We start from the raw sequence: 45,365 nt of genomic DNA, 5'->3' as shown, positions 1-45,365 counted from the left end.
GTCGGAGGCCCCGGGTCGGAGGCCCCGGGTCGGAGGCCCCGGGTCGGAGGCCCCGGGCCGGGCGTTCAGACCCGGCCGGCCACCTTGGCCGCCGGTTCGGCGAAGCAGCGCCGGTAGGCCAGCGGCGTGGTGCCCAGCCGGCGGCCGAAGTGGTGCCGCAGGGTCGCCGCGCTGCCGAAGCCGCAGCGGGCGGCGATGGCGTCCACCGGCTCGGCGGTCGACTCCAGCAGCCGCTGGGCGAGCAGCAGCCGCTGCCCGATCAGCCAGCGGTGCGGGGTGGTGCCGGTCTCCTGGTGGAAGCGCCGGGCGAAGGTGCGCGGCGACATGTGCACCCGGGCGGCCAACTGCTCGACGGTCGACTCCTCGTCCAGGTGGTGGCGCATCCAGTCGAGCAGCGGGGCCAGCGAGTCCCCGTCGTGCTCCGGCAGCGGCCGGTACACGAACTGGGCCTGCCCGCCCTCCCGGTGCGGTGCCACCACCATCCGGCGGGCGATGCCCCGGGCCACCTCGGCGCCCTGCAGCTTGCGGACCAGGTGCAGGCAGGCGTCGATGCCGGCCGCCGTACCGGCCGAGGTGATCACCGGGTCCTCGTCCACGTACAGGACGTCCGGCTCGACCGTGGTCAGCGGGTAGCGGGCGGCCAGTTCCGCGCTGTAGCGCCAGTGCGTGGTGGAGCGGCGGCCGTCCAGCAGGCCGGCGGCGCCGAGCACGAAGGCGCCGCTGCAGATGGACAGCACCCGGGCGCCGCGCTCGTACACGGCGCGCAGACTCTCCATCAGCGGCTCCGGGTACTGCCGGCTGACGGTGGTCGCGGTGACCACCACCAGGTCGGCGGTGGCGAGCCGTTCGGGGCCGTGCGGGACGTCGATGGTGAAGCCGGCGTGCGTGCGGTGCGGCCCGGGGCGCGGGCCGGCGATCGCGAAGTCGTAGGTGGGCAGCCCGTCGTCGGACCGGTCCAGGCCGAACACCTCGCAGGCCACCCCGAGTTCGAAGGGGTGGATCTCCTCCATGACGACCGCGACCACGTTCTTGAGCATGCCGACAGGGTAGCCCGAGCGGTGGCAGTTTTTCGATGCATTCGGGCATTCCTGCCACTCGTCCCCGGCCGTGGCCGCCGGGAGAGTGGACCCATGGATTCCGACACACTCGCCAGCGCGCTCGCCCTGCTCGGAACGGTCGGCGGGTTCGGCCTGCTCGGCGCCCTGGTCGGACGCGAGGTGGCGGCGCAGCAGGCCACCGGTCGCGACAACTGGCACCGTCCGGGCGGCTACCCCGTCGACCCCGCCCTGCCGGACCGGCTGCACGGCACCCTGCCCGCCGCCTCGCTCCGCCCGTCCGCCGATCCCGCCACCGCCACCGCCACCGCTCCCACCAGCACTCCTGCCGACGGCGCCCGCACCCCGCTCACCGTCCTCCCCGGGGATTCCGGCACACTGGCCGGATGGACATCGTCATCCGCCCGGCCCGTCCCGAGGAGTACGAGGAAGCCGGCCGCATAACCGTCGAGGCCTTCGTCGGCGACGGCTACACCGCCTCCGACAGCGACTACGTCCACCGGCTGCGCGACGCGGCCCGCCGGGCCGCCGAGGCCGAACTCCTGGTCGCGGTCGACTCGGCCGCCGGCGCCGTCCTCGGCTGCGTGACCTTCGCGGTCGGCGGCACCACCTGGGCGGACATCGCCACCCCCGAGGAGGGCGAGATCCGGATGCTCGCCACCGCCGCGGCGGCCCGCGGGCGCGGCGTCGGCGAGGCCCTGGTCCGCGCCGCGCTCGCCCGCAGCCGCGAACTCGGGCTGGCCGGCATGGCGTTCTCCACCCAGCAGGAGATGCGGGCCGCCCACCGGATCTACGAGCGGGTCGGCTTCGAGCGCGCCCCGGAGCGGGACTGGTCGCCCGTCCCGGGCATCGATCTGATGGTCTACCGCATGGCGTTCTGAGCGGCTCTCCGGCCTGCACGGAGAAGGGCTCCGGCCCCAAGGCGACGATCCGGCATCGGATATGACGATCGCATTTAGCCTGCTGCTAGGATCCGCCGCATGACGACGGGGAACACGCCGGCTGGCTGGTACGACGACCCTTCCGGCCAGCCCAATACGGAGCGTTGGTGGGACGGCTCCACCTGGAGCGGCCGCACCCGGCCGAAGTCCGCGGCCGACGGCGCGACGGTGACATCCGGGACGAGCGGGGCGGTCCCGGGCCAGGGCGCGCCCGGCGCCTTCGGCCCCGCCCCCTCGGTCGCCGCGACGCCGACGGTGATCGCGCCCGCCGCGACCGCCGCCCCGGCAGCCCCGGCCGCGCCGAAGCCGTTCACGCCGACCTCGGTCGTCTTCGAGACCGTCGAGCCCAACACCACCCGCCGCAAGGTCCTGCTCGGCGTCGGCGCGGTCGTCCTCTCCGTGGTCATGGCCGGCGCCGGCTACGTCGTCGGCCACCGCACCGCCGACAAGACCACCACCCCGAAGGCGGGCGGCAGCACCGCCCCGGCGGCCACCGCCGACCCGAAGAGCCCCAACGGCTTCATGGGCACCGCCCTGACCGGCGGCCAGCAGTACCCCGGCGGGAAGCCGGTGACCGGCCAGGACTCGAAGATGAACTTCCTGCTGCCGGCCGACTGGCAGGTCCAGAGCGACGCCAAGAACCCGACCGACGTGCGCTACGCGGTCTCCCCGTACGCCTGCGTCGGCCACGGCAGCGGCGCCTGCACCCGCGGTCTGGTGGTCCAGAACCTCCGGGTCCTCAACGGCGGCTGGGCCGACCCGAAGTCCATGGTCCTCGGCATGGGCCAGCTGCTGTACAACACCCGCTTCGGCTCCGACGCGCCCACGCCGCCCGAGCCGATGAAGCAGTCCGCCGTCAAGATCCAGGGCCTGGACGGCTACCTGGCGCTCTGGCACGTGCCGATGTCCAGCGGCTCCTCGACCCCCGACGCCTACTGCGGCGTCCTAGAGGTGACCCCGGCGGCCGGCGCCACCACCGTGCCCGTGCTGCAGATCTGCCTGGACCAGGCCACCGAGGCCCCGCCGCTGGCCCTGATGGACCAGATCGCCAACTCGGTCAAGATCACTCCCTGATCCGGAGACATCCGGAGACGTCCGGACCAACCGGGTCCGGACGTTGCCCCCGCCCCCCGGTGACCCCTCACCGGGGGGTGCCCTTATGCTCACTAGCGGCCACCGCGCCCGCCGCACCTGGCGGGACGCCGGAGATCAGGGCCACAACGAGGACGACAACAGCCGGACCGGGAACGACGGGACGGCGCACAACGGGGGATTGGCCTGGTGGACGCCACCGACGAACGGACGACGCACACCGGCGGCCGGCGCGGACGAGGACGCCACAGCCGTCTCCTCCCCGAGGCCCCGCACGAGCGGCGCCTCACCCGCGCCCAGTCCCGCAACGCCTCGGCCCGGCGCAACTACCTGGCCTGCGCCGAGACCTCCGGCCCGCTGCAGGACGGCGAGGGCGTCGACACGGTGCGCTTCCGCACCGTCTCCTCCCCCGGCGTCAAGTTCGTGCTGACCCTGCTGGTCGCCCTCAACGCGGTGGCCGGCCTGGTGTTCGTCGGCTGGCTGATGCTGCCCTCGCACATACCCGGGCCGGGCGTCGGCTGGTCCGCCGACTGGCGGGTCAACGTCGCCCGGGTCTGCTTCTGCGCCGTGGTGACCGTCGAGGTGGTGCGGCTCGTCCAGAACCTCGCGGTCTGGGTGTTCGCGTTCCGCGCCAAGGACCCGATACCGGTCACCGCGCAGCCCGGCCTCAAGATCGCGGTGCTCACCACGATCGTCCCGGCCAAGGAGCCGCTCGACATCGTCGAGCAGACCCTCTCGGCCATGCTGGAGATCGAGTACGACGGCGAGGTCGACGTCTGGATCCTCGACGAGGGCGACGACGACCGGGTCAAGGCGATGGCCGCCCGCCTCGGGGTGCACCACTTCAGCCGCAAGGGCCGCCCCGAGTACAACCAGGCCGAGGGCGAGTTCCGGGCGAAGACGAAGTCCGGCAACCACAACTCCTGGCGGGCCGAGCACGAGCACAAGTACGACGTGGTGGCCCAGATGGACCCGGACCACGTCCCCCTGGCGTGCTTCCTGGAGCGCACCCTCGGCTACTTCCGCGACCCCGACACCGCCTTCGTCGTCGCCCCCCAGGTGTACGGCAACATGTACGAGAACTGGGTCGCGCACGGCGCCTCCGTGCAGCAGTACCTCTTCTCCGGCCTGGTCGAGCGCGGTGGCAACGGCATGGACGCCCCGCTGCTGATCGGCACCAACCACCTGTACCGGCCCGCCGCCTGGCAGCAGATCGGCGGCTACCAGGACTCGATCATCGAGGACCACCTCACCAGCATGCGGGTGCAGGCCACCGAGAACCCGGCCACCGGCCGCCGCTGGAAGGGCGTCTACACCCCCGACGTGCTTGCCGTCGGCGAGGGCCCGACCTCCTGGACCGACTACTTCAACCAGCAGAAGCGCTGGGCGTTCGGCATCTGGGAGATCCTGCTCAAGACCCGGCTGCGCAAGGGCATCCAGCTGCGGCTGCGCCAGCGGGTGCTGTACGGGCTGGTCCAGTTCTACTACCCGAGCGTGGCCGCGACCACCGTGCTGGGCAGCCTCGCCACCGCCGTCTACCTGGCCTGCGGGATCACCTCGATCCAGCTCGACACCGTGCTCTGGACCTCGCTGTGGGGCGCCAGCATGGGCAGCTGGTTCCTGCTCTGGCTCTGGCTGCGGCGCTTCAACCTGGCCGCCCACGAGCGGCGCGAGATCGGCATGGCCGGCATGGGCCTCGCCCTGTTCGCCGGGCCGGTGTACGTCGCCGCCGCGATCGCCGCGATCCTGCGCCGCCCGCTGGCCTACGCGGTGACCGCCAAGGGCGACCTGCGCAGCGCCGAGCGGCTCTCGACCTTCCGGCTGCACCTGCTCTGGGCCGCCGTCGCGGCCGGGCTGCTGGCCGCGAGCTTCACCCTGCACCACGGCATCTGGCTGCTCCGGTTCTGGGCCGGCGTCAGCATGTTCACCGGCATCGCGCCGCCGGTCATCTCCTTCGTCAGCGCGCGCCGGATCGCCCGGGCCGAACGGCGGGCCGCCGCCGAGCTGCCCGCCCAGCGCCACGCGGAGGCGGAGGACGCGGGCGAGGCGTACGAGGCGTACGAGGCCGAGGCGTACCGGACGGACGAGGCGTACGAGACGGACGGCACCCGGCCGGACGGAACAGCCGCGAGGGGTGCCAGGAAGGCCCCCGAGCGGGAACTGGCGGAGCTGCTGGAGCCGGCCCCCGCCGGCGGCAGCCGGAAGGGCGGCCGCTGATGCTGCGGATCACCGTGCCCCGGATCATCGGCCTGCTGGCGCTCGCGCTGCTGGCCAGCTACGCCTTCGTGCTGGCGCCGAAGTACAACGCCCGCCACGCGCCCGCCCCGTACGCCTTCGCCGGCTCCGCGCCGACCGCGATGCCGGACTGGCTGGTCGCCGCGCTGGCCTCACCGGCCCCGGCCACGTCCGCCGCCCCCGGCACGCCGTCGGGTACGCCCGCCACCACCCCGGCGAACGCCGAGGCTCCCGCGCCCCCCGCCGAGCCGGCCCCGGCGCCGTTCCCGGCACCCGGCGGCGCGTTCATGGGCGTCATGACCAAGGCCGGCCCCTACGACCTCGACCCGGTCGACGAGTTCGCCACCGCCGTGAAGCACCAGCCGAGCGTGCTGGAGTTCTCCGTCGGCTGGTGGGACAAGCGCTTCGACCGCCGGGTCTTCGACACCGTGGCCGAACGCGGCATCATGCCGATGGTCGCCTGGGAGCCCTGGGACTTCCGCAAGGAGTCCAAGGTCGACAAGCTCCGCGGCGAGCAGCCCGAGTACGCGCTGAGCCGCATCATCGGCGGCGATTTCGACGGCTACATCAAGCAGTGGGCGGAGGGCGTCAAGAGCCTCGGCTACCCGATCGCCCTGCGCTTCGCCCACGAGATGAACGGCTACTGGTACCCGTGGGCCGAGCAGGCCAACGGCAACCGCCGCGGCCAGTACGTCCAGGCCTGGAAGCACGTCCACGACCTCTTCCGGCAGGCCGGCGCCGACAAGGTGGTCTGGGTGTGGAGCCCGAACGTCGACTACGAGAACGCCACCCCGCTGGACTCGCTCTACCCCGGTGACGACTACGTCGACTGGATCGGCCTGTCCGGCTACTACGGCACCGTCGGCCTGGAGAAGTACCTCTCGTTCGACCAGATCTTCGACCCGACGCTGAAGAAGCTGCGGGGCTTCAGCCAGAAGCCCGTGGTCATCACCGAGACGGCCGCCACCGACAGCTCGGGCCAGAAGGCCCGCTGGATCAGCGAGATGTTCACCCAGCTCCCCCAGCACCCCGACATCATCGGCCTGATCTGGTACGAGGCGGTCAAGGAGGTCGACTGGCGGGTCAGTTCCTCCGGGCCGGCCAGTGCGGCGTACGCCGCCGGTGTCGCCGCGCCCCGGTACTCCGGGCAGTGGACCGTCCGCTCGCAGCCGCTCCGGACGGCGCCGCCGCCCGCGCCGCCCGCCCAGCCGTCCGCCGGGCCCTCGCCGTCGGCCTCGCCCTCGCCGAACGCGAAGCCGTCCGGCTCCACCGGCGCCAAGCCGTCCGGCTCGGCCGCCACGGCGAAGAAGCCGACCGCCACCAAGCCCAGGAGCACTCCGCCGCCGGCCGACGGATAGCCTCGACCGACCGCGGGCCACGCGCCCGCGGGAGGCCGCCGGGAGCACCGGCCGCCCCGCACACCGAACACCAGTACCCCCCGTTGGGAGGCGAAGACCATGGTCCGCCCGTTCCTGCCCGGAGCCGGGCGCCCCCGGCCGCGCGCCTGGTGGTGGATCGCCCCCACCGCCCTCCTGGTGCTCTGCCTGTGCGCCGTGCTGATCCCGCGCGAGAGCGCCCCCTCGACCGCCGCGGTCGCCCCGCCGCCCCCGCCGCCCCTGACCACGGCCGAACCCGGCGAGCTGTGCTCCACCGCACAGAACCGCTACCCCTCGCAGCCGGTGGACTCCGGGCGCTACATCATCAACCCCAACGAGTGGAACGCCACCGGCGGCCTGTGCATCCGCGGCGGCGCCGACAGCGCCTCCTTCGCGGTCACCCGCAGCGCCGTCGCCCGCGGCAACATCGCCGACCCGGTCCGCGGCCCCGGCGCGTACCCGCACATCAGCACCCCGGTCGGCGGCGACGGCGTCAGCCCGCTGCCCATCGCCGTCGACAACCTGCGGTACGCCACCAGCACCTGGCGCACCACCCAGGTCGACGGCGGCGTCTGGAACGCCTCCTACGACCTCTGGTACAGCACCACCCGGGGCAGCTGCTCCTTCACCGAGAGCGCCGAGGTGATGATCTGGCTGCGCGGCAACGGCACCTCGCCGTTCGGCAAGCAGGCCGGGGAACTGCGCAGCGGCGGCCAGGCCTACCGGGTGTACGAGGCGCCGAAGAAGAGCAGCCACACCCTGCTCACCTACGAGGCGGCCTCCGCCACCAACGTCGTCACCGGGCTCGACCTGCGGGCCTTCACCCGCGACGCGGTCCAGCGCGGCTACGTCCCGGCCGGCTCGTTCCTGTGCGCCGTCCAGGCCGGCTTCGAGATCTGGGAGGGCGGCGCGGGCCTCACCACCGACGCGTTCTCCTTCGAGGTCGCCGCGGGCCGCCCCAGCGGCGCGATCACCTCCGCGGTGCCCGGCTACTGCCTGGACAGCCGGGTGGCCGGCGACCCGGCCGCAGTCGGCGCCGCCACCTGCGACGGCTCCCCGGCGCAGACCTGGACGATGGGCGAGGACGGCTCCGTCGGCCAGGGCGGACGCTGTCTGGAGGACCCGGACATCGGCTTCCCGGTGCTGACCGGCTGCACCCGCCGACCCGACCAGCGCTGGCGCGCCACCGACGCGGGGCAGCTGCTCAACGAGGACAGCGGGAAGTGCGTGGAGAACCCGGCGACCGGCCCCACGGGCACCGGTACGGGCTCCCAGGTGCGGATGCGGCTGTGCGCCGCCAAGCCCGCGCAGGAGTGGCACGCACCGGTCTGACGGGCTCCGAAAGCCCCCGCAGCTTATCGCACCCGACCCGCGACACGCAGCCTCGCGACACTACATGTGGGGCTTCGTCGGACGAGCGCCACTAGATGTATGCTCACTCCTGCTGTCGAAGCAGGGGAACCCGGTGCGATTCCGGGACTGCCCCGCAGCGGTGTGCGGCGCCTCCCCCCGGGAGTCCGCGAGTCCGATGACCTGCTGACGGCGTGCCGGCTCCTCCCCGCAGAGGCCATGCGCACCAGCACCACCTTCCGGGCCTCGCGGGCGGGCCGGGGACGACACGCGCGCGACACCCACGGGCCCGCGCGGCGTACTCCCCTGCCCAATCGGCCCGGCCCCCGTTCCACCGCCGATCGCCGCCAGGAGAGAGCGCCTTGACCACCGCTGCCTCAGTCGCCCTGCCCGCCCAGGGTTCCAGCTCCGCCCCCGCCGACCCGACGGTCTCCGACCCCGGCGGCGCGCTCCTGCGCCTTCTCACCGATCGCAGCGCCGACCTCCCCCAGGTGGACCCCGGCCACGTCGCCGCCGCCGCGCTCCGCGGCCGGCACGCCGGCTCGGACTTCGCCGAGCTGCGCGGGCTGGCCGTCGACGCCGCCGCGTCGATGATCGCCGAGGACCCGCAGTACTCGAAGCTCGCGGCCCGGCTGCTCGCGCTGGAGATCGTCGACGAGGCGTCGAGCCAGGGCGCGGTCTCGTTCTCCACCTCGATCGCGGTCGGCCACGCCGAGGGCCTCATCGGCGACACCACCGCCGCCTTCGTCGCCAAGCACACCGCCGCCCTGGACGCGCTGGTCGACGCGAACGGCGACGACCGCTTCGAGTACTTCGGCCTGCGCACCGTCCAGAGCCGCTACCTGCTGCGCCACCCGATCACCCGCAAGGTCGTCGAGACCCCGCAGCACTTCCTGCTCCGCGTCGCCTGTGGCCTGGCGGTCGGCGACACCGAGCAGTCGGTCACCGAGGTCGCCGAGCTGTACCGCCTGATGAGCCGGCTGGAGTACCTGACCTCCTCGCCGACCCTCTTCAACTCCGGTACCCGGCACCCGCAGATGTCCAGCTGCTACCTGCTGGACTCCCCGCTGGACAACCTGGACTCGATCTACTCCCGCTACGCGCAGATCGCCCGGCTGTCCAAGCACGCCGGCGGCATCGGCCTGTCCTACTCCCGGATCCGCTCCCGCGGCTCGCTGATCCGCGGCACCAACGGCAAGTCCAACGGCATCGTGCCGTTCCTGCGCACCCTCGACTCCTCGGTCGCCGCCGTCAACCAGGGCGGCCGGCGCAAGGGCGCGGCCTGCGTCTACCTGGAGACCTGGCACGCGGACATCGAGGAGTTCCTGGAGCTGCGCGACAACACCGGTGAGGAGGCGCGCCGGACGCACAACCTCAACCTGGCGCACTGGATCCCGGACGAGTTCATGCGCCGGGTCAACGCCAACGCGGACTGGTCGCTGTTCTCCCCCGCCGACGTCCCCGAGCTGGTCGACCTCTGGGGCGCCGAGTTCGACGAGGCCTACCTGAAGGCCGAGCTGGCCGGCAAGGCCGTCCGCACCATCCCCGCGCAGACCCTCTACGCCCGGATGATGCGCACCCTCGCGCAGACCGGCAACGGCTGGATGACCTTCAAGGACGCCTCCAACCGCGCCGCCAACCAGACCGCGCTGCCGGGCCGCACGGTGCACAGCTCCAACCTCTGCACCGAGATCCTGGAGGTCACCGACGACTCGGAGACCGCCGTCTGCAACCTCGGCTCGGTCAACCTCGGCGCCCACGTCGCCGCCGGTGCCACCGCCGCCGACCTGCTGAACGCGATGGACTGGGAGCGCCTGGACGCCACCGTCCGCACCGCCGTCACCTTCCTCGACCGCGTGGTGGACATCAACTTCTACCCGACCCCCGAGGCCGGCGCCTCCAACTCCCGCTGGCGCCCCGTCGGCCTCGGCGTGATGGGCCTGCAGGACGTCTTCTTCCAGCTGCGGATCGACTTCGACTCCGCCGAGGCCAAGACCCTCTCCACGCTCATCTCCGAGCGCATCATGCTCACCGCCTACGAGCGCTCCGCCGACCTCGCCGAGCAGCTCGGCCGCCACGAGGCGTACGACGAGACCCGCGCCGCCCGCGGCGAGCTGCACATCGATCATTTCTTGGAAGGCAAGCACGGCCCGACCGCCGCGCCCGAGTGGGCCGACCGCTGGGAGGCGCTGCGCGCCCGCGTCGCCACCACCGGCCTGCGCAACTCGCTGCTGCTCGCGATCGCCCCGACCGCGACCATCGCCTCGATCGCCGGCGTCTACGAGTGCATCGAGCCGCAGGTCTCCAACCTGTTCAAGCGCGAGACCCTCTCCGGCGAGTTCCTCCAGGTCAACCCCTACCTGGTGCGCGAGCTCAAGGAGCTCGGCGTCTGGGACCAGCAGACCCGCGACGCGCTGCGCGACGCCAACGGCTCCGTCCAGGAGCTCGGCTGGCTGCCCGCCGAGGTCCGCTCGCTGTACCGCACCGCCTGGGAGCTGCCGCAGCGCGCGCTGATCGACCTGGCCGCCGCCCGCATGCCCTACATCGACCAGAGCCAGTCGCTGAACCTCTTCATGGCCGCGCCGACCATCGGCAAGCTCAGCTCGATGTACGCCTACGCCTGGAAGGTCGGTCTGAAGACCACCTACTACCTGCGTTCGCGCCCGGCCACCCGGATCGCCCAGGCCGCCTCCGGCACCGCCCGCGCCGCCGCGCCCGTGCCCGTGGCGTCCCCGACCCTCACCCCGGAGGAGGAGGCCGCGCTGGCCTGCTCCCTGGAGAACCCCGAGTCCTGCGAGGCCTGCCAGTAATGAGCACCGACGACCGCAAGATGCTGCTCGACCCCGGCTTCGAGCTGACGCTGCGCCCGATGCGCTACCCGTCGTTCTACGACCGGTACCGCGACGCCATCAAGAACACCTGGACGGTGGAGGAGGTGGACCTGCACTCGGACGTCGCCGACCTGGCGAAGCTGAGTGAGGGCGAGCGGCACATGATCGGCCGGCTGGTCGCGTTCTTCGCGACCGGTGACTCGATCGTCTCCAACAACGTGGTGCTGAGCCTCTACAAGCACATCAACTCCCCGGAGGCGCGGCTCTACCTGAGCCGTCAGCTGTTCGAGGAGGCCGTGCACGTCCAGTTCTACCTGACGCTGCTCGACACCTACCTTCCGGACCCGGAGGACCGCGCGGCGGCCTTCGACGCGGTGGAGAACATCCCCTCCATCGCCCAGAAGGCGAAGTTCTGCTTCAAGTACATGAACGCGGTCGACCACCTCGACTCGCTGCAGACCAAGGATGACCGGCGGGCGTTCCTGCTGAACCTGATCTGCTTCGCGGCGTGCGTCGAGGGGCTGTTCTTCTACGGCGCGTTCGCCTACGTGTACTGGTTCCGGAGCCGGGGTCTGCTGCACGGCCTGGCGACGGGGACGAACTGGGTGTTCCGCGACGAGTCCATGCACATGGACTTCGCGATGTCGGTGGTCGACACCGTGCGCGAGGAGGAGCCCGACCTCTTCGACGACAAGATGGCCCAGCAGGTGACGGAGATGCTGGAGGAGGCCGTCGAGGCCGAGCTCCAGTTCGCCCAGGACCTCTGCGGTGAGGGCCTGCCCGGCATGAACACCGCCTCGATGCGCGAGTACCTGGAGGCCGTGGCCGACCAGCGGCTCGCTCGCCTCGGCATGCCGATCCGGTACGGCTCGACCAACCCGTTCGGCTTCATGGAGCTCCAGAACGTCCAGGAGCTGACCAACTTCTTCGAGCGCCGTGTGTCGGCGTACCAGGTCGCGGTCGAGGGCTCGGTCGCCTTCGACGACGACTTCTAGTCCAAGTAGAAGAAGAACGACAGAGGTGCCCCGCACGGCCACAGCCCGTGCGGGGCACCTCTGTCGTGTCAGCCGGTCGGAAACTCCCCGCCCTTGATCCCGGAGACGAAGGACGACCACGCCTCGGCCGGGAAGACCAGGGCCGGCCCGTCGGGGTCCTTGGAGTCCCGGACCGGTACGGCGCCCGGCAAACCGACAGCCACTTCGACGCACTCGCTCTGCGCTCCCGAGAACGAAGACTTGCACCACTCAAGTCCCGTGACACCTTCTGGCAAGAACTCGCTCACGATCTAGACCTTCTCACTCGCGATGCGCTCGATGAGCGCGATCGATTCGTTGCGGGGCAGCGACTCCGCCAGGGCGCGACGGAACAGGTTCGCGTACTTGAAGACCTCGTCCGGCTCCTCGATGTACAGAGTGCTGAGGAGGCTGTCGACGTACACCACGTCCGTCTCGGCCACCTCCGGAAAGCTGAGAATGGTGACCGGCCCGAAGAGTGCGGCGTGGATCTCCGATGCCTCCGGCAGAATCTGAACGTTGATGTTCGGGCTCTCGGCGGAACTCGCGAGCGATCGAAGCTGTTCGCGCATCACCGACGAGCCACCGACCTGATGCCTGAGCGCGGACTCCGAGAGCACGGCCCAGACCCGCATCGGCACATCCCTTGCCAGGACGGAGCGACGCTCCTGACGCACCTTCGTCAGAGTATCGATCTGGTCCGGCGTCGCATCCTCTATCTGCGCCCGCACGACAGCCCTGGTGTACTCCTCGGTCTGCAAGATCCCAGGCACCAGAAGCGTTTGGATGCTGTACATGTCCGATGCGTCGGACTCCAGAGCGATGTAGTCGGCATACAGCGGCGACAAGGTCTCCGAGTAGCGATCCCACCATCCGCGCAGGCGACCTTCACGCGACAGAATCTCCAGCCGGTCCCTTGCCTCCGGGTCTGGCACTCCGTACAGGTCGAGCAGCAGCCGCAGATCCACCAGTCGAATACCCGACTGTGCGGCCTCGATCCGACTGATCTTGCTCTCGGCGCAAGCAAGATGCCTGGCCGAGTGGGCGATCGTCAGATTCGCTTTCACCCTCAGCTCCTTGAGCGTTCGGGCCAGTCGTCGCTGTCGAACTGTCGGATTCCGGTTCACGGGCACCGTCGCGACCTCCTCACTTCTGTGATCTGCCAGTCTGCCCCTCGCCATCAGCCGACAACAATCTTTGATCACTTCCAAAGTGGGGACTTGCACCGTAGAAGCCATCAGGAGCATGCTACTCAACGTAGTTCGCCATGCGACACAAAGTGATCATGGCTCCGCTACTCCGGGCATTCCCATGCCTTCTTCAGTCGTCTTCACCCCACGCCCCTCGGAGGTGGCCCCGCCATGTCTGAATCCGTCTCCGCCACTCCCCCCTCCCCCGCCGAACACACCTGCTGGCTCCCCCGGCACCGGAAGTCCCCCGGCGCGGCCCGCCGGGAGCTGCGCCGCTTCCTCGCCGACCACCCCCGCAGCGAAAACCTGCTCCCCACCGGCGAGTTGCTGCTCTCCGAGCTGGTCACCAACTCCGTCCAGCACGCCCGTACGGCCCGGGGGCGTCTGATCCAGATCCGCTTCGGGATCGCCGACAGCCTCCTCCGCATCGAGGTCCACGACGCCGACAGCGAGAAGCCCACCCTTCGCGGCACCTCGGGCTCCGAGGAGGCCGGCCGAGGACTGCTCCTCGTCCACGAACTCGCCTCCCAGTGGGGCTGCTGCCCCCGCGTCGGCGGCATCGGCAAGTTCGTCTGGTGCCACGTCTCCCCCGACGCGGCCGCCGCCTGAACCACCCACCACCAGCCCCCCCTGAACTCCCTCGTCCCGCCCGGCGCGCGCCGGGCGGGACGAGGAGGGGACACCCCGGCTCGACGGGCGGTCACTCAAAGCGACCCCAGCCGCGAAAGTGCCGTGAAGTGTACAGTTCTGCCATGAATGAGACTCTGCCCATCACCGAGGCGCGAGCGAGATTCGGCACTCTGGTACGCCGCGCCTCGCACAGTCGCGAACGCATCACCATCACCGACCACGGCCAGCCGGCGGCCGTACTCATCAATCCACAGGAACTCGCCGACCTTGAGGACGAGCTCGCCGTCGCCCGCTACCGCGCCCGCCAGGCCGCCGGCACCGCCGTGACAGTGCCGCACAAGGACGTCCGGTCCATCCTCGGCCTGGAGCGTGAGTGACCCACCAGATCGTTTGGGACGAGTCGGCGATCAACGCGGCCGCCCGATTCCTCAAGGACGACGCCGACGGCCTTCGCCAGGTCATGGACGCGGTCGACCTGTTGGCCGACGACCCCCGGCCCACCGGCTCGACCCCCTACGGCTCACCGGACCTCCGCCGCATCCACATCGGCCGTTACCGCGTCCTGTACGAGATCACCGAGCAGACGGTGACCATCGTGGTCATCCACCTCGGCCGCATCCTCTGAGGGCGGGGGCGGGGGCGGCCGGGCCCCGCGCCGCCCGTCCGGATGAACTCCCGGGCCACACCGTCGACATGCGTCCGCATACGATCCGTCCCCGACTACGGTCCGGCCACGACCGACCGTACGAAAAGGGGCCGCACCGTGACAGACGTTCTGGACTACACGAGCGACGCGATCGTCCAGCTCATGAACATGGCCGAGGAGGAGTGGACGGAGCAGGAGCTCAAGGACGCGCTCCAGCGCGCCATCATGCTGGAGCTCTCCACCATCCCGCCCTACGCCACCGCGCTGTGGTCGATCACCGACCCGGACAACAGCAAGCCGGTCCGGCACACCATCCGCGAGATCGTCTTCGACGAGATGTCGCACTTCGGCCTGGTCTGCAACATGCTCACCAGCATCGGCGGCACCGTCGTCCTCACCGACCCGCTCACCGTCCCGAAGTTCCCCGGCGAGCTGCCCGGCGGCGTCAACCCCGGTCTTGAGGTGTTCCTCAGCGGGCTGACCCGGGACTCCGCCGCGCTGTTCGCCGCCATCGAGAAGCCGGAGCACCCGCTCGGCTTCGCGGTCGACGGCAACACCATCGGCGCCTTCTACCAGCGGATCGCCGACGTCTTCCCCAAGTTCGCCCACCTGCTCACCGGTCAGCGGCAGGTGACCTTCCCGCTCGGGTCGGGGCACGGCGCCGGCAACGACATCGTCGCGATGAACACCATCGACGACGTGCTGAAGGCCATCCACGTCATCCAGGCCCAGGGCGAGGGCACCACCGCCTCCCCGGAGAACCCCTTCCCCGGCGCCCCGGGCGAACTCGCCCACTACTACGCCTTCAAGGAGATCGCCGTCGGCAAGAAGTTCGTCCTCGACGAGCAGACCGGGAAGTTCGACTTCATCGGCCCCGACGTGCCGCTGCCGGACACCTCCCCGGTCGGCCGGGTCCCCCTGGGCGGCTGGGCCAACTCCCCCGGCAACGAACCCGACGCCACCACCGCGGACCTCCTGCGCACCTTCAACCAGCAGTACAGCGAGATGCTGCTCGCCCTGGAGGACGCTTGGAGCCCCAGCGCGGCGGACATCTTCCCCGCCATCGGCCTGATGGGTGATCTGCGCCGCACCGCCCAGAAGATCAACGCCGTCAAGCTCCCCGCCAACCCCCACTTCACCTACGGCCCGGAGTGGCTGTTCGTCCAGCCGTAGCCCGTGACCGGCGCGAAGGCCGGTGCGGGCGCCCTGCCCGTACCGGCCTTCGCCAACGTCCGCTCCGCCGTTACTCGTTCGGGACGGTCGCGTAGCGGGCCGTGCCCTCGGCCATCTGCCGCAGCGCGTCCTTGCGGTCCCGCTTCGACAGCTTGTCGATGTAGAGGAAGCCGTACAGGTGGTCGGTCTCGTGCTGCAGGCAGCGGGCGAAGAAGCCGGTGCCCTCGACCCGGATCGGCTTGCCGTCCTTGTCCTGGCCGGTGACCGCGGCGTAGTCCGGGCGCGGCAGCTCGGCGTAGGCGGTCGGCACCGACAGGCAGCCCTCGTTGCCGTCGTCCAGGACCCGCCGGCGGTCCTTCGGGAACTCCTCCAGCACCGGGTTGACCACGTGCCCGATGTGCCGCACGCCCTCGTCGTCCGGGCAGTCGTAGACGAAGACCTTCAGGTCGACGCCGATCTGGTTGGCCGCCAGGCCCACGCCCTCCGCCGCGTACATGGACTGGAACATGTCGTCGATCAGCGCGGACAGCTCGCCGTCGAACGCGGTCACGTCCTTCACCTCGCGGTGCAGCACGGGGTTGCCGAAGACGGTGATCGGACGCGCGGTGCCCTTCGCCAGGTCCGGCTCCGCTCCGACCACCTTCACGGGCGCCTCGGGCGCCGCCCCCTCCACGTCGTGCTCGTGCTCGTGGTCGTGCTGCTCGGCCATGTCTTCCGCTTCCATAGGTCTACGCGTACCTCACCAGGGTACTCAGCGGCCTCAGCAGACCTCTTCGAGATCCCGGAACGCCCGGGTCCCCGGCGAGGCCGACGCCCAGCGGTCCAGCAGGGTCCGGACCAGGTGCGCGGGCGCGGCGATCCCGCACTCGCGCTCGGCCAGCCAGGACATCCCGCCCATGCCCGGGCTGAGGTGGCTCAGGTGGCCCGGGTGCGCGGCGTCCCCGTCGTCGTGCGGGTCGTGGTGCGCGGTGTGGCCGTCGTCCGAGGCCATCCGGCTCTCCGAACAGGCCCGGCAGAGCAGCCGCACCGAGGACGTCCAGTCCTCCGCCGCGTAGCCCGCGTCCGCGACCAGCCGCTCCAGCGCGTCCCGGTCCGCCTCGGTCGCCGCTTGGAGCAGCACCACGTAGGTCGGCACCGGCGACGGCGCCCACAGCTCGATCTCGTCGAACACCGGGTAGGCCACCCCGTCGGTGACCCGCTCGCCGTGCGGGGCGCCGTCGTGCAGCACCACCTCGCCCCAGCGCCTGCCGGAGGACGGCAGCGGGATCGACAGCACCTCGATCCGGGCCGGGTCCAGCCGGCGGCCCCACACCACCTCGGACTCGCCGTCCGGGGAGAGCCGCACCGGGGTCGTCCCCAGGTCCAGGCTGACCGGTCCGTCCCCCTGGGTGCCCTGGCCGCCGGGCAGCCGCAGCCCGTACGCCTGCCAGGCCCGGCGGGCCAGCGGCCAGTCCTGCAGAGCGGTCGCGGTGATGCCGAGGTTCCACCAGTCCGGCGCGCCCTGCTCGCGGTCCAGCAGCGCCACCGCGCGCAGGCCGGCCGCCCGGGCCTGCTCCCAGTCGCGGCGGAACTTGTGGAGCAGCGCCAGGTTGAACCACGAGTCCGACAGCCACGGTTCCAGGTCCGCCGCCATCACCAGCAGCGCGCCGGCGTCCTCGTAGCGGCCGTCGCCGATCAGCGTGAAGGCCCGGTCGGTCGTCTGCCGCCAGGTGGCGGACGGCCGGTGCCGTGCCCGGTGGAAGATCCTCACGTTCGTCCCTGCCGTCGTCGTCCGCTCAAGTCCGGTGTCCGCTCCCGCGTCGCGGGCCGGTGCCCCGGGTCGGTGTTCCACGCTACGACCGCATCCAACCACGACGGCCGCCGCCCGCGCTCCCCACCGCCGAGGTTGCCCGCAACCGGCCCCTACCCCAGCCTGCCCGCCCCACCCCGCCGTCTCAACCCCGGACGGCTCCGGGCCGGCCCCGGCTCACGCCCGGCCGCGCCCGCACCCCACCCGCCCCACGCCCCCCGCGCCCCTCCTGCGCCCGCCGCGCGCCCGCCCCACGCCCGTCTGCGGCAGCCACTCGCCCGCCGGACCGCTCAGCCGCGCACCCGGACCAGCGCGTCCACCACCCGGGCGTCGTACACCCGCCCGCGCCCCAGCCGCAGCGCCTCCAGCACCTCCAGCCGGCCCACCGCCTCCCCCAGCCCCCGCCCCCGGGCGGCCGTCAGCAGGTCGTCGTGCGCGTTCGCCACCCGGATGATCCGCGCCGCCAGCGGCACCGCCCGCCCGCCGCCGTCCGGACCGGGGTGCGGATCGGCCAGCCGGGCGACCTGCTCGGCCACCTGCCGGGGCACCCCGGTGCGCCGGATCACCTCACTGCCCAGCCGGGCGATCCGCTGCTGCTCCTCGTCCGGCAGCAGCGCCGTCGCCCCGCCCGGCACCGGCTCCACCAGCGACAGCTGCCCGACGTCGTGCATCAGCGCCGCGTACTCCAGCAGGGCCAGCTCCCGGGTGCCGAGACCCAGCTCCCGGCCGACCGCGCAAGCCGTGTCGGCCACCCGGCGGGCGTGCCCGGGCGGCGTGTAGCCGGCCACCTCGGTGGCCTTGGCCAGGCTGGCGATGGTCTGCCCGGTGGTGGCCCGCACGGCCGCCGCCCGCCGGAACGACACCTGCGCCAGCAGCAGCGGCGCGCAGAACAGCGGCAGCGCCCACAGCCCCACCTCCCCGGCGGCCAGGCTGACCAGCATGCCGGTGGCCGCGATCGCCGAGCCGATCCCGAACAGCGAGCGCAGCTCGTCCTCCAGCGCCGCCGGGAACCGCAGCCCGCTGCGGGCCCGCCGCAGCACCGCCGCCAGCACCGCGTCGCACAGCGCGGCCAGCGCGGCCACCGCGGTCAGGAAGGCCCCGTACGCCGGGCCGTCGGCGGAGAAACGGTCCACCAGCCCGCTGTTGTAGAGCGGCTGGAAGACGGCGGCCGCGAACGCCGCGCCCAGCAGCCGCCGCGCCGCGCCGTCCCGGCGGGCCCGCTCGTGCCAGGGCGCCCGGCCGCGCCACCGGACCCCGCGCCGCGGCCGGGCCGCCGACCGCAGCACCCCGAGCAGCACCCCGGGCAGCAGCGCCAGCAGCAGGCCCGCGCCGGTCACCGCCACCACCTGGAGCACGCCGTGCGCGGTCGGCAGCCCGCGCAGCGGCCCGAGCAGCGCGTACGCCAGCGCCCCCGCCGCCCCGATCGGCGCCTGCTCGCGATCGCCCGGAAGGGTGATCCGGACGCACTCGCCGAGCGCGATCAGCGCGGTGAAGGCCAGCGCCACCCCGGCCTCGGACAGCCCGCGCACCGCGATCGCCCCGAAGGACGCGGCCAGCAGCGCGAGCGCCGCGCCGTGCACCGCGCACACCACCCCGGCGCACCCCTCGGGCGCCCCACCGCGCCCGGCGCGAGCCGTCCGCCGTCCGCCCCGGCCCGCACCCCGTCCCACGCCCCGGCGCGCGCTCACGACGGCCCGGCCGTCGGCACACCGCCGCCGCCCTGCGCGGGCACCCCGCGCGGGGCCGCCCGGACCGGTTCGGGGACGCCGAGCGGGATGTCCGGCACCGCCAGGATGCAGTCGGGGGACGGCGGCAGCACCGGCTGCCAGTCGTGCACAGCCAGCGCGTCGACCAGGGCCCGCACCATCGCCGGGTCGAACTGGCTGCCCGAGCAGCGCTCCAGCTCGGCGACCGCCTCGGTGACCGGCCGGCCGCGCCGGTAGGAGCGGGTGGAGGTCATCGAGTCGAAGGCGTCCGCGACCGAGATGATCCGGGCGAACTCCGGGATCTGCTCGCCGGCCAGCCCGCTCGGGTAGCCTCGGCCGTCCATCCGCTCGTGGTGGTGCAGGATCCCCGAGTGCGCCTCGCCGAGGAAGGCGATCCCGCGCACCAGCTCGTAGCCGTGCACCGGGTGCACCTCGACGGCCCGCCGCTCGGCCTCGGTAAGGGGACCGTTTCTGCGCAGCAATTCGGTGGCCACGCCGAGCTTGCCGACGTCGTGCAGGATGCCCGCGTACCGCAGGGTGCGCAGCCGCTCGGCCTCCATGCCGAGCTGGCCGGCGATCAGCACCGCGGCCCGGCCGACCCGTTCGCTGTGGCCCCGGGTGTAGGCGTCCTTGATCTCCACCGCCTGGACCAGCGCCCGGACGGTCGCCCGGTGGGCGTCGCGCTCCCGGTGCCCCTGGGCGAAGACCCACGCCGAGATGGACAGCGGCAGCAGGGCCAGCAGCGCCGCGAACGCGCCGTACGGCCCCTGCCACAGCACGGCGACCATCAGCCCGCCGGTCGCGTGCACCAGCACCGGCAGACCGGGGGCGGCGGCCACCCCGCGGTGCCCGGCGGAGCGGTGCCCGGCCGTGCGGTGCGCGCCGGTGCGGTGTCCGCCGGTGCGGTGCGCGGCGGTACGCCGCGGGCCCTCCGCGAGCACCCGCATGGCGCTCACCAGGACGCCGTTGACCAGGCAGAACGCGCCGAGCGCGGCACAGGCGGGCAGCAGCGCGGCGGGGAAGCGGGAGCCGAGCAGCAGCTGCGGACCGGCCAGCAGGTGGAACACCACCGAGGCCGCGAAGGCCGACAGCGCGAGCTGCGAGCCGTTCCACACCTGCCGGCGCCGGCAGCTCGGATCGGCGGCGCCGACCAGCGCGGCCGGGACGGCGACCAGCGCGGCGGCGGCCGGCGGCAGCATCAGCACCCCGGCGAACAGCACCGGGAAGAAGGCGTTGACGTCCGGCCGGGCCGGCGCCCCGTCCGGCGGCGGCGGGCGGCGCAGCAGCCGCCGGACCAGTCGCAGACAGGGGGTGGGCAGGCCCTGGGCGAGCGACTCCCAGCAGCCGTGCAGGAAGGCCAGCAGCCCGACCTTCGGCCAGTCCACCGGGGCGCCCAGCCAGTGCGGCCCGGTCGCCGGGGCCGGGTCCGCCAGCAGGGGCAGCAGTGGCAGGAGCGGCAGCAGACAGCAGAGCGCCGCCACCGGGACGGCCACCAGGTAGCCCACGGCGCCCCGCGGCAGGTCCGTGTCTTCGCCGTCGGTAGCGATCTCGACCTCCCCGCGTCCTGGCCCGCGCCGTCCTGGCCCGCCGGCCGGTCGCACGCCGAAGGGGCGGCGGACGGGCGGCGGTGAGCGTCCGTCAGGAGGATAGGGCGCCGTTCCGGCGCGGGGACGCATGATGGCGCAATGCCGCTGCTGGCACACCGTCAACTCACTCGAACGAGTGATGGCGCATCCGGGTGGAAGGGGCGCGGACAACGGAGCGGCCCCGGGAGCGTGTGCTCCCGGGGCCGCTCGGCGTACGCCGTCCGGTGCGCGGGCGCGCGCCGGCGCCGCCCGCTAAGCCCTGGCGTCAGGTACTGGCCGGTGCCTCCGCGGCGCGGCCCGGATCGGCGGCCGGCTCGCCGTGCACCTCAAGCGTCGTCTCGACCGCGACCACCACCGGCTCGCCCGACCGCTGCCCGGCCCGGATCGAGTCGATCCTGGCCAACACCTTGCCGCGCAGGTCGGCCGGGGTGTCGTCGCAGCCGCAGGAACGCTTGATCAGCGCCTTGATCGCCTGCTCCAGCCCGTACTGCTTCAGGCAGGGCGAGCACTCCTCGAAGTGCACGCGCAGCTTGGCGCAGTCGCCCTCGGCCATCTCGTTGTCGAGGAATTCGTAGAGGTGGTCGAGGACCTCGCCACACTCGGTGTCGTGCGGATCGCCGCAGCTCATGAGCCCGAGCCCTTCGCTTCCTGCCCTGCCCCGCTGCCGGCCGGGACCAGCCCGCGCTCACGGGCGTAGTCCTCCAGCATGCCGCGCAACTGACGGCGGCCGCGGTGCAGTCGGGACATCACCGTACCGATGGGAGTACCCATGATGTCCGCGATCTCCTTGTACGCAAAGCCCTCGACGTCCGCGAGATAGACGGCGATGCGGAACTCCTCCGGAATGGCCTGGAGGGCGTCCTTCACATCGCTGTCCGGCAGGTGGTCCAGGGCCTGGGTCTCCGCCGAGCGCAGACCGGTCGACATGTGCGACTCGGCCCGGGCCAGCTGCCAGTCCTCGATCTCCTCGGCGGCGGTGCGCTGGGGCTCCCGCTGCTTCTTGCGGTACGAGTTGATGAACGTGTTGGTGAGGATGCGGTACAGCCAGGCCTTGAGGTTGGTGCCCTCACGGAACTGGTGGAAGGACGCGTACGCCTTCGCGAACGCCTCCTGGAGGAGGTCCTCCGCATCGGCCGGGTTGCGGGTCATCCGCAGCGCCGCCGAGTACATCGGATCCAGGTAGCCCAGGGCGTCGCGCTCGAAGCGCTCCCGCCGGGCCTCCTCGGTCTCCTCCACCGACACCCGGTAGGTGTCCTCACCGATCGCCTCGGCCAGCTCCTCACCGGTGAGCGCCTCGCCCGTGGGCAGGCCCTCCTCCGGGCCCCGGCCCGGCTCGGCCTCGTGCTCGGTCCCGACGACCGGACCCACCTCCTCGGCATGACGGACACGGCCCACGGCGGGCCGTCCCGAAAGCGAGGATATCGGGCCGACGGGCTTCTCGCCCGCGACAAGCCAGTCCGACCATGAGGGGGCGAACGCCGACGCGGCCTCGCGCTCCTCGGGCCGCTCGGGGCACGCGATCGAACCCATCTGCCCTGCCTTCCACCGGGATTCCTGCTGACGAGGATTCCAACCACGGCGGCCCCGCCCGCATTCCCGGTTCCCACAACGAATCCGCGCCATCCGGTGAGCGAGCGGTCACTCGCCGCAAGCCCCGCGGCCCCGCCTCACAGCAGCCGCAGCACCCAGTCCCCGACCGCCGAAACGATCAGCTCCAGCAGCTCCTCCGGCCCCACCGGCGCCCGCTTCGGCACCTCGAAGCCGTGGTTCCCGTACTCCAGCGCCACCAGCTCGTGCGAGGCCGGCAGCTCCGGGAACTCCGCCGGACGCCCGAACGGGTCCGTCGCCCCCTGCACCACCAGCGTCGGCAGCCCCGACCCCAGCAGCTCCGATGCCCGGCTGCGCTCCGGCTTCCCCGGCGGGTGCAGCGGGAACGCCAGCGCCACCACCCCCACCGCCCCGGTCGCCGCCCCCGTCCGGCAGGCCACCCGCGCGCCCGCGCTGCGCCCGCCCACCACCAGCGGCAGGCCCGGCGCCGCCAGCCGCTCGGCCACCGGCGTCCACCCGGTGTCCAGGGTCCGCGGCGCGGGCGCCACCTTCCGCCCCGCCACCCGCCACGGCTGCTCCACCAGCGCCACCGACACCCCGCGGGCCGGCAGCCCGGCGGCCAGCGCCGCCAGGTCCCGCGCCTCGATCCCGCCCCCGGCGCCGTGCCCCAGCGCCAGCACCGCCCGCGGCGCGGCCGCCGGGTGCAGGGTGATCCGGGCGTCCCCGGCGGGCGTGGGCACCAGGTCCCGGGTCACGGGCGCGGTCTTCGCGGTCACGGCGGCTGCGGTCCTCTCACAGGGGCGACGAAGCGGAACGGGGTGGTTCAGAACAGCGTGGTCTCGACCTCGACCTCGACGTACGGCTCGGTCAGCCCGGCGTGGTTGTTGCGGATGCTGCCCACCTCCGGCGACACCGGCGTGGCCCGCAGCACCCCCGGCGGCGGCGGTATCAGCAGCCGCCGCAGCTCCTCCGGCTCGGAGGACCCCGGATCCAGCCAGTCGTCGAACGACCCCGGGTCCAGGAACAGCGGCATCCGCTCGTGGATCGGCGCCAGCAGCTCCTCCGCCTCCGTCGTCACCACGGTGAACGTCACCAGCCAGCCCTCCGGGTGCTCCGAGGGCACCGCCCGGTTGCGCCAGAACTCGTACAGCCCCGCCAGCGCCAGCGGCAGGCCGTCCGCCCGGGAGACGAAGAACGGCTTCTTGCGCGGCCGGCCCCGCTCCGCCGGGACCGTCTGCCACTCGTAGTAGCCGTCCACCGGCAGGATGCACCGGCGCGACGCGAACGCCTGCCGGTACGCCGGCTTCTCGTGCACCGTGTCCGACCGCGCGTTGATCATCTTCACCGCCGTCTCCGGCGACCGCGCCCACTGCGGCACCAGCCCCCAGCGCAGCACCCGCAGCTGCCGCACCGGCTCCGCCGCGCCCTTCGGCACCCGGTCCAGCACCACGAAGGCCCGCTCCGTGGGCGCGACGTTCCAGCTCGGGGCGAGCGTCTCGGCCGGATCCCACTGCTCGACGCCGAACAGCTCGACGATGTCCTCGGGACGGCTACTCGCGGCGAAGCGACCACACATACCGTCAGCTTGCCACGGCCCCGCCCGCCCCCGGGCCCCCGGCCGCCGCCCCCGCCCCGGCCGCACCGCCCGTCGCAGCGTCCGCCGCATCGATGGAGAACCACCCGGCTCCGCGCCGCCGTCCCACCCCATGGCAGGCTGCCACCCCTGGAGAGCGGCCGAACCGAGGCGGAGGAGACCCATGGACGCCAGGACCCTCGACGAGCTGTGGACCGCCGTCACCGGCACCCAACCCGACCCGCCCGGCTGGCTCGTCCTCGCCACCGGCGCCGCCGCCCTGCTCACCGTCCTCGCCCGCCCGCTCTGACGGATCGCCCGCAACGCGGTCACCATCGCCCACGAGGGCGGCCACGGCCTCGCCGCCATCGCCACCAACCGCAGACTCACCGGCATCCGGCTGCACTCCGACACCTCCGGCCTCACCCTCTCCTGGGGCCGCCCCACCGGCCCCGGCATGATCCTCACCCTGGCCGCCGGCTACACCACCCCCGCCCTGCTCGGCCTCGGCTGCGCCGCCCTGCTCGCCGCCGACCGGATCACCCTGCTGCTCTGGCTCGCCATCGCGCTGCTGCTCGCCCTGCTGGTCCGGATCCGCAACGCCTTCGGCTTCCTCAGCGTGCTGCTCACCGGCGGCGCCTTCTTCCTGGTCAGCTGGTTCGGCTCCGCGCAGGTCCAGGCCGGCTTCGCCTACCTCGGCGCCTGGTTCCTGCTCTTCGGCGCCGTCCGCCCGGTCCTGGAACTCCAGCGGCAGCGCCGGGCCGGCCAGGGCCACGACTCCGACGCCGACCAGCTCGCCCGGATCACCGGCGTCCCCGGCCTCGCCTGGATCGCGCTCTTCCTCGTCACCGCCCTCGCCGCCCTCGCCCTCGGCGCCACCTGGCTGCTGCGCCCCCTCTGAAGCCCCGCCGAGCGCCGGGTCCCGGCCCCCCACATCGAAGGCGAACAGGCGGCCTCCACCCCGGCCCCTAGACTTGGCGCCATGACCGAGACCCTGTGGCCCGCCCCCGTCGCGACCACCCCCGTGGACGCCACCGTCACCATCCCCGGCTCCAAGTCGGTCACCAACCGGGCCCTGGTGCTGGCGGCACTCGCCGACGGACCCGGCTGGGTGCGCCGCCCGCTGCGCAGCCGCGACTCCCAGCTGATGGCCGACGGCCTGCGCGCGCTCGGCGTCACCATCGAGGAACAGGTCAACAACGACACCGGCGGCACCGGCGGCGGCGAGGCCTGGCGGGTCATCCCCGCCCCCGTGCTGCGCGGCCCCGCCTCGGTCGACGTCGGCAACGCCGGCACCGTCATGCGCTTCCTGCCCCCGCTCGCCGTCCTCGCCGACGGCCCGGTCCACTTCGACGGCGACCCGCGCAGCCACGAGCGCCCCCAGCACGGCGTGATCGACGCCCTGCGCGCGCTCGGCGCCCGGATCGAGGACGGCGGCCGCGGCACCTTCCCGCTCACCGTGCACGGCGCCGGCGCCCTCGACGGCGGCACCGTCCAGCTGGACGCCTCCGCCTCCTCCCAGTTCGTCTCCGCCCTGCTGCTCTCCGGCGCCCGCTACAACAACGGCGTCGAGGTCCGGCACGTCGGCGGCCCCGTCCCCTCGCTGCCGCACATCCGGATGACCGTCGACATGCTGCGCCTCGCCGGCGTCCAGGTCGACGCCCCCGAGGACGGCGGCGAGAAGGACGTCTGGCGGGTCACCCCCGGCGCCCTGCTCGGCCGCGACCTGGTCGTCGAGCCCGACCTCTCCAACGCCGCGCCGTTCTTCGCCGCCGCCCTGGCCACCGGCGGCCGGGTCACCGTCCGTGACTGGCCCCGGCACACCACCCAGCCCGGCGACCAGCTGCGCGAGCTCTACACCCGGATGGGCGGCAGCTGCGAGTTCACCGACGAGGGCCTGCGCTTCACCGGCGGCGACCGGATCCACGGCATCGAGGCCGACCTGCACGACGTCGGCGAGCTCACCCCGGTGATCGCCGCCGTCGCCGCCCTCGCCGACTCCGAGTCCCACCTCTACGGCATCGCCCACCTGCGGCTGCACGAGACCGACCGGCTCGCCGCGCTCGCCAAGGAGATCAACGGCCTCGGCGGCGACGTCAGCGAGACCGAGGACGGCCTGCGGATCCGCCCGCGCAAGCTCACCGGCGGCGTCTTCCACACCTACGAGGACCACCGGCTGGCCACCGCCGCCGCGGTGATCGGCCTCGCCGTGCCCGGCGTCCAGGTGGAGAACGTGGCCACCACCGCCAAGACCCTGCCGGACTTCCCCGCCATGTGGGACGAGCTGCTCACCGGACCGGTGGCGGGCGGCTGAGCGGGAGACTGGGGACATGCGCCGCTACGGCAAGGACGCCGACGAGGACGACATCCGCAACCGCCCCGCACGCCGGGGCTCCCGGCCGCGGACCCGGATCCGGCCCAAGCACGAGGACGCCGCCGAGGCGATGGTGCTCACCGTCGACCGCGGCCGGCTGACCTGCCTGGTCGACCCGGGGACCAAACAGGAACGCCAGGTCCTCGCCATGAAGGCCCGCGAGCTGGGCCGCAAGGGCGTCGTCGTCGGCGACACCGTCTCGCTGGTCGGCGACCTCTCCGGGGACGCCGACACCCTCGCCCGGATCGTCCGGGTGGAGGAGCGCACCTCGGTGCTGCGGCGCACCGCGGACGACGACGACCCGTACGAGCGGATCGTGGTCGCCAACGCCGAGCAGCTCGCCATCGTCACCGCGCTGGCCGACCCGGAGCCCCGGCCCCGGCTGATCGACCGCTGCCTGGTCGCCGCCTACGATGCGGGCATGGTGCCGCTGCTCGTGCTCACCAAGGCCGACCTGGCCCCGGCCGAGCCGCTGCTGGAGTCCTACGCGCCGCTCGGCATCGACTACGTGGTCACCCGCCGCGACGAGCTGGGGACGGCCGGCGCGGAGGCCGTCCGGGAGCACCTGCGCGGGCTGCGCACGGTGTTCATCGGCCACTCCGGCGTCGGCAAGACCACCCTGGTCAACGCCCTCGTTCCGGAGCGGCAGCGGATCACCGGCCACGTCAACGCGGTCACCGGCCGCGGCCGGCACACCACGGTGTCGGCGCTCGCGCTGCGGCTGCCGCCGCCGCCCGGGGCCAAGCCCGGCTCGAAGAAGGCGCTGGACACCGGCTGGGTGATCGACACCCCCGGGTTCCGGTCCTTCGGCCTCTCGCACATCGACCCGTCCCGGGTCATCCTCGCCTTCCCCGACCTGGAGCCCGGCACCGCCGAGTGCCCGCGCGCGTGCAGCCACGACGAGCCGGAGTGCGCGCTGGACGCCTGGGTCGCCGACGGCCACGCCGACCAGGCCCGGCTCTACTCGCTGCGCCGGCTGCTCGCCAGCAAGGAGGCCCGGGAGGGCGACTGACGGCCGGCGCCGGGCCCGGTTTTCGTGTTCGAGGTGTCGGAGCGCCCGCGCGTGGTGATCATAGGAAGGTCGGGCCGGACCACGGTCCGGCCCGCCGACCGGTCCCGCCGACCGACAGGGAGAGCACGCGATGGCATGGGCCCTGGTGATCCTGGCCGGACTGCTGGAGACCGGCTTCGCGATCAACCTGAAGCTCAGCGAGGGCTTCACCAAGCTCTGGCCCACCATCAGCTTCTGCGTCTTCGCCCTCGGCAGCTTCGGCCTGCTGACCATCTCCCTGAAGACCCTCCCGGTCGGCCCCGCCTACGCGGTGTGGACGGGCATCGGCGCCGCCGGCACCGCGATCTACGGGATGCTCTTCCTCGACGAGACCTCGTCGGTGCTCAAACTGGTCTCGATCTCCCTGGTCATCGCCGGTGTGATCGGCCTCCAGCTCAGCGGTTCCGCCCACTAGGCTCTGCCGGGGCCGTCCAAATCGTGGGGCTCGGGGCGGGGCCGCGCTAGGGTTTCGGGCATGGCCGACTACCACGACGACCTCCGACTCGCCCACGTCCTCGCCGACTCGGCCGACTCGGTCACCCTGGAGCGTTTCCGCGCGCTCGACCTGCGGGTCGAGACCAAGCCCGACCTGACGCCGGTCAGCGACGCCGACAAGGCCGCCGAGGAGCTGGTGCGCAGCGTCCTGCAGCGGGCCCGCCCGCGCGACGCGGTGCTCGGCGAGGAGTTCGGCCTCCAGGGCACGGGCCCGCGCCGGTGGGTGATCGACCCGATCGACGGCACCAAGAACTACATCCGCGGCGTCCCGGTCTGGGCCACCCTGATCGCGCTGCTGGAGGACGGCCCGGACGGCGTCGAGCGCCCCGTCGTCGGGATCGTCTCCGCCCCCGCGCTGAACCGCCGCTGGTGGGCCGCCAAGGACCTCGGCGCGTTCGCCGGCCGCAGCCTGGCCAAGGCCTCCCGGATCCAGGTCTCCGGCGTCTCCCGGATCGAGGACGCCTCGTTCTCCTACTCCTCGCTCTCCGGCTGGGAGGAGCGCGGCCGGCTGGACCCGTTCCTCGACCTCACCCGGGCCTGCTGGCGCACCCGCGCCTACGGCGACTTCTGGTCCTACATGATGGTCGCCGAGGGCGCGGTGGACATCGCCGCCGAGCCCGAGCTGTCGCTCTGGGACATGGCGGCGAACTGCGTCATCGTCGAGGAGGCCGGCGGCCGCTTCACCGGGCTGGACGGCATCCCGGGCCCGGGCGGCGCCGACGCGGTCGCCTCCAACGGCCTGCTCCACCAGGAGGCCCTGGACCGCCTGAGCGTCTGAGCCCCGCCCCGGAGGCCGAGCGGGCAATTCCCGCCCCGAGCCGAAGGGGCGCGCCGGTGCCGAAAGGGAGAAGCGAGGACGACGCGACGAAGGAGCGGCGTTGGAGCGCCGACCGTCGGCACCGGACAAAAGCGCCCCGGAGGCGAGCGGGCGAATACCAGCGGGCCCCGAGTGCCGGTTCTCCGGCGGCACTCGGGGCCCGCTGCTGGTCGGGGCCCCTCACCGGGCCCCGCACCGAGGTGCGTCAGCTCTGCTTGCGCAGCTCCCGCACCTCCGCCTCAAGACGCCGGCCGTAGTCGGCGTCGGCCTTGCGGAAGTTCTCGATCGCCCGCTCGACGATGTCGTCGCGGTCGGCCGAGACCTTGGCGATGAAGCCGCCCAGGTTGGCGATCAGCCGCTGCTTCTCGTCCTCGGAGAACAGCCGGTAGAGGTTGCCCGCCTGGACGAAGTCGTTGTCCTCGGCGTGCACGGGCGCCTCGTGGGTGCCGGTGGCGCCGGCGACCGGGATCGCGGCCCACAGCGGGCGGCCGGTCTGCACCGGGCCGCCGAAGGTGTTCGGCTCGTAGTTCTTGCGGCGGCCGTGGCGGCCGTCGTAGAGGTGGCCGTCCCGGTGGTTGTTGAGCGCCTCGGTGGCGTGCGGGCGGTTGACCGGCAGGTGGTCGGCGTTGATGCCGACGCGGTAGCGGTGGGCGTCCGCGTAGGCGAACAGGCGGCCCTGCAGCATCTTGTCCGGGGACGGGCCGATGCCCGGCACGAAGTGGCCCGGGGAGAAGATCGACTGCTCGACCTCGGCGAAGACGTTGTCGGGGTTGCGGTTCAGCTCCAGCTTGCCGATCTCGATCGGCGGGTAGTCCGCGTGCGGCCAGACCTTGGTCAGGTCGAAGGGGTTGAAGCGGTAGTTCGCGGCGTCCTCGGCCGGCATGATCTGGACCTGCACCGTCCAGGTCGGGAACTCGCCGCGCTCGATGGACTCGCGCAGGTCGCGCTGGTGGCTGTCCGGGTCCTCGCCGGCCAGCTTGTTGGCCTCGTCCTGGGTGAGGTTCTTGATCCCCTGGTCGGTCTTGAAGTGGTACTTCACCCAGAAGTACTCGCCGGCCTCGTTCTGCCACTGGTAGGTGTGCGAGCCGTAGCCGTTGAGGTGCCGGTAGGTCGCCGGGATGCCGCGGTCGCCGAACAGCCAGGTCACCTGGTGGGTGGACTCGGGCGACAGGCCCCAGAAGTCCCAGACGTTGTCCGCCTCCTGCGAGCCGGTGTACGGGTCCCGCTTCTGGGTGTGGATGAAGTCCGGGAACTTGGTGGCGTCCTTGATGAAGAACACCGGGGTGTTGTTGCCGACGAGGTCGTAGTTGCCCTCCTCGGTGTAGAACTTCAGCGCGAAGCCGCGCGGGTCGCGCACCGCGTCCGCCGAGCCGAGGTTGCCCGCCACGGTGGAGAACCGCAGGAAGGTCTCGGTCTGCTTGCCGACCTCGGAGAGGAATCCGGCCCTGGTCCAGCGGGTGACGTCGGCCGTCACCGTGAAGGTGCCGTAGGCGGCGGCGCCGCGGGCGTGCACCACGCGCTCCGGGATGCGCTCGCGGTTGAAGTGCGCGAGCTTCTCGAACAGCTGCTGGTCCTGGATCAGCGCCGGACCGCCGACACCGGCGGTCTCGGTGTTCTGGTTGTCGGCGACGGGGGCACCCGCCTCCGTGGTGAGGGTGGGGCGCAGCTCGTCCTGGGTAGTCATGTGAGGGGCCTCCGCGTGATCCGGTCGTGACGAACCGATCCTAACTTGGACTTTGTCTAAGTCAACACTGGAACCAAACTCGGAGTGTGATTTACCCTGAGTTCATGAGTGACCTGCTGGAACGGCTTCGCGGACGTGGATGGCGGCTGACCTCGCAGCGCCGGGTCGTGGCCGAGGTCCTCGACGGCGAGCACGTGCACCTGACCGCCGACGAGGTGCATGCCCGCGCGGTGGACCGCCTGCCCGAGATCAGCCGCGCCACCGTCTACAACACGCTCGGCGAACTCGTCGGCCTCGGCGAGGTGCTGGAGGTCGCCACCGACGGCCGCGCCAAGCGGTACGACCCCAACGCCCACCACGCCCACCAGCACCTGATCTGCTCCGGCTGCGGCGCCATCCGCGACGTCCACCCGCAGGGCGACCCGCTCGCCGCGCTGCCCGAGGCCGAACGGTTCGGCTTCGCCGTCTCCGGCGCCGAGATCACCTACCGCGGCCTCTGTCCGGAGTGCGTGAACCGACCCTGAGCGGCACCACCGAGACCGCTGGGCTCCGAACCGCTAGGCGCTGAGCTCCGCGTGCAGCGCGCCCAGCAGCCGCCCCGCCCGCTCGGCGACCTCCGCCGGACCGCAGTCCGCGGCCCGCCGGCACCAGCCCTCCGCCTGCACCGGCTCCCCCCGGCGCAGCGCCAGCAGCGCCAGCCGCAGCGCCGCCCGCCCGTGCCCGGCGTCCGCCGCCCGGGTGTACCAGAGCACCGCCTCGGCCTCGACGTCCTGCCGGGCCAGCAGCAGCCCCAGGTTGAACGCCGCGCTGCGGCTGCCCGCCTCCGCCGCCCGCCGGTACCAGCTCTCCGCGATCTCCAGCGCCCCCCGCTCGGCCGCCCGCACCCCCATCCGGACCTGCGCCCGCCGGTGCCCCGCGTCCGCCGCCACCGCGTACCAGTGCTCGGCCTCCGCGTCCGCGTCCCCGCGCCGGTCCAGCACCGACGCCAGCCGGAACGCGCCCTCCGCCGAACCGCCCGCCGCCGCCTGCCGGTAGCGCTCCAGCGCGCCCGCCGCGTTGCCCCGCTGCTCCTGCACCACGGCCAGCTGCAGCGCCGCCTCGCCGTGCCCCTCCGCGGCGGCGCGCGCGTACCACTCCTGCGCCTGCCGCTGCTCGCCGCGCCCGGCGTGCAGCACGCCCAGGTTGAACGCGCCGTCCACGCTGCCCGCCTCGGCCGCCTTGGAGAACCACGGCTCGGCGCCCGACTCGTCACCGCGCTGCAGCAGCACCACGGCCAGCGCGTTGCACGCCTCCCGGTGCCCGGCGTACGCGGCCCGCCGGTACCACTGCTCGGCCTGCTGGTCGCGGCCCGCCCCGGCGCAGAGCAGCCCCAGGTTGAACGCGCCGTTCTGGTCGCCGGCCTCCAGCGCGCTGCGGTACCAGCGCTCCGCCTCGGCGGCCTCGCCGCGCGAGGCGTGCAGCGCGCCCAGCGCGTTGGCGGCGTTGCCGTCGCCCGCCCCGGCGGCCTCCTGCCACCACTCGGCGGCGGCGGCGAGGTCCCCGGAGTCGCGCAGCAGGTAGCCCAGCGCGCAGGCGGCCCGCGGCTCGCCGTTCTGCGCCGACTGCCGGTACCAGCGGGCGGCCTCGTCCAGCAGCGGCGGCTCGCCTCCGGAGCGGTCCTCCAGCAGCACGCCCAGGCGCAGCGCGGCGCGGGCGTGGCTGCGGGCGGCCGCGATCCGGTACCAGGCCTCGGCGGTCTCCTTGTCCCCCGCGGCCTCGCGCATCCGGGCCAGCCGGTAGGCGGCCTCCCGGTGCCCGGCGTCCGCGGACACCTTGAACCAGCGCTCGGCGCGCACGTCCCGGCGGTGCTCCATGAGGTCGCCCAGCGCGTACGCGCCCAGCGGGTGGCCGTGGTCGGCGGCGAAGTGCAGCCAGTACTCGGCCGCCTCCTCCTCGCCCTGGTCGCGCAGTTGCAGGCCGAGCGCGTGCGCGGCCGGGGCGCTGCCGGCCACCGCCGCCTGCCGCCACCACTGGGCGGCCTCGGCCCGGTGGCCGCGCTGGTGCAGCAGCACCCCCAGGTTGTTGGCGGCCGCGCGCAGCCCCGCGGCGGCGGCGGCGCGCAGGTACGGTTCGGCGTCCGCCAGGTCGCCGCGGCGCAGCAGCAGGGTGCCCAGCCGGGCCGCCGCGTCCGGGTCGCCGTCGTCGGCGGCGCGCCGGTGCCGGGCCTCCAGGGCGGCCTGCTCGCGGGCGGCGAGCGCGGTCTCGAAGCTCGCCGCGTCGAAGCCGGGGTCGCCCTCCACGTCCGGTCCTGGCGCGCCGTCGGCTCCGCCGTGGGCGCCGCCGAGCACGGCGGCGAGGCCGCCGGCCGGGACGTGCACCAGGGAGTCCGGGCCGTAGCCGCCCGTGGGCCGGCGCTCGGCCAGACCGCTGGTGCGCTGGGCGGGCAGGGCGCCGGGCCGCCGTTCGGGGCTCTCCGCCCAGGCCTCGGTGTCGGCCTCGGTGGTCGCAGCCGGCCTTGCTCCCGTCCCGTTCCTGCCGATCAGCCTCATGCCGACTCCCGCTCCCCCAGAGTGTCGCGGCGTCGTCCTCCGGCCCTGGGCCGGGGGCGCTCCACGGGGGCCGCACCGACCCGACGGCCGGTCAGCAGCCGTGCAACGTCCCCCATGTGTCCCATCGTCGCATCACCCGCAACCCGCGTACACCTGCCCCGGCCGATTTCGGCGGGGCGGACCCGAAGCGACGAGATTGCTTCGGCGCTTTGTCGATTTCCCGACAGTTGGCTCCCACAAACCCCGTTTCCGTCGTCCTTGGCGACGTTCGATGGTACCGGAGCGTTCCCGGCCGACCGTGTGGACAAACGCCGAAGGCCCGGAGGACGAGTCCTCCGGGCCTTCGTGCTACTGAGTAGCGGGGACAGGATTTGAACCTGCGACCTCTGGGTTATGAGCCCAGCGAGCTACCGAGCTGCTCCACCCCGCGTCGGTAAATGAACCATAGCACGGGCGCGGGGTGGAGCCGAAATCGGTTACCGCGGGATCAGCGCAGCTCAGGGGCTGCCGGTCGGAGCGGGCGCGGGCGCCCCGGTGGCCGGCGGGGTCGCCGGTGGCGTGGCCGGCGGGGTGGCCGGAGCCGTGCCCGTCGGCGTCGGGGCCGGGATGATCCCGGCCTTCTGCTCGGCCACCTCGACCGCCTTGAGCGCGTCGTTGAGCGCCTTCTGGGCCTGGCCCCAGGCCACCCAGTCGCCGCTCTTGAACGCGGCCTGGCTGTCGTTGTTGGCCTTCACCGCGTCCGCGATCGCCTTCTGCAGCTCCGGGGTCACCGCGGCGCCCGGCGTCGTGGGCGTGGTCGGGGTGGTCGGAGTGGTGGGCGTCGTGGGCGTGGTCGGCGTGGTGCCGGGCGCCGTCGGCGTGACCGGCGCACCGGTCACCGCGCCGCCGAGCACCTTGGCCAGCGCCTTCTCCAGGTTGTCCTCCACCGCGACGACGGCGTTCTCGTTCCCGTACGTCGCCAGCACCTTCTTCAGCACCGGCACCTTGGCGCTACGGCCGATGAGGTAGACCGGCTCGACGTTCAGCAGGCCGCCGCCGACCGGCAGGGTCAGCAGGTTGCCGTACTCGATGTCGGAGTCGGTACCGGTCTTCAGCAGGGTCAGCTGATTGGCCACCAGCGGGTCCGAGTTGAACTTCGCCTGCACCTGCTTGGGGCCGAGCGCCCCCGCACCGGTCGGGATCTTGGCGATCCGGATCTTCCCGTAGTCCGGGCCCGGGTCGGCGCTGACCGACATGAAGGCGGCCAGGTTGTCCCGGCCCTGCGGTGCGAAGGTCGTGGTCAGCGAGAACGTCGCCGCCTGCGCGTCCGGCATCCGCACCGTCAGGTAGTACGGCGGCTGGACCTCGTTGGAGTTCGTCGTCGGGTCGGTCGGCACCTGCCAGATGTCCGTGCCGTTGAAGAAGCCGCCGGCGTCGGTCATGTGGTACTCGGCGAGCAGGTCGCGCTGCACCTTGAACATGTCCTGCGGGTAGCGCAGGTGCGGCTTCAGCGACTCCGGGATGTCGGCCTTCGCCTTCACCGTGCCCGGGAACGCCTTCATCCAGGTCTTCAGCACCGGGTCGGCCTCGTCCCACTGGTAGAGCGTCACCTCGCCGGTGTACGCGTCCACGGTGGCCTTCACCGAGTTGCGGATGTAGTTGACCTGGTTCGCGGCGGTCAGCAGCTCACCGCGCTGGTTGGTCAGCGAGTCCTTGGTGACGTCGCCCAGCGTCGTCTTCGACGAGAACGGGTAGCCGTCCGAGGTGGTGTAGCCGTCCAGCACCCACACCACCCGGCCGTCCTCCACCACCGGGTACGGGTCGGCGTCGATCGACAGCCACGGGGCGACCTTCTCGACGCGCTCCTTCGGGGTGCGGTCGTAGATGATCTTCGCGCCGTCCCGGATCGCGCTGGAGTAGAGGATCTGCGGCTCGGCGAACTTCACCGCGAACGCGGCCCGGGTCAGCGGGTTGCCCAGCCCGACACCGCTGTCACCGTCGTAGGAGAAGTGCACCGGGGTGCCGTTCTCGGCGGTGTAGTCGATGTCCTGGTAGCCGCCGCCGACGATCGAGTACGAGGAGGTCTTCTCGCCGTAGTAGATCCGCTGCTGGTAGTCGCCGAACGCGCCCTTCGTCGGCAGCGCCGACTCGGTGTAGACCGGGTTGCCGTTGGCGTCCACCTGGTTGCCCTTGGCCGCGATCACGCCGTAGCCGTGGGTGTAGTTGAAGTGGTCGTTGATCCAGTTCCGCTGGATGCCGTTCAGGTCCAGCTCACGCACACCGAGCACGGTGTCCTGCGCGCCGTACCGGTCGACGTCCAGCGACTTCGGGAACGCGTAGTACTTGCGCAGCGCCTCGTTCTGCTGGAACGTCGGGCCGACCACGTTCGGGTCCAGCAGGCGGATGTCCGTGATGGTCTGGGCGTCGGGCTTCAGCGCGTCCGCGCTCGTCGCGTTCGCCGGCTCGTACTGGGTGACCTGGCTGTCGGCGATCCCGTACGCCTGACGCGTCGCGTCGATGTTCTTCTGGATGTACGGCGTCTCCTTGGCCTGCTCGTTCGGCTTGACCTGGAACTGCTGCACGATCGCCGGGTACACCCCGCCGATCAGCACCGCCGACAGCACCATCAGGCCCAGGCCGATCAAGGCCGGCGCCCAGGTGCGGCGCACCGGGGTCAGGAAGAACAGCACCGCGCAGATCACCGCGACGAAGAACAGGATCGTCTTCGCCGGCAGGAACGCGTTCGCGTCCACGTACCGCAGGCCCGTCCACCCGGTGACGCCCTTGTACGAGCCGGTCTTCACCGCCAGCGCGTACCGGTCCAGCCAGTACGCCAGCGCCTTCAGCAGCACGAACACGCCCAGCAGCACCGCCAGGTGCCCCTGCGCGCCGATGCTCGCCCGCCGGCCCGGACCCTGCAGCCGCAGCCCCCCGTAGAGGTAGTGCACCAGCGCCGAGGTCAGCAGCGAGACGATCACCGCGCTGAACGCGAAGCCCAGCAGGAACTCGTAGAACGGCAGGTCGAAGGCGTAGAACGAGACGTCCATGCCGAACTGCGGGTCCTTCTCGCCGAAGGACGTGCCGTTCGTCCACAGCAGCCACGTCCGCCACTGGCCCGAGGCCGCGGCACCCGCCACCAGCCCGATCACCAGCGACACCCCGAGCAGCGCCCAGCGCTTGAACGGCGCGAGGCCCGAGCGGTACCGGTCGAGGCTCTGCTGCTCCACCGACATCGCCGACAGCGGCGGCCGCAGCCGGTGCGCCAGCCACACGTTGAAGCCGACGATCACCGCCATCAGCAGGCCGAACACCGCGAACAGGCCGACCTTCGTCCACAGCTGGGTGGTGAACACCGAGGAGTAGTGGACGGACCTGAACCAGAGCCAGTCCGTCCAGAACCCGGCGAACATGACGAAGAGCAGGAAGAGCACCGCGAGAACGCCCAGGGTCAGCAGGGCCACCCGCGCCCGCCGGGAGGGTGGGCCCACTCTGCGCCGGAACCCCGGTCCTGAGCGTTCCGGCATCTGGAATACCACGGTGGCACCTCAGCTGTGTCGTCTGGAGTCAGTCGGTCTTCAGTGCAACTTAACCAGTCTTTGGTCGAGTTCCCACTGTTAGCAGACGGTTACGACAACCCGCACCGCCCCGGAGCCGTTCGCGTCGCCGTGCCCGACTCCACGCGGTGGCCCGACGGCGCCGTGCCGCCCCGGACCCGAAGCGCGCGGCGCGGCCCGTCCGGCGTGTGAGGATTGAGGCATGTCCGATGGATCCAACCTCCCCGACGACGTCTCCACCCTCCCGGCCGGCAGCCCGCTGACCCGGGCCGCCCTGGAGATCGACGAGTACGCCGCCACCCTCGGCTGGGACCTCCCGGCCCGCCTCTTCGCCCTGGTCGACAGCGCCGCCCTGCGCAAGGCCGACCCCCGCGTCGCCGAGCAGCTCGGCCTCGCCGACAGCACCGAGCCCGGCCTCACCCCGGTCGAGCAGGACGAACTGCCCGCCGGCATGGAGCTGGACAAGTTCCTCGGCACCATCGCCTGGCCCGCCGCGGTGGCCGGCTGCGCCCTGGTCGTCGAGCGCCTGATGCTGCCGCCGGGCGCCGAGCAGTCCCGCCCGCGCAACGCGAGCGACGCCCAGCTCGCCGACTGGGTGGCCAACCACCCCAAGCGGGAGGAGGTGCGGATCACCGCCGCGGTGCTGCGCGACGGCAGCAAGGAGATCGCGCTGCGGCTGCGCTCCAAGGACACCGGGCGCGAGGTCCTCACCGGCCCCGACCTGGTGCCGGGCCTGACCGAGGCGCTGCTGGCGACCTTCGCCTGACGCGCCTGACGGCCCCGCCGGCGGCCGGTCGCCCGGTCCGCCGGGTCGCCCGGCCGCTTGGTCGCCTGGTCCGCCGCTACGAGGTGCAGGACGGCAGCGCGGAGGTCTGCCCGGAGCGGATCTGCTCCAGCGCCTTCAGCGCTCCGTCCAGCGTCTCCACCTTGACCAGGTGCAGGCCGGACGGGGTGTCCTTGGCGGCCTCGGCGCAGTTCGCCGCCGGGGCGAGGAAGAACTCGGCGCCGGCGTCCCGGGCGGCGATCAGCTTCATCGAGATGCCGCCGATCGGGCCGACCGCGCCCGCGTCGTCGATGGTGCCCGTACCGGCCACGAACCGCCCCGCGGTCAGATCGCCGGGGGTCAGCTTGTCGATGATGCCGAGCGAGAACATCAGGCCCGCGCTGGGCCCGCCGACGTCCTGCAGCCCGATGTCGATCCGGAACGGGTAGGTGTGCTTGAGGCCCGGGCGGATGCCGACCATCGCGGCGCCGGTGTCCGGGGACTTCACGGTCGGCACGGTGACGTCGGTGCGCACCCCGGGCTCGGAGGAGCCCTCCTTGACCCGCGGCACCACGGTGAAGACCGCCGACTCGCCGGGCTGGTGCCGGGTGACCGCCTTGGCGACCGCCTCCGCGTCCGCCACCGGGGTGCCGTCGACCGCGACGATCTGGTCCCCGGCGTGCAGCCGGCCCTCGGCCGGGGCGCCCGCGGTGACGGCCTGGACGATCAGCTCGCTGCCCATCGGGATGCCGAGCTGGCTCAGCGCGGCGGTACGGGCGTGGTCCTCGGAGAGCGCGAACTCCTCGGCGTTCTGCCGCTTCGCGTCGGCGTCGCTCTGGCCCTTCGGGTAGACGTTGTCGTGCGGCACCACCAGCACGTCGTCGCGCAGCCAGCCGATCACCGCGTTGACCAGGCTCGGCTCGTACTTGGCGCCGGTGACCTGGACGGTGGTCATGTTGAGGTGCCCGCTCGCCGGGTACGACTCGTGGCCGGTGACGGTGATCACCGGCGTGCCCGTCTTCTCCTGCACCCCGAGCGTGTTGTACGTCGGGCCCGGGCTCATCTCGGTGTACGGCACCTTCATCAGCACCGAGGCACAGAGCAGCGCTATGAGCAGCAGGGTGGCGGCGAGCATCGTCGCAGAGCGGCGTGGCATGCCTCGACAGTACGGGACGCGGCTGACGGCGCGCCCGGCGGGCCACCCGCCGGACAGCGCCCGCCCCGGAGGGCCCCCGGCACCGCCCCGCACCGCCCTGCACCGCCCCCGGGGCCGTCGGCCGGGGTCAGCGGCCGGAGCGCTCCTGCGGGGCGGCGCCGGTGGTGGGGCCGGTGGTGGTGCGTTCCATCGCGGCCATGAACCGCTGGTGCTCGGCCAGCGAGGCGGGGTCCCCCGTCGCCCTCGGGGCCCGCTGGGCCCAACCCGCCCACACGGTGGCGAGCACCGCGGCGACGCAGGGAATGATCAACCAGGCGAGCGCAGCCATCTCAGTACTCCCAGCTCGTCGTGTCTATGAGCAGATTAACCATTCCGGCGGACAACGCCGCGGGCGCCGTCCGGGTTACGGCACGGCCGATCGGCTCACTGCCAGGGAGTATCCGGCGCAGCGACCCACACCCGTTCGAGTGAGCGACCGGCGCGCCTGCGCGGCACGGGGATCCGAGGGCTGCTCAACAGCTCCCGGCGCCCACCCACTCCTCCTCGCCGTCGGCGAAGAGCTGGTGCTTCCAGATCGGCGCCTCGTGCTTGAGGTCGTCGATCAGCCGGCGGGCGGCGGCGAACGCCTCGCCCCGGTGGGCGCAGGAGACGGCGACGATCACGGCCTTGTCGCCGATCCCCAGCCGGCCCACCCGGTGCACCGCGGCCAGCGCGCGGACCGGGAAGTCGGCGACGACCTTCTCGGCGATCCGGCGCATCTCCCGCTCCGCGGTCGGATGGCAGCTGTACTCCAGCGCCGTGACGTGCTTGCCGCCGTCGTGGTCGCGGACCGTCCCGACGAAGACGGTCGTCCCGCCGGCCGCGTCGTCCCCCACCGCCTCGTACACCTCGTCGAGGGAGAGCGGGGTCTCGCGGACGGCGAGCAGACGGATCGGGTCGTGGTTCTCGGACATGCCCCCATGATTGCCCATCCCGGGCGGCCCCGGGCAAGCCCCTTCCGCATCACGATTGCGAGATTTCGCATCGTGAGAATTCCGCTCCGGCCCCGGGTCCGCGCCCGGGGCCGCCCGGTTCAGAACCGGCGCCGCTTGTTCGCCGCCCGGTTCAGAACCGGCGCCGCTTGTTCGCCGCTTGTTCAGAACCGGCGCCGCTTGCGCGCCCGCCGCACCAGCGCCGCCGTACCCACCAGCGCCACCGTCGCCCCCGCCGCGCCCAGACTCGTCGCGGCCTCCTTGCCGCCCAGCCGCCGGCCCGCCACCGCGTGCTTGCCCGACACCTGCGCCAGTAGCTCCGCCAGCACCTCCTCGTTGGTGTGCGCCGGACGCCAGCCCGCCTCGTGCAGCCGGCTCCCCGACACCACCCACGGGTACATCGTGTACGCCAGGTCCCCGGCCGGGGCCGGCGTCAGCCCCAGCCGGTGCAGCCGCGCCGCCGTCCCCAGCGCCAGCGAGGCCGGCAGCTCCATCCGCCGGATCCCCGACAGCCGCTCCACGTCCTCCTGCTCCAGCCAGCCGTCGCAGCCGACCGTCACCTCGCCCTCGACCAGGCCCAGCGCCGCGTACTCCAGCGCCGCCGCCAGATCGTCCACGTGGCAGAACTGCCAGCACGGCCGCGAACCGGCCACCACCAGCAGCCGCGGCGCCTCGAAGTGCCGGGTCAGCACGGTGTCCACCCCCGGGCCCACCACCACGGCCGGCCGCAGCACCGTCACCTGGAGCCCCGGGTGCGCCCGCGGCGCCCGGCGCGCCAGCCGCTCGATCTCCAGCAGGTCCCCGACCAGCGAGGCCTCCTCGGTCGCCCGCAGCTCCGAGTCCTCCGCCAGCGGCACCTCGTTGTCCGGCAGCGCCCCGTAGACCATCGCCGAGGTGCACAGCACCACCCGGTGCACCCCGGCCGCCGCGGCGGCCGTCAGCACCGTCTGCGCGCCCCGCACGTTGTAGGCGCTGCGCGCCCGCGGGTCCGACTCCATGCCGAGGTCCATCGCCAGGTGGACCACCACGTCCACCCCGGCGAGCCGCTCGGCCACCGCCGGGTCCCGCACGTCCAGGACCCGCCACTGCACGCCGGGCACCTCGCCGCGCCGGTCGTCCACCGCCAGGACCTTCCGGACCCCCGGCGAGGCCACCAGGCGGGCCGCGACGCGCTCGCCGAGCACTCCGGCGGCACCTGTGACCGCCACGGTCAGCGGTCTTCCGTCATAGGCTGGAGGCGGCGACGCCGTGATGTCCGGGGCGTCCTCTCCTCCGGTCAGCCCAGAGCGAACGTCCGAAGGCGGGGAACTCACCGGCCATCCTCCACGGTTAGCTTTATGTGCGTACGTACGTGTGTCACGTGCGTCCATCCTGCCCGAGGCGAAGGCCCGGCGGTGCACCCGGCGCGGGCCAGCCGCGCGGGAGCCGCCCGCCGGCCGGGAGTCCCCCAGCTCCGCCGACCGCCCCGGGCCCGCAGAACCACCGCTCAGAACCACCGCCACCACCCGTATGACGGCCGACCGGATCGAGGACCCCGTGAGCGACCTTCCCTTCGGATTCGGCGTTCCGCCCGAGGAGCCCGAGGACGGCAAGGCCAAGCCCGACGACGACCGGAAGAAGGGCCAGGGCGACGAGCCCACCGGCCCGCAGTCCTTCGGCTTCGGCGGCGGCAACCCGCTCGGCGCCCTGTTCGGGATGGGCCTGCCCGGCATGCCCGGCGGACCCGGCGCGGGCGGCCCCGGCGGCCCCGGCGCGGGCGACAACCCCTTCGCCGCAATGTTCGGCGGCCTCAACCCCAACGACCTCGGCGCCGCCTTCCAGCAGCTCGGCCAGATGCTCTCCTTCGAGGGCGGCCCGGTGAACTGGGACCTCGCCAAGGACATCGCCCGGCAGACCGTCGTCGCCGAACCCGCCGAGGGCAAGAGCAAGGACCGCTCGGTCGGCGCCGCCGAACGCTCCGCCGTCGTCGAGGCCGTCCGCCTCGCCGACCTGTGGCTCGACGGCGTCACCACCTTCCCCTCCGGCGCCGGCACCGCCGTCGCCTGGAGCCGCGCCGAGTGGATCGAGGCCACCCTCCCGGTCTGGAAGGACCTCGTCGACCCCGTCGCCGAGCGCGTCGGCAACGCCATGGGCGGCGTCCTGCCCGAGGAGATGCAGGCCATGGCCGGCCCGCTGATGGGCATGATGCGCTCCATGGGCGGCGCCATGTTCGGCACCCAGATCGGCCAGGCGCTCGGTGCCCTCGCCGGCGAGGTCGTCGGCTCCACCGACGTCGGCCTACCGCTCGCCCCCGCCGGCAAGGCCGCGCTGCTGCCCCAGAACGTCGCCGAGTTCGGCGAGGGCCTCAGCGTGCCCGCCGAGGAGGTCCGCCTCTACCTCGCCCTGCGCGAAGCCGCCCACCAGCGGCTCTTCGCCCACGTGCCGTGGCTGCGCGCCCACCTCCTCGGCGCCGTCGAGGCCTACGCCCGCGGCATCAAGGTCGACACCTCCCGCATGGAGGAACTCGTCGGCCAGCTCGACCCCGGCAACCCCGAGGCCCTCCAGGAGGCCCTCGCCGGCGGCCTCCTCCAGCCCGAGGACACCCCCGAGCAGAAGGCCGCCCTCGCCCGCCTGGAGACCGCCCTCGCCCTCGTCGAGGGCTGGGTCGACGCCGTCGTGCACGCTGCCGCCGAACCCCACCTGCCGCAGGCCGGCGCCCTGCGCGAGACCGTCCGCCGCCGCCGCGCCGCCGGCGGACCGGCCGAGCAGACCTTCGCCACCCTCGTCGGCCTCGAACTGCGCCCGCGCCGGCTGCGCGACGCCGCCCGCCTCTGGGCGCTGCTCGCCGACGCCCGCGGCACCGAGGGCCGCGACGACCTGTGGCAGCACCCCGACATGCTCCCCACCGCCGCCGACCTCGACGACCCCGACGCCTTCGTGCACCGGGGCACCGCCGGCGACCTGGAGGGCGGCATCGACTTCGACGCCCTCGACAAGCTGCTCGGCGAGGCCGCCGCGGGCGGGGCCTCCGGCACCGCGAAGGCCGACCCGGCGAAGCCTGGTTCGGCCGGGCCTGATTCGGCCGGGCCCGACCTGACCAAGAACGACGGCGACGACGACCAGCAGGGGAAGGGCGAGCCCACCGCATGACCGCCACCGAGACGGACCACACCGGCGTCCAGCACGACCCCGCCCCCCAGGACGGCGGCCTGCACGCCGACGCGGTCCGCACCCTGACCGGCTGGCAGCCCGCCGAGCCCGCGCAGGAACAGCTGCGCCTCGACTACCTGCGGCACCTCGCCGAGCAGCCCGAGGGCATGTACCGGGCCTGCCTGCCCGCCCACATCACCGCCAGCGCCGCCGTCGTCGACCCCGCCGCCGGCCGCGTCCTGCTCACCCTGCACCCCAAGGTGGGCCGCTGGCTGCAGATGGGCGGCCACTGCGAGGCCGGCGACCGCGACCTCGCCGCGGCCGCGCTGCGCGAGGCCACCGAGGAGTCCGGCATCCCCGACCTCGCCCTCCTCACCCGCGACGGCGTGCCCGTCCCGGTCAAGCTCGACCGGCACCAGGTCCGCTGCACCGGCAAGGACCGGCCGGAGAACACCCACCTCGACGTCCAGTACATCGCGGTGGCCCCGCCCGGCGCCCAGGCGCTGATCAGCGAGGAGTCGCTCGATCTGCGCTGGTTCGACTACGACCGCCTTCCGGAGCTCACCGACCATTCGGTGCGCGACCTCGTGGCCCGCGCCCGGGAGCTCACCGGCTGAGCGGGCTCACCGGTTGAGGCGGTTCACCGGCTGAGTCCGATTGAGGCGTTCGGGGGCGCCCGGACAGCAGAAGGGGCGCGGGCCATTGCGGCCCGCGCCCCTCTGCACGTTCTCCCTCGGCACTTCCGTACGGCCCGGGCCTGCACTCAGCCGCAGGACTCCGCCGGGCCGGGCTCCACCGGATCCGCGTGCCGGGCCCCCGGGATGTGCGGCAGCCGGGCCGCCGAGACCACACCCTCCAGATAGCCGCGCGCCCGCTCCGTCCGCGGATAGGCCTCCAGCAGCGCCCAGAAGTCCGGGCCGTGGTCCGGCACCAGCAGATGCGCCAGCTCGTGCAGCAGCACGTAGTCGACCACGTACTCCGGCATCCCCTGCAGGCGGTGCGAGAGCCGGATCGTCCCCTCGCTCGGGGTGCACGAGCCCCAGCGCGAATTCTGATTGGTCACCCAGCGGACCTGGGCGGGCTGGGCCCGACCGCCCAGATAGGCCCCCGAGAGCTCCCGCGCCCGGGCCACCAGCGCATCGTCCCCGAGCACCCGGCGGCTCTCCTGCGCGGCCAGCTTCTCCAGCATCTGCGCGACCCAGCGCTGCTCCTCCGCGTGCGACATCCGGGCCGGGATCAGCACGATCGTGCGGTCGCCCTCGCGGTAGGCGGACACCGTCCGGCTGCGGCGGGCACTGCGCCGCACCTCCACCCGGGAGCGGTCGAACGACTCCCGCGCGGCCCCCGGCTGCTGGTCCGGGGATTGCGGCTCCGGACGCCCACGCGTACTCGGCGCCGCCACTTGCGACCCGGACGCTGCACGGGCACGCCGAGGCGACGCCGAGGGATGGGAGTCCCGTTCGGCTGCCATGGCACACGACGTTACCTGCTACCCCTGACAGAAGTCCGCTGCCATGGCCGAAATCTTTCGTGGAGCGATCGGGAACGAAAGGCCGACGGGAGGTGTCCGGAATCCGACCTCGGACCGGACGCCAAGTTATCCACAGGGTGCGCGAACGGATCACCTGATCATCAGTCCGTGCCTGTGGACAACGCAACGCACCACGCCGCCCCCATCGGGCATGCTGCCGTCAGCCGTCCGGAAACGATCGGAAGGAAGACCACCGTGCGCCTCGCCCTCAAGCCCGCCCTCTCCCGCAGCTGGCGGGACTCGGACACCCTGCAGTTCGGCACCATCCCCCAGCACGCGGGGGTGCTCGCGAACGCCTCCGGCAAGGCGCTGCGCGAGTTCCTCGACCTCGTCGACGGCACCCGCGACCGGCCCGCCCTGCTCGCCGAGGGCGAGCGGATCGGCTTCGGACGCGACCCGGCGGACTCGCTGCTCGACCTCCTGGAGGAGGCCGGGGTGCTCGACGACACCGAGGCCGCCGACGGCGCCCTGGCCCGCTTCCCCCAACCGCACCGCGAGCTGCTCGGCCCGGACCTCGCCTCGCTGTCGCTGATCCACTCGACTCCCGGTGCCGCGCCCGCCGTCCTGGCCCGGCGGCCCGAGCACGCGGTGGAGGTCCGCGGCGCCGGCCGGATCGGGGCGGCCGTCGGCGCCGTCCTCGCGGCGGGCGGCATCGGCACGGTCAGCGTGGTCGACTCCGGCCGGGTCGCGCCCGGCGACTGCTCCCCCGCCGGGCTGCCCCCGGGCGACGTCGGCCGGGTGCGCTCCACCGCCGCCCGCGAGGCCGTCGACCGGGCCGCCGCCCGACACCCGGCCCAGCGCAACCGGCGGCCGAGACCGGGGCTGCCCGACCTGGTGGTGCTGGCGCCGCGGGACGGCAGCGCGGCCTTCGCCGGCGGCACACCGCAGGCCCGCGAGCTGCTGCGGGCCGGCGTCCCCCACCTGTACGTGGGCGTGGTCGAGGAGTACGGGGTGGTCGGGCCCCTGGTCGTACCGGGGGTGTCGGCCTGCGGTCACTGCCTGGTCCTGGCCCGGGAGGACGAGGACGCCGCCTGGCCGCGGATCCTCGCCCAACTCGCCGACGGCGGCTCGGGGCGGGCCCCGACGCCGGCCTGCGACGTCGCACTCGCGACCGCGGTCGCCGGGCTGGCCGCACTGCACGTCCAGGTCTTCCTCGACGGCGGGCGACCGCCCAGCGTGGACGGCTGGTGCGAGGTCTCGGCCGTCGACGGGATGCCCCGCCGCCTGCGCCTCAAGGGCCACCCGGACTGCGGGTGCCTCTGGCAACCGACCCCGCCGCACTGAGACCAACGGCGGGCCCAGGCAGCGGCCCCGCCCACGGCCGACGGCGGGCCCAGGCAGCGAACCCGCCGACGGCCGACGGCGGGCCGGGCCAGCGGCCCCAAGACGGCGGGCCGGGCTGACGAGGGACTCCTGTCAGCGAGACCCGGCACCGGTCTGCGCCCCACGAGCCAGGCCGAGACGTCGGCCTGGGCAGCGGACCCGAAACAGCGGCGCCGAGACGGCGGACCCGGCTGACGCGGGACTCCTGTGCGGGACGCCTGTGCGGGACGCCTGTGCGGGACGCCTGTGCGGGACGCCTGTGCGGGACGCCTGTGC

The 45,365-nt window shown here is 73.2% G+C and carries 40 protein-coding genes, 1 tRNA gene, 1 pseudogene and 1 riboswitch; of the genes and pseudogenes, 22 read left to right on the top strand and 20 right to left on the bottom strand.

Features of this window, described 5'->3' with window-relative positions:
* Positions 1 to 65 precede the first annotated feature (65 nt).
* Entirely contained in the window at positions 66 to 1,037 is a 972-nt protein-coding gene (locus ACFP3U_RS05850; RefSeq protein ID WP_380224114.1) for a helix-turn-helix domain-containing protein, read from the bottom strand.
* Between the two features lie 93 nt (positions 1,038 to 1,130).
* Here ACFP3U_RS05850 and ACFP3U_RS05845 point away from each other — a divergent pair, with 93 nt between their 5' ends.
* The 8 genes from ACFP3U_RS05845 to ACFP3U_RS05810 all read left to right on the top strand — a co-directional run bounded on the left by ACFP3U_RS05845 (position 1,131) and on the right by ACFP3U_RS05810 (position 11,875).
* Entirely contained in the window at positions 1,131 to 1,499 is a 369-nt protein-coding gene (locus ACFP3U_RS05845) for a hypothetical protein (RefSeq protein WP_380224113.1), read from the top strand.
* Positions 1,442 to 1,936 (top strand): GNAT family N-acetyltransferase, encoded by a 495-nt coding sequence (locus tag ACFP3U_RS05840; protein WP_380224112.1) that lies wholly within the window; start codon positions 1,442 to 1,444, stop codon positions 1,934 to 1,936. The genes ACFP3U_RS05845 and ACFP3U_RS05840 overlap by 58 nt, the downstream gene beginning before the upstream one ends.
* 99 nt (positions 1,937 to 2,035) lie before the next feature.
* Positions 2,036 to 3,070: a DUF2510 domain-containing protein gene (locus tag ACFP3U_RS05835; protein ID WP_380224111.1), complete on the top strand. Its 1,035-nt coding sequence runs from the start codon at positions 2,036 to 2,038 to the stop codon at positions 3,068 to 3,070.
* A gap of 207 nt (positions 3,071 to 3,277) precedes the next feature.
* Complete coding sequence (locus ACFP3U_RS05830) at positions 3,278 to 5,305, top strand: glycosyltransferase family 2 protein (RefSeq protein ID WP_380224110.1); 2,028 nt, start codon at positions 3,278 to 3,280, stop codon at positions 5,303 to 5,305.
* Positions 5,305 to 6,681: a glycoside hydrolase family 26 protein gene (locus ACFP3U_RS05825; protein WP_380224109.1), complete on the top strand. Its 1,377-nt coding sequence runs from the start codon at positions 5,305 to 5,307 to the stop codon at positions 6,679 to 6,681. Before ACFP3U_RS05830 ends, ACFP3U_RS05825 begins: the two co-directional genes overlap by 1 nt.
* Positions 6,682 to 6,780: 99 nt before the next feature.
* A complete protein-coding gene (locus ACFP3U_RS05820) occupies positions 6,781 to 8,031 on the top strand; it encodes a GH12 family glycosyl hydrolase domain-containing protein (protein ID WP_380224108.1) in 1,251 nt (416 codons plus the stop codon).
* 95 nt (positions 8,032 to 8,126) lie between these two features.
* Positions 8,127 to 8,254: riboswitch (cobalamin riboswitch) on the top strand.
* Positions 8,255 to 8,435: 181 nt separating this feature from the next.
* Complete coding sequence (locus tag ACFP3U_RS05815) at positions 8,436 to 10,859, top strand: ribonucleoside-diphosphate reductase subunit alpha (RefSeq protein ID WP_380224160.1); 2,424 nt, start codon at positions 8,436 to 8,438, stop codon at positions 10,857 to 10,859.
* Complete coding sequence (locus ACFP3U_RS05810) at positions 10,859 to 11,875, top strand: ribonucleotide-diphosphate reductase subunit beta (protein WP_380224107.1); 1,017 nt, start codon at positions 10,859 to 10,861, stop codon at positions 11,873 to 11,875. Before ACFP3U_RS05815 ends, ACFP3U_RS05810 begins: the two co-directional genes overlap by 1 nt.
* Before the next feature lie 68 nt (positions 11,876 to 11,943).
* Here the strand turns inward: ACFP3U_RS05810 and ACFP3U_RS05805 are convergent, their stop codons facing one another.
* Entirely contained in the window at positions 11,944 to 12,162 is a 219-nt protein-coding gene (locus tag ACFP3U_RS05805) for a DUF397 domain-containing protein (RefSeq protein WP_380224106.1), read from the bottom strand.
* A gap of 3 nt (positions 12,163 to 12,165) precedes the next feature.
* On the bottom strand, positions 12,166 to 13,074 hold the full coding sequence (locus ACFP3U_RS05800) for a DUF5753 domain-containing protein (protein WP_380224159.1): 909 nt from the start codon (positions 13,072 to 13,074) through the stop codon (positions 12,166 to 12,168).
* A 180-nt stretch (positions 13,075 to 13,254) separates the two neighbouring features.
* On the opposite strand from ACFP3U_RS05800, the gene ACFP3U_RS05795 reads away from it, so the two are divergent.
* From ACFP3U_RS05795 to ACFP3U_RS05780, 4 genes are all read left to right on the top strand, one after another.
* Positions 13,255 to 13,692: an ATP-binding protein gene (locus tag ACFP3U_RS05795; protein WP_380224105.1), complete on the top strand. Its 438-nt coding sequence runs from the start codon at positions 13,255 to 13,257 to the stop codon at positions 13,690 to 13,692.
* A gap of 143 nt (positions 13,693 to 13,835) precedes the next feature.
* Positions 13,836 to 14,090 (top strand): type II toxin-antitoxin system Phd/YefM family antitoxin, encoded by a 255-nt coding sequence (locus ACFP3U_RS05790; protein ID WP_380224104.1) that lies wholly within the window; start codon positions 13,836 to 13,838, stop codon positions 14,088 to 14,090.
* A complete protein-coding gene (locus tag ACFP3U_RS05785) occupies positions 14,087 to 14,338 on the top strand; it encodes a type II toxin-antitoxin system RelE family toxin (RefSeq protein WP_380224103.1) in 252 nt (83 codons plus the stop codon). Before ACFP3U_RS05790 ends, ACFP3U_RS05785 begins: the two co-directional genes overlap by 4 nt.
* A gap of 138 nt (positions 14,339 to 14,476) precedes the next feature.
* The gene (locus ACFP3U_RS05780) at positions 14,477 to 15,532 is read left to right on the top strand and encodes a ferritin-like domain-containing protein (protein ID WP_380224102.1); all 1,056 of its coding nucleotides are present in this window, start codon (positions 14,477 to 14,479) and stop codon (positions 15,530 to 15,532) included.
* A gap of 70 nt (positions 15,533 to 15,602) precedes the next feature.
* Here ACFP3U_RS05780 and def read toward each other — a convergent pair whose 3' ends face one another.
* The 8 genes from def to ACFP3U_RS05740 all read right to left on the bottom strand — a co-directional run bounded on the left by def (position 15,603) and on the right by ACFP3U_RS05740 (position 23,737).
* Positions 15,603 to 16,241, bottom strand: a complete 639-nt coding sequence (gene def, locus ACFP3U_RS05775) for a peptide deformylase (protein ID WP_380224100.1) — start codon at positions 16,239 to 16,241, stop codon at positions 15,603 to 15,605.
* A 51-nt stretch (positions 16,242 to 16,292) separates the two neighbouring features.
* Positions 16,293 to 17,282, bottom strand: coding sequence for a tetratricopeptide repeat protein (locus ACFP3U_RS05770; protein WP_380224099.1), 990 nt, complete (start codon positions 17,280 to 17,282; stop codon positions 16,293 to 16,295).
* Positions 17,283 to 17,611: 329 nt separating this feature from the next.
* Positions 17,612 to 18,913, bottom strand: coding sequence for an HD-GYP domain-containing protein (locus ACFP3U_RS05765; RefSeq protein ID WP_380224098.1), 1,302 nt, complete (start codon positions 18,911 to 18,913; stop codon positions 17,612 to 17,614).
* A 92-nt stretch (positions 18,914 to 19,005) separates the two neighbouring features.
* Positions 19,006 to 20,532, bottom strand: coding sequence for an HD-GYP domain-containing protein (locus ACFP3U_RS05760; protein ID WP_380224097.1), 1,527 nt, complete (start codon positions 20,530 to 20,532; stop codon positions 19,006 to 19,008).
* Positions 20,533 to 20,878: 346 nt separating this feature from the next.
* Complete coding sequence (rsrA, locus tag ACFP3U_RS05755; protein ID WP_380224096.1) at positions 20,879 to 21,241, bottom strand: mycothiol system anti-sigma-R factor; 363 nt, start codon at positions 21,239 to 21,241, stop codon at positions 20,879 to 20,881.
* Complete coding sequence (locus ACFP3U_RS05750; RefSeq protein ID WP_380224095.1) at positions 21,238 to 21,981, bottom strand: sigma-70 family RNA polymerase sigma factor; 744 nt, start codon at positions 21,979 to 21,981, stop codon at positions 21,238 to 21,240. Before ACFP3U_RS05750 ends, rsrA begins: the two co-directional genes overlap by 4 nt.
* A 299-nt stretch (positions 21,982 to 22,280) precedes the next feature.
* Entirely contained in the window at positions 22,281 to 22,937 is a 657-nt protein-coding gene (locus ACFP3U_RS05745; RefSeq protein WP_380224094.1) for an alpha/beta hydrolase family protein, read from the bottom strand.
* Positions 22,938 to 22,984: 47 nt separating this feature from the next.
* The gene (locus ACFP3U_RS05740) at positions 22,985 to 23,737 is read right to left on the bottom strand and encodes an SOS response-associated peptidase (RefSeq protein WP_380224093.1); all 753 of its coding nucleotides are present in this window, start codon (positions 23,735 to 23,737) and stop codon (positions 22,985 to 22,987) included.
* A gap of 181 nt (positions 23,738 to 23,918) precedes the next feature.
* On the opposite strand from ACFP3U_RS05740, the pseudogene ACFP3U_RS05735 reads away from it, so the two are divergent.
* The 5 genes and pseudogenes from ACFP3U_RS05735 to hisN all read left to right on the top strand — a co-directional run bounded on the left by ACFP3U_RS05735 (position 23,919) and on the right by hisN (position 28,432).
* Positions 23,919 to 24,635: pseudogene (locus ACFP3U_RS05735) on the top strand (M50 family metallopeptidase).
* Between the two features lie 81 nt (positions 24,636 to 24,716).
* Complete coding sequence (aroA, locus tag ACFP3U_RS05730; protein ID WP_380224092.1) at positions 24,717 to 26,048, top strand: 3-phosphoshikimate 1-carboxyvinyltransferase; 1,332 nt, start codon at positions 24,717 to 24,719, stop codon at positions 26,046 to 26,048.
* 16 nt (positions 26,049 to 26,064) lie between these two features.
* The gene (gene rsgA / locus ACFP3U_RS05725; protein ID WP_380224090.1) at positions 26,065 to 27,120 is read left to right on the top strand and encodes a ribosome small subunit-dependent GTPase A; all 1,056 of its coding nucleotides are present in this window, start codon (positions 26,065 to 26,067) and stop codon (positions 27,118 to 27,120) included.
* A 130-nt stretch (positions 27,121 to 27,250) separates the two neighbouring features.
* A complete protein-coding gene (locus ACFP3U_RS05720; RefSeq protein WP_380224089.1) occupies positions 27,251 to 27,574 on the top strand; it encodes a DMT family transporter in 324 nt (107 codons plus the stop codon).
* A 60-nt stretch (positions 27,575 to 27,634) separates the two neighbouring features.
* Positions 27,635 to 28,432 carry a histidinol-phosphatase gene (gene hisN, locus ACFP3U_RS05715; RefSeq protein ID WP_380224088.1) on the top strand — a complete coding sequence of 266 codons (798 nt, stop codon included), beginning with the start codon at positions 27,635 to 27,637 and terminating at the stop codon, positions 28,430 to 28,432.
* Positions 28,433 to 28,676: 244 nt separating this feature from the next.
* Here hisN and ACFP3U_RS05710 read toward each other — a convergent pair whose 3' ends face one another.
* A complete protein-coding gene (locus ACFP3U_RS05710; RefSeq protein WP_380224087.1) occupies positions 28,677 to 30,155 on the bottom strand; it encodes a catalase in 1,479 nt (492 codons plus the stop codon).
* A 104-nt stretch (positions 30,156 to 30,259) separates the two neighbouring features.
* Between ACFP3U_RS05710 and ACFP3U_RS05705 the strand changes: the two genes are divergently transcribed.
* Positions 30,260 to 30,679 carry a Fur family transcriptional regulator gene (locus tag ACFP3U_RS05705; protein ID WP_380224085.1) on the top strand — a complete coding sequence of 140 codons (420 nt, stop codon included), beginning with the start codon at positions 30,260 to 30,262 and terminating at the stop codon, positions 30,677 to 30,679.
* Between the two features lie 33 nt (positions 30,680 to 30,712).
* On the opposite strand, the gene ACFP3U_RS05700 is transcribed toward ACFP3U_RS05705, so the two are convergent.
* The 3 genes from ACFP3U_RS05700 to ACFP3U_RS05690 all read right to left on the bottom strand — a co-directional run bounded on the left by ACFP3U_RS05700 (position 30,713) and on the right by ACFP3U_RS05690 (position 36,186).
* On the bottom strand, positions 30,713 to 32,683 hold the full coding sequence (locus ACFP3U_RS05700) for a tetratricopeptide repeat protein (RefSeq protein ID WP_380224084.1): 1,971 nt from the start codon (positions 32,681 to 32,683) through the stop codon (positions 30,713 to 30,715).
* A gap of 356 nt (positions 32,684 to 33,039) precedes the next feature.
* A tRNA-Met gene (locus ACFP3U_RS05695) sits at positions 33,040 to 33,113 on the bottom strand.
* A 67-nt stretch (positions 33,114 to 33,180) separates the two neighbouring features.
* Positions 33,181 to 36,186, bottom strand: coding sequence for a UPF0182 family membrane protein (locus ACFP3U_RS05690; protein ID WP_380224083.1), 3,006 nt, complete (start codon positions 36,184 to 36,186; stop codon positions 33,181 to 33,183).
* Between the two features lie 232 nt (positions 36,187 to 36,418).
* Between ACFP3U_RS05690 and ACFP3U_RS05685 the strand changes: the two genes are divergently transcribed.
* Positions 36,419 to 36,982: a PPA1309 family protein gene (locus tag ACFP3U_RS05685; protein WP_380224082.1), complete on the top strand. Its 564-nt coding sequence runs from the start codon at positions 36,419 to 36,421 to the stop codon at positions 36,980 to 36,982.
* A 76-nt stretch (positions 36,983 to 37,058) separates the two neighbouring features.
* Here ACFP3U_RS05685 and ACFP3U_RS05680 read toward each other — a convergent pair whose 3' ends face one another.
* The 4 genes from ACFP3U_RS05680 to ACFP3U_RS05665 form a co-directional block, all read right to left on the bottom strand.
* Positions 37,059 to 38,135, bottom strand: coding sequence for a YlbL family protein (locus ACFP3U_RS05680; RefSeq protein WP_380224081.1), 1,077 nt, complete (start codon positions 38,133 to 38,135; stop codon positions 37,059 to 37,061).
* 127 nt (positions 38,136 to 38,262) lie between these two features.
* Positions 38,263 to 38,463, bottom strand: a complete 201-nt coding sequence (locus ACFP3U_RS05675) for a hypothetical protein (protein WP_380224080.1) — start codon at positions 38,461 to 38,463, stop codon at positions 38,263 to 38,265.
* 184 nt (positions 38,464 to 38,647) lie between these two features.
* On the bottom strand, positions 38,648 to 39,088 hold the full coding sequence (locus ACFP3U_RS05670) for a molybdenum cofactor biosynthesis protein MoaE (protein WP_380224079.1): 441 nt from the start codon (positions 39,086 to 39,088) through the stop codon (positions 38,648 to 38,650).
* A 182-nt stretch (positions 39,089 to 39,270) separates the two neighbouring features.
* Positions 39,271 to 40,419, bottom strand: a complete 1,149-nt coding sequence (locus ACFP3U_RS05665; protein ID WP_380224077.1) for an NAD-dependent epimerase/dehydratase family protein — start codon at positions 40,417 to 40,419, stop codon at positions 39,271 to 39,273.
* Between the two features lie 223 nt (positions 40,420 to 40,642).
* Here ACFP3U_RS05665 and ACFP3U_RS05660 point away from each other — a divergent pair, with 223 nt between their 5' ends.
* Positions 40,643 to 42,235 (top strand): zinc-dependent metalloprotease, encoded by a 1,593-nt coding sequence (locus ACFP3U_RS05660; protein ID WP_380224076.1) that lies wholly within the window; start codon positions 40,643 to 40,645, stop codon positions 42,233 to 42,235.
* The gene (locus tag ACFP3U_RS05655) at positions 42,232 to 42,852 is read left to right on the top strand and encodes an NUDIX hydrolase (RefSeq protein ID WP_380224075.1); all 621 of its coding nucleotides are present in this window, start codon (positions 42,232 to 42,234) and stop codon (positions 42,850 to 42,852) included. Before ACFP3U_RS05660 ends, ACFP3U_RS05655 begins: the two co-directional genes overlap by 4 nt.
* A gap of 146 nt (positions 42,853 to 42,998) precedes the next feature.
* Here ACFP3U_RS05655 and ACFP3U_RS05650 read toward each other — a convergent pair whose 3' ends face one another.
* Complete coding sequence (locus ACFP3U_RS05650) at positions 42,999 to 43,706, bottom strand: M48 metallopeptidase family protein (RefSeq protein WP_380224074.1); 708 nt, start codon at positions 43,704 to 43,706, stop codon at positions 42,999 to 43,001.
* A 255-nt stretch (positions 43,707 to 43,961) separates the two neighbouring features.
* Between ACFP3U_RS05650 and ACFP3U_RS05645 the strand changes: the two genes are divergently transcribed.
* The gene (locus ACFP3U_RS05645) at positions 43,962 to 45,050 is read left to right on the top strand and encodes a ThiF family adenylyltransferase (protein WP_380224073.1); all 1,089 of its coding nucleotides are present in this window, start codon (positions 43,962 to 43,964) and stop codon (positions 45,048 to 45,050) included.
* Positions 45,051 to 45,365 lie beyond the last annotated feature (315 nt).

This window comes from Kitasatospora misakiensis (assembly GCF_042656005.1).
Classification (GTDB): domain Bacteria; phylum Actinomycetota; class Actinomycetes; order Streptomycetales; family Streptomycetaceae; genus Kitasatospora; species Kitasatospora misakiensis.
Note: the sequence above shows the minus strand (reverse complement) of the source record. Positions and strands in the feature narration are given on the sequence as shown.

Bases quoted from the DNA above. Each gene is read 5' to 3' on its own strand.
- ACFP3U_RS05825 (WP_380224109.1), top strand. From the start codon at position 5,305: ATGCTGCGGATCACCGTGCCCCGGATCATCGGCCTGCTGGCGCTCGCG.
- ACFP3U_RS05790 (WP_380224104.1), top strand. From the start codon at position 13,836: ATGAATGAGACTCTGCCCATCACCGAGGCGCGAGCGAGATTCGGCACT.
- ACFP3U_RS05710 (WP_380224087.1), bottom strand. From the start codon at position 30,155: ATGACTACCCAGGACGAGCTGCGCCCCACCCTCACCACGGAGGCGGGT.
- ACFP3U_RS05795 (WP_380224105.1), top strand. From the start codon at position 13,255: ATGTCTGAATCCGTCTCCGCCACTCCCCCCTCCCCCGCCGAACACACC.
- ACFP3U_RS05740 (WP_380224093.1), bottom strand. From the start codon at position 23,737: ATGTGTGGTCGCTTCGCCGCGAGTAGCCGTCCCGAGGACATCGTCGAG.
- rsrA (WP_380224096.1), bottom strand. From the start codon at position 21,241: ATGAGCTGCGGCGATCCGCACGACACCGAGTGTGGCGAGGTCCTCGAC.
- def (WP_380224100.1), bottom strand. From the start codon at position 16,241: ATGGCCGAGCAGCACGACCACGAGCACGAGCACGACGTGGAGGGGGCG.
- ACFP3U_RS05700 (WP_380224084.1), bottom strand. From the start codon at position 32,683: ATGAGGCTGATCGGCAGGAACGGGACGGGAGCAAGGCCGGCTGCGACC.
- ACFP3U_RS05820 (WP_380224108.1), top strand. From the start codon at position 6,781: ATGGTCCGCCCGTTCCTGCCCGGAGCCGGGCGCCCCCGGCCGCGCGCC.
- ACFP3U_RS05840 (WP_380224112.1), top strand. From the start codon at position 1,442: ATGGACATCGTCATCCGCCCGGCCCGTCCCGAGGAGTACGAGGAAGCC.
- ACFP3U_RS05670 (WP_380224079.1), bottom strand. From the start codon at position 39,088: ATGTCCGAGAACCACGACCCGATCCGTCTGCTCGCCGTCCGCGAGACC.
- ACFP3U_RS05810 (WP_380224107.1), top strand. From the start codon at position 10,859: ATGAGCACCGACGACCGCAAGATGCTGCTCGACCCCGGCTTCGAGCTG.
- ACFP3U_RS05720 (WP_380224089.1), top strand. From the start codon at position 27,251: ATGGCATGGGCCCTGGTGATCCTGGCCGGACTGCTGGAGACCGGCTTC.
- ACFP3U_RS05850 (WP_380224114.1), bottom strand. From the start codon at position 1,037: ATGCTCAAGAACGTGGTCGCGGTCGTCATGGAGGAGATCCACCCCTTC.
- ACFP3U_RS05685 (WP_380224082.1), top strand. From the start codon at position 36,419: ATGTCCGATGGATCCAACCTCCCCGACGACGTCTCCACCCTCCCGGCC.
- aroA (WP_380224092.1), top strand. From the start codon at position 24,717: ATGACCGAGACCCTGTGGCCCGCCCCCGTCGCGACCACCCCCGTGGAC.
- ACFP3U_RS05800 (WP_380224159.1), bottom strand. From the start codon at position 13,074: ATGGCGAGGGGCAGACTGGCAGATCACAGAAGTGAGGAGGTCGCGACG.
- ACFP3U_RS05835 (WP_380224111.1), top strand. From the start codon at position 2,036: ATGACGACGGGGAACACGCCGGCTGGCTGGTACGACGACCCTTCCGGC.
- ACFP3U_RS05650 (WP_380224074.1), bottom strand. From the start codon at position 43,706: ATGGCAGCCGAACGGGACTCCCATCCCTCGGCGTCGCCTCGGCGTGCC.
- ACFP3U_RS05680 (WP_380224081.1), bottom strand. From the start codon at position 38,135: ATGCCACGCCGCTCTGCGACGATGCTCGCCGCCACCCTGCTGCTCATA.
- ACFP3U_RS05675 (WP_380224080.1), bottom strand. From the start codon at position 38,463: ATGGCTGCGCTCGCCTGGTTGATCATTCCCTGCGTCGCCGCGGTGCTC.
- ACFP3U_RS05655 (WP_380224075.1), top strand. From the start codon at position 42,232: ATGACCGCCACCGAGACGGACCACACCGGCGTCCAGCACGACCCCGCC.
- rsgA (WP_380224090.1), top strand. From the start codon at position 26,065: ATGCGCCGCTACGGCAAGGACGCCGACGAGGACGACATCCGCAACCGC.
- ACFP3U_RS05705 (WP_380224085.1), top strand. From the start codon at position 30,260: ATGAGTGACCTGCTGGAACGGCTTCGCGGACGTGGATGGCGGCTGACC.
- ACFP3U_RS05845 (WP_380224113.1), top strand. From the start codon at position 1,131: ATGGATTCCGACACACTCGCCAGCGCGCTCGCCCTGCTCGGAACGGTC.
- ACFP3U_RS05690 (WP_380224083.1), bottom strand. From the start codon at position 36,186: ATGCCGGAACGCTCAGGACCGGGGTTCCGGCGCAGAGTGGGCCCACCC.
- hisN (WP_380224088.1), top strand. From the start codon at position 27,635: ATGGCCGACTACCACGACGACCTCCGACTCGCCCACGTCCTCGCCGAC.